The organism is Shewanella corallii (genome assembly GCF_023349125.1).
Taxonomy (GTDB): Bacteria; Pseudomonadota; Gammaproteobacteria; order Enterobacterales; family Shewanellaceae; genus Shewanella; species Shewanella corallii.
Genome location: NZ_JAKIKT010000003.1, coordinates 461,372 through 519,042 on the forward strand (window position 1 = coordinate 461,372; position 57,671 = coordinate 519,042).

Consider the following 57,671-nt stretch of genomic DNA (forward strand, 5'->3'; position numbering starts at 1 on the left):
AAGGCGCCGAATGCTGCCAGATTCAACCACACAATCATATCCGGCGGTTTCAGCGCCCACCAAGCAGCCAGTGCAGTTATCACCACCATGGCCCCACGGGTCAACAGCAGCTGGCGCTCCGCGGATAAAGTCTTGGCTCCGGATTGTTCACGCTCTCTCACCAGGGCATCACGTATCATGGTTACCGCAGATTGCAGCAGCATGGAGTCCACCGAGGACATAACCGCGGCAATGGGCGCCGCCAGCAGGATACCTGCCACCCAGGGGGAAAACAGATTACTTATAAGGGTCGGCATTATAGTGTCAGGTACCTGGAGCTCAGGATATAACGCCCTGCCAAAGAAGCCGCACAGATGAGGTACAAGGGTCATAAAGACGCTGATTAACGTCCCCCATAAAATCCCTCTCCCCAGCGCACTCTTGTCTTTCACCGCCAGCAGACGAACCAGAGTGTGAGGCAGGCCCATTGTGCCGAAGCAGATAAGCACCCAGAACGAGAGCATCATGGGCCATCCCAATTGCTGTTCTCCTCCCATGGGAGAAAACAACGCAGGTTTTTCTGTGGCCAGCAGGGTCAACTTGTCGCCAAAACCAGGTGCTGACACAGTAGCGAATAACAAAAGCAACACACCGGCCAGCATGACAACGCCCTGCACTGCATCCGTTGTCGCTACAGCCCGAAAACCACCTGTCAGCGTGTAGGCCAGTACTGTCAGTACAAAAATCGCCAACCCAATTTCATAGCTGATGCCACTGACACCGGCAAACAGCCGGGCCCCGCCAATAAACTGAACTGTGATCATGGCAATAAAACCCAGTACCAGTGACCCTATGGCAAGCCGGCTCAACCAGGGGTGATTAAATCTGGCATCCAGCCATTCCAGCAAAGTACTGTGCTGGCTTTTCATCGCCACAAATTTAGGCCCGAGCACACCCATGGTGAGCATGGCAACCGGCACCTGGATCAGGGCCAGCCAAACCCAGCCCAGACCTATGTTGTAAGCGGCACCCGGACCACCGATAAAAGAGCTGGCGCTGGTATAGGTGGCGACCAGAGTCAGCGCCAACATAGGCCCATTCAGAAAACGCCCGCCAATAAAAAACTGTTTGGCTTTGTCCTGGTGTAACCCTGCTGAAAAGCGGCGACTGAGTCCCCTGCTGATAAGCAAACTGAGCACCAAATAAAGCAAAATAGGGATAAGTGTGGTCATAGCTTGTTGCCCGCTCTCAAGCCAATCAATGCCAACAGCAGGATTGCTGGCGCCATCAAACAGGAAAACCAGAACCAGACAGGCAAGCCATGCCAAAGAGGAAGGTCGCTGAGCAGCAAAGGCCCGGCACACCAAAGCAGAAAGTAGCCCAGGGTCAGAAAAAGAGTAAGTCTGGGAAGCGAAAACATAGTATCCCCGAATATTCATCCTGCATTGCATCGGAAACTGACGCAAAGTTCAGACAATGACCTCTGATACAGCAGGATTTCCTTAAAGGACGCGGATTCTAGATCACATCCGGGTTGTGAGCAACGTCATCACGTCCCGTGAAAACGACAAACGCTCCCATGGGAGCGTTTGTGACTCAGCGTACGGCTTATCAGGCTTGTTCCTGATACTCCTCAGCACGGTTTTCCAGCAGGACTGGAATGCCATCTTCAATTGGATAGGCCAGCTTATCCGCTTTGCAGATCAGCTTCTGATCTTCTTTTTGGTACTCCAGTTTGCCCTTGCACACAGGGCAAGCCACGATTTCCAGTAGTTTTTTATCGAACGCCATGGGTGGTTCCTTGTTTTCCCGCTTTTGCTGCCGCGACTTTTTGCAGCAGCTGTGTATCAAATTCTGGCGCTAGCTTGGCATCAACAGCCAGATACCACCAGTTTTGTTTTGCAAAACCGCGACACTTGATCGCATCTTTTTCTGTCATCAGTATCGGCAGGTCCTGTGACAGGGTATCAATATCCCCGGCAGTGAACGCCTGATGGTCGTTAAATGCTCTGGTCTTTACCAGCTCAAATCCCTGTTGCCTCAACGTGGTAAAGAAGCGTTCCGGATTGCCTATCCCCGCCATGGCGGCAACTTTATCGCCGGCGACAGGGGCATGGGAATTGTCACCCGCGGTCAACTCAACCAAGCCTGAGGGTTCCAAGGTCATAGCAAACTCACCAGCTTGCGCAGTGCCGCCATTACACAGGCGAAAATCCACACTGTCCAGACGCCATGGCCCTTCACGCAGCGGACCTGCCGGGATCAGCATACCGTTGCCAAATCGTCTTTCACCATCGATAAGGGTGATTTCGATATCCCGTCCCAGAGCATAGTGCTGCAGACCATCATCGCAGATCACCAAGTCCACATCGCCCTGCTTCAGCAAGGTTTCCAGGGCGGCAACCCGATTAGGTCCCACGACCATAGGCACCTGGGTACGAGCAAAGATCATCGCTGGTTCATCACCGACATCTTTACTTGAGTGTTCAGGTGTGACGCGCAAAGGGGATTTAATCTCAGCGCCATAGCCCCGGCTGATCACCCCGGGCTTATATCCGGAGCGACGCAGAAGCTCAATCAGGTACAGGACTGTCGGCGTTTTACCGCTGCCACCAGCAGTAATATTGCCCACCACAATCACGGGAACCGGGCTGCGGTAGACGGGCTTAATGCCAAGGCGAAACAGGCTGCGGCGAACCGAAGAGATCAGGGCAAACAGCCAGGACAAAGGCCAGAAAACCCATTTCAGCCAATGTCCTTGGTACCAGATTTTATGAACGAATCGCTGCATTTAGCTTCCAAATTGCATCTGATACAGCTTGGCGTACATACCACCGTGTTCCAGCAGGGATGCATGGTTACCGGCTTCAACTATCTTGCCCTGCTCCACCACCAGAATCTTGTCGGCGCTTTCAATAGTCGACAGTCTGTGCGCAATAACCACAGAGGTACGGTTATGACGCAGATTATCCAGCCCCTGTTGAATTGCCTTTTCAGACTCAGTATCCAGAGCAGAGGTTGCCTCATCGAGGATCAGTACAGGTGCATCTCGCAATATCGCACGTGCGATAGCGATACGCTGACGCTGCCCGCCGGACAGCAGTACACCGTTCTCACCCACCATGGTGTCCAGCCCTTCCGGCAACTGCTCAATAAACTCCATGGCGTGAGCAAGTTTGGCGGCATTAACTATCTGCTCACGGGTTACATCGCCTGGATAGGCATAGGCGATATTGTTAGCAATGGTATCGTTAAACAGGGTCACCTGCTGAGACACCAGCGCCACCTGCGAACGCAGATTCTTAAGGTCGTAATCGTAGATGCTTGCGCCATCCAGTTTGATACTGCCCTGTTCCAAACCTATATAGAAACGGGTGATCAGACTGGCAATGGTTGACTTTCCTGAGCCGGAACGTCCCACCAGCGCCAGGGTTTCACCGGGCTTAACCTCGAAATCTATATGTTCGAGGGCAAGCCTGTCCTGCTCTGGGTAGCGGAAGGAGACATCCTGGAACTGCAACAGGCCTTTGACACGGTCAGCCTTATGGGTACCAAAATCTGGCTCAGGCTCAGTATCCAGCAGCTCAAAAACTGCGGTACAGGCAGCAATACCACGCTGGAACTCGGCATTGACCCGGGTCAGGTTTTTGATGGGTTGCAACATGGCCAGCATGGCACCCAGGATGGTAGCGAAAGTACCGGCAGTCAGCTCAGTTTTCATGCTGTCCAGGCTGGCAGCATAAAGCACAAAGGCCAGCGCGAAGGAACCGATAATCATAATGGTTGGCTGGCTTATTGCCTGAGCCACAGCCAGCTTCATATTCTGCTGGCGGTTACGATTATTGATCTGGGCAAAGCGGTTAGATTCAGTTTCCTGGCCACCAAAGGCCAGCACGTTTTTGTGTCCTTTCACCATCTGCTCTGTGGTGGCGGTTACCCCGCCCATGGCAGACTGAATTTCCCGGGAAACCTTGCGGAAGCGGCGGCTCACCACAGTCATCACCAGCCCCATCATAGGACCGATCACCAGAATACAAAGGGACAGTTTCCAGGAATACCAGAACATCAGAGCCAACATGCCGATTACGGTAACACTGTCGCGCACAATAGAGATCAAGGCACTGCCCGATGCACGGGCGATTTGTTCGGTATCAAAGGTCACGCGGGAGATCAGGTTACCCGAGTTTTCACGGTCGATATAGCTGACCGGTAAGCTCAGGTAATGCTCAAACACCTGCTGACGCATCTTCATGATCAGCTGAGCACTCATATAAGAGATGCTGTAGGTCGAGACAAAGTTGGCCAGTCCACGAAGAGTGAACAGACCTATCACAACGAAAGGAGCCAGAGTCAACACATCACTACTGGCCTGGAAACCACCGTTTGAGACCACATCCATGGCACCGCCCATACCGGGCATACTGGATGCAGAGCTTGCCTGACCGGCAAAACCTTCATCGATAAATGGTTTGATAAAGGCAATAAAGGTCGCGTCGACAAGGCCATAGGTGATAAGTCCGGCAACCGCCATGGCAAACATGCCTTTCATCGGAGTGATGTACCCCATCAGGCGTTTAAATACGGTCCAGACTTCATTTTTCTCAGCAGTGCTCATGAGGAAATCATACTGTTGACAACAAAAGCGCCATTCTACCCCCCTTTTTTTGCCACTCCAAACTCAAACCGTCTATTGTACCAAAAAGGCGCCATATCTGCTCGATAACTGAACACCCGCCAGTTTTTTTCAGCCGGCTCAATCACAAAGCTGATTTGCCCGAGCTCACCGGAAGTCAGCGTTCGCACACCCGCCTGCTGGTACCGGGCGACAACATCCGGCTTGGGAAACCCATACTGATTGCGATAACCCGCGGCGAACAATGCAATATCCGGACTGACGGACTCAATAAACTCCCGGGATGAAGAGGTTCTGCTGCCATGGTGAGGCGCGACCAAAATACTGCTGCTTAACGCGACGCCAGAGCCCAACAAACTGGCCTCAGCTTTAGCCTCAATATCTCCGGGCAGTAATACACTGAATTGGTCATCACTGATTCTGAGTACGCAGGAGCCATCATTATCATCTGAAGGTGCAGATGGCCCCAGAATCTCAATTTCCAGATACTGCCAACTCAGCTGTTGAGGACGGCAATTAATGACAGCATTGGGCCAGCTGTCGCTGATAACGTTGGCATCAGGAAATCTCTGCAATATCCTGTCTGCACCACCTGCGTGGTCGTTATCACCATGACTCACTACCAGATAATCAAGATGGTTCAATCCGCGGTCGTCGATAAAGGGCAATATGGTGCGGGCCGCATACGTAAAGTCACCATAGGCAGCCCCGGTGTCGTATAAGATGAATCTGTCATTTCGGGATACCAGCACAGACAAGCCCTGCCCCACATCAAGCAGGTGTACCTGCCAGCTCGAGCTTGATTGCATCTGTGGAGTCAGTTGGATGAGCAGCCATTGGGCAGCTGCTACAACCACCGGCAGTGCAGGGATAAATGCCAACATTCGCCACCCGGGCGCCCGCCACCATATGACAGCAGCGCATACTATGACGGATAATGCCCACTGCCATTGTCCCGGGACATTCAGCAGCACAGCAGGCCAGCTATTACTTTGCTCCAGTAGCCAGGTAAAAGGGGTAAGTCCCCACTGCGCGGGAAACAGTGGCCAAACCGCATCAACACCAATTAACGCCAGCAGATAGGCCACAATCCCCCCGAGCAAAGCAGCTGGAATTACCAGCAAACTAAACCAGGGCACCATCAGCAGATTGACCACCATACTGTAAGGACTGAGAGAGCCAAAAATCAGTGCCTGTACGATACCAAGCCCCAACGAAAGCAGCAGTTGCAACCTGATAACCCCCAGTACCAGCTGTTTTATCCCGGACTTCCTCTCCAGAGGCGATTCGCCTTTCGCTCCGAGAGCTAACAAAATGATAGCCAGCGCACTGAAGGATAACCAAAACCCTGCCCCCAATGGCGACACAGGGTCGACCAACAACACCAGAGCCATAGCATAGAGCAACCTTTCCCAGGCCGAAGCGTAGCGGGTACTCACCATCAACAGCAGCACCATTAGTAGCATCACCAGCGCCCGGGTTGTGGGCAAAGCAAAACCGGCAAGCCCGGCATATACGCCAGCGCCACAGGCCGCCAAAGAGATGGCAACGACTTGGTTTCGCCGGGACTCTGAGGGCAGCAAACGGTTTAACGTCAAGCTGGCCAACAGATAAATCCAGCCGCTGACCACACTCAGATGCAAACCGGAAATCGCAATCAGGTGACTTGTGCCCGTCTGCCTTAACTCTTGCCATCTCTCATCTGATACCAGGCTTCTGTCCCCCAGAAGCAGGGCCAGCAAAATATCCCCCGATGCCATGGACGAGATATCGGACTTGAGATGCACCAACACAGACTCAGGGGCATCACTTATCAGAGTGGCTTCAGTAACCCGACCTTTAGCTATAATGTGGCGGCTGATAAAGTATTTCTGTTGATTGAACCCTCCCTGATTCATCACAGAGGTAATCGCCTTGGGTTTGACCTCCAGCAGCCATACCTGACCGGGTTTCACGTTTGGAGGTTTGGGCCAGCTCAGGCGCATTCCAGGTCGTAATGGCCAATAGCTTTCAGGTCCAATCAGGCGGATATTCGCCCCTATCCAGTCGCCCTCACCCGATACAAGTGATATGATCTCGCCCCGCACCTGCACCCGGCCTGACTGCTGATATTGATATTGGTCAGCCAGTGTCTGTATTGGCAGGTCAAACAGCAAAGTGATATACCCGCTAAAATAGATGACAGCGAAGAGCGAACCTGAAATCAGGGGCTGTCGTTTACATGTCAACAAAGCAAGGCAGAATAGTCCGGGCAACCAGACAAGCCCGGGGAGATCAGGCCACAGGACAGTGGAAATCAGGGTGAGACAAAACCCGAACAGGAAATAGTTCATACGAGATACAGTAAAGACAGTAAATTCAGCCTATGCCAAAAAAACTGCTCGAACGATTTATCCCCAAACCGGAAACACTGAAGCAACACAAGCATTTAAAAATGTTTGGTAGCCTTCTGCACAACACTAATCTCTGGGTGCTCAACCGCAAGTCTGTACCGGGTGCGTTTGCAATTGGTCTGTTCAGTGCCTGGATGCCCATTCCGTTTCAAATGGTGCTGGCTGCGGCGCTGGCGATTTTCTTCAGGGTTAATGTCCCTGTCTCTGTGGCACTGGTATGGATTACCAACCCTATCACCATGCCAGTAATGTTCTATCTGGCTTATCTTGTTGGCGCCAGTCTCCTGGGGATAGACGCCAGCACTTTTCACTTTGAAGCCTCATGGGCCTGGCTTAAAGCCTCTTTGACCACTATTGGCCCAAGCTTCTTGCTGGGATGCGCTGTCATGGCTATTACCTGGGCTGCTGTCGGTTATTTTATCCTGCGCAGCCTGTGGAAATACGCCACCATGCTCAAATGGCAGAACAGGCGTAACAAGGCAGCCGCAAACAAATAATGACCATCAAAAAGCCGGGATTAACCCGGCTTTTTTCTGTTTGAATTCTTACCGACCGGACAAGGCCCTTGCCGGCATAATCTTACTGGCTTTAAACGCAGGATAAAGTGTTGCAATCAGGCTCATCAACAATGCCATTCCCAACACCAGCACCACATCTGAAAGCTCAAGCTGTGATGGCAGGAAATCAATAAAATAGATGTCTCCCGCCAGCAACTGCACAGAAAACAGGGATTCAATCCCCTTGGCAATGCTGCTCAGGTTGATGGCGACCAAAGTACCTATTGTCCCACCCAGCAGGCACCCCAGAATTCCGTTAAGCGCCCCCTGAACCACAAAAATAGTCATCACGGCGCCCCGGCGCACACCCATTGTCATCAGGATGGCAATTTCTGACGCCTTGTCTCTGACAGCCATCACCAGAGTAGACACGATATTGAAACAGGCGACCGCAATGACCAGAGCCAGCACCAGATACATCACCACGCGCACCAACTGAATATCCTGATACAGGTGCCCCTGCGTCCGGGTCCAGTCATTCATATACAGGTATTGATCCTGCTTAAAGCCCAGCTCGCGGATCAGCGATGGGGCCATAAACACATCGTCGACCTTAATGCGCAACCCGGTCACCGAATCTCCCATATTCAGCAGACCTGCAGCATACGCCATGGGGATATAAGCATTGGCAAGTTCGAGTTCACCACCAAGCTTAAAGGTCCCTGTGATCACAAATCTGTGGCTTTTAGCGCCCCCCAGCCGGGTACTTTGACCATTGCTGACACTGGGCACATAAAGGGACAACTTGTCGCCTATCTTTAACCCCAGCTTACGCATCAGCCCTTCACCAAGCACAATATGATTCTTATCACTCTCCAGTGATTGCCAGGCTTGGGGAGACATATAATCGCGGATTACCGACACTTCAGGCTCAAATCTGGTATCAATGCCGGTCACCGCCAATCCCTGAAAACCACCAGGCTTCTGCACCAAGCCTTCGATTCGGATAAATGGGGCAGCGCCAGAGACCCCCGGAATCACCAGCGCAGACTGCAGCATGCCAGGCCAGTTATGAACAGGTTCAGCCGCGCCAATCAATTCACCATGGGGAACCACGCCGAGAAAGCGATTTTGCAACTCACGCTCAAAACCGTTCATGGCGGAAAGTACGATAATCAGAACCGCTACGCCCAGAGAAATACCCGCCGTAGAGGCAAAAGAGATAAAACTGATAAAACCGTTGGCCTGCCGGGCACGGTAAAAACGCCAACCAATCCAAAAGCCCATCAAGGATTTCATGCACTCGCCTCATCAGGCACGATCAGGCCGTCATGCATTCGAACCCGGCGGTCCATTCTGGCAGCCAGTTGGTTATCATGGGTCACCACCACAAAGGCGATCCCCAGTTGTGATGCCAGATCCCGAATGAGCTGATAAACCGCTTCACCACTGACGGCGTCCAGGTTACCGGTTGGCTCATCGGCCAGCACCACCCGGGGTTGATTGATCAAGGCCCTGGCAATGGCAACACGCTGACGTTCACCACCTGAAAGTTCAGATGGCGCATGTTTACCCCTGTGTCCAAGCCCGACTTTCTCAAGCAACTCCTGAGCCTTTTCCATCGCCTGCTTGCGCCTGGTACCGGCTATCAGCGCTGGCATTGCCACATTCTCCAACGCGGAGAATTCAGGCAACAGATGATGAAACTGATAAATAAATCCAAGCTCAAGGTTACGTACCTGAGCCTGTCTTGCCGCATCCAGGCTGAACAGCTCCTCTTCACCCAGCCAAACCTCACCACCACAGGGGGTATCCAGGGTACCGAGAATATGCAGCAGGGTACTTTTGCCTGAACCTGAACTGCCGACAATGGCCAGCTGTTCCCCCTGGCGCACCTCAAGGGTGACACCTTTAAGCACGGGAGTTTCTGCCGCACCATCACGATAGGTTTTGGTTATATTGCTGCAGCGCAGCACAACTTCCTGCATTTTCTCTTCTCTATTCATACCTCAGGGCTCCGGCCGGCTGTACTCTGGCGGCTCGTAATGCCGGATAAAGTGTCGCCAGCAGGCTGACTACCAGGGTGCCCACGGCAATCCAAACCAATTGGGGAACACTCAACTGAGCGGGCAACATGGTACCGGCCCCAAGAATCGCTATCCCCAGGGAGCTGAGCACAGTATTGATATTCAGGGTCACCAGTACCCCGGCCCCAAGACCCAGTATCAGGCCAATCAGGGCGTTCAGGCTCCCCTGAAACATAAAGATCGCCATCACCTGGCCATGGGTCATGCCCTGGGTCTTCAGTACAGCGACATCAGAGGTCTTGTCCACCACCATCATCACCAGTGCGGAAACGATATTAAAGGCGGCCACGGCAATGATCAGACTCAGCATCAGGGACATCATGTTCTTTTCCATCTTCACCGCACTGAACAGATGACCATAGTCCTGTCGCCAGTCACTGACCTGCACTTTAATGCCCAACTTGTCCGCTACCGCCCTGACTTCAGCTGCCAGCGCGGGCGCATTGAAAGGATCGACCAGGTACAGCCTTAACTTATCGACACCATCCGCAGACTTGCGCATGAGTCGTCGCGCATCCTGATATTGAACATAAGCCACGGAAGCATCCACCTGAGAGCCCATCTCAAACAGGCCACTGACGGTGAATTTTCTTTGACTGGGCACCGGCCCCAACGGCGAATAAACCACGCCCTCGCCACTGAGAATGCGCACCTTATCCCCCGGGACCACTCCCAGAGTTTGAGCCAGTTGGCTGCCGAGGATGACGTGATACTCCCCCGCCTCAAGGCTGGAGAATGAACCTGCATAGGTATGACGGGCAACATCTGAGACAGTGCGTATCTGTTCCGGATAGACGCCATACAGTTGCACGGCCGCGATATTGGATGGTGACTGCAACATGGCCTGGGTTGATGCGCTGTCAACCACAGCCTTGACGCCCTGTATCTCTGACAAGGCTTTGCGCAATGATTCCGGCTGGGTGAAACCTTCAGCAGCAGAGACAGTCAACTGAGGCACAGCCCCAAGGATCCGTTGCTTCAGCTGTCCCTCCAGACCGTTCATGACACTGGATACAATAATCAGGGCAGCTACACCCAGAAAGATGCCACTGACGGCAAAAAAGGTAATAAAAGAGGCAAAGGCATTGGCCTTGCGGGCGCGCCAGTAGCGATAACCGATAAAAAATGGTGTGGAGAAGTTCATTGGCCCCTGGCGGCTAAACTTGCTAAATCAAAGGAATGGGCACGATAATAGGTGGAATACCGGCATAAATAAAGAGGCAAGCCTTGATATCCTCAGACAATTCATACTTTAACGTGCCTCACGAATTCACGGCCTACCTGGAACCCTGGCAGCAGGAGTCGCTGCCGGACGAAACCGCTCTGAAAGAGATGCAGTCAGTGGGTTTGAAACTGATCACTGAAGTTAAAGAGTTGGAAAACGCCTGCCTGCTGCAATTGCGGAATCTGGATAATGAAGCCAAAGCTGTCGTGGATTTTCTTAAACTACAGTCCCGTAAAGTGGATCTGGTTCTGCAATACGTACTGGAAAAAGAGACTCAGCATGGACAAAAGCACCCGGGGCTGAGCTTCGGTGGCAGCGGGTTTACCATCTCATCGGCAACACCTTTGACTGTCGGCCAGCAGTTTAAAACCACACTCTATATCCGCGAAGAGCTAATCAACATCCTGTGTATCGCGACAGTCATAGCAACCAGCAGCGAAGATGGCGTTCACCGAGGCCAGCTTGAATACAGTGCCATTCTGGAGTCAGATATCGAGCAATTGGTACAGGCGAGCCTGAGAGTCCAGCAGAAACAACTCAGAGCCAGAAAACAGGCTCAGGCGGGCAGCTAGACTGATGAGCTGCGCCACTCTCCGGCCAGCAAACCATAAACGGCATGGTCCACCACCCTGCCGTTAATATTTTCAGCCCTGCGGATAACCCCCTCCAGAGTAAAACCCAATCTCTGTGCCACCTTCCGGCTGGCAAGATTCTCCACTGCGGCAGCAATTTCCACCTTTTCTAACTTGAGCTCGTCAAAGGCAATATGCAACAACTCAGATACGGCGCGGGTGACCAGACCCTGGCCCTGGCATTGCGCGCTAAGCCAATAACCTATATCCGTTTTGCTCAACTGTCTGTCAATTTTGTTTAAACTGACATTCCCCACTAACTCCCCCTGGTACAAAATGCCGCAGGTCAGTGACTGGCCAGCTGAATACCCCTGCAGCGCATTGGTAATAAAGCTCATAAAGAACTCACGGTTATGAGCGTTATGGGGCCATGCCAGCCAGCGTCCCAGGTATTCTCTTTCAGCGTCCACTATTTCCAGATAGCGAGCAGCAAACCCCGGCTCTACCAGCGCCAGCATCAAAGACTCGTCCACTTCTCTTACGAACATAATTTTCCCTTCTCATCCCTAACAACCCAATAAACGGCGGGCAATCTCTGCCCGAAGGCCCCTAAAAACTGGCACAGGTCACGCCAAAACTCTACAATGTCGGCAACTTGCCGCGATAACAACAGTAAAGCATTTCAATGACTGAGTTTTCCGTCCTTACGCCACCCGGCCAACTTAAAAACGCAAGAATTCAAGCTCTAAGCGCCCCTACCAGTGTGGCCAAAGCCATGACGCTGGCCAGTATCGGCCGTCAACACCCGGGCACTACCCTGATTGTCACCCACGATACTCCAAGTGCGCTGGCGCTGGAGGCAGAGCTCAGTTATCTGCTTCAAGGAGCTGAGCTGCCGGTAAGACTGTTTCCGGACAGAGAAACCCTGCCCTACGACAATTTTTCCCCGCATCAGGACCTGATCTCCGCCAGACTGGAAACCCTGTCCAGGTTAGGGGGTGAAAGCCACTCTGTGCTAATCGTGCCAATTTCAACCCTGATGGTTCGTCTGCCCCCCCAGTCTTTTATGGCTGGCAATGTGCTGGTACTGAAAAAAGGTGATAAGTACGACCTGCAAACCATGCGGCAAACCCTGACGGATACAGGTTACCACCTGGTTGACCAGGTCTACGAGCACGGTGAATTTGCGATTCGCGGCTCGATTCTGGATATCTTCCCCAGTGGCAGCAACAAACCTGTTCGAATTGAGTTATTCGATGACGAAATTGAGTCATTGCGTTTCTTTGACCCTGAGACCCAGCGCTCCAGCATTGAGATGCCACAACTGAGGATGCTGCCTGCAAGGGAGTTCCCGACCGATAATCAGGCTATTGAGGGCTTCCGTCAGCGTTATCGCCGCCGCTTTGAAACCATCTCCAAAGAACCGGAATCCATCTACCAGCAGGTCAGCCGTAAGTTGATGCCTGCAGGCATAGAAAATTATCTGCCACTGTTTTTCGACACCACTGCCACCCTGTTCGATTACTTGCCGCCGGATACTCAAATTGTCACCTGTGGCGATATTGAAGCGGCCGCCAGAAACCATCTGACAGAAGTGGAACAAAGATACGAAGACAGACGTATCGACCCTTTGCGCCCATTACTTGAGCCTAAAGAGCTTTACCTGCTGACTGAGCAACTGTTTGGCGCATTCAAACCTTTGCCCCGGTTTGTGGTCACCCGTGATGCCAGTGATGAAAAGTATAAGTACAAGTTTGCCAAGGCAACAGCCCTGCCGGATATCACGGCCAACCATAAGCTAAGACAACCGTTAATCTCGCTCGCTCAGTACCATACAGACCACCCCAAAGTTCGCCTGCTCTTTTGTGCGGAATCTGAGGGGCGTCGTGAAGCACTGCTTGAACTGCTGGCCAAGATTGATATTCGCCCCAGGGTGCTCGACCACCTCAACGACTTTATCGACAGTGATGACCCCCTTGGTCTGATAGTCTCTCCCTTGTCTCAGGGGTGCCTGCTGTCCGACAGCAAAGTTGCCATTATTTGTGAGACTGAACTCTTTGGTCAGCGCATTGCTCAGCAACGCCGCCGGGACAAAGAACGTCAGATCAGCAGCGACCTGTTGATTAAGAATCTGGCAGAGCTGAAAGTGGGTCAGCCCATTGTCCATCTGGAACATGGTGTGGCCCTGTATCAGGGGCTGGAAACTCTGGATACCGGAGGCCTGGTAGCTGAGTACCTCAAGCTGGAATATGCCGGCGGAGACAAACTCTATGTGCCTGTCTCCTCTTTGCATCTGATCAGCCGCTACAGCGCAGGGACAGAGGAGTCTTTGCACCTCAATAAACTGGGTAACGAAACCTGGGCCAAAGCCAAGCGTAAAGCCATTGAGAAGATCCGTGACGTTGCCGCTGAGTTGCTGGATGTCTATGCCCGTCGGCAGGCCCGCCCCGGTGATGCCTGTCAATTGGATGAAGAGGAGTATGCACTCTTCTCCCAGGGCTTCCCATTTGAAGAAACCGTGGACCAGGAAACCGCCATTCACGCCGTACTGGCAGATATGCGCTCCCCTATCGCCATGGATCGTTTAGTGTGTGGTGATGTGGGCTTTGGTAAGACAGAAGTCGCTATGCGTGCCGCTTTCGTTGCGGTCAACGATGGCAAACAAGTTGTGGTATTAGTTCCCACCACACTGTTGGCCCAGCAGCATTATGAAAACTTCAAGGACAGATTCGCCGATTGGCCGGTGAGCATTGAAGTCATGAGCCGATTCCGCACCACCAAAGAGCAAAACCAGGTGCTGGACAATCTGGCTGCAGGCAAAGTGGATATTGTGATCGGGACTCACAAATTACTGCAGTCCGGCGCTCAGTTTGAAAACCTTGGATTACTTGTGATCGATGAGGAGCACAGATTCGGCGTTCGTCAGAAAGAGAAAATCAAAGCGCTCAGAGCCAACGTAGATATCCTGACGCTGACCGCAACTCCTATCCCGCGGACACTGAATATGGCGATGTCAGGTATGCGGGATCTGTCCATTATCGCCACACCTCCAGCCAAGCGACTGGCAGTGAAAACCTTTGTGCGCGAGTATGACAAAGCCACTGTTCGCGAAGCCATCATGCGTGAAATCCTTCGTGGTGGTCAGGTCTATTTCCTCCATAATGCGTTAGAAACCATAGAGAAGTGTGCGGCAGATATTCGCGAACTGGTTCCGGAAGCCCGTGTCGTTACCGCCCATGGTCAAATGCGTGAGCGGGAACTGGAACAGGTCATGTCGGACTTTTATCACCAGAGGTTCAATGTGCTGGTTTGCACCACCATTATTGAAACCGGTATCGATGTTCCCAGCGCCAACACCATAATTATCGACAGAGCCGATCACTTTGGACTGGCTCAACTGCACCAGTTACGTGGTCGGGTTGGGCGCTCGCATCACCAGGCCTATGCTTATCTTATGACGCCTCATCCCAAGCGCATGACCAGTGACGCCCGCAAACGTCTTGAGGCTCTGGAAGCACTGGAAGACCTTGGTGCAGGGTTCATGCTGGCCACTCAGGATTTGGAGATCCGGGGAGCCGGCGAACTGCTGGGGGATGAGCAAAGTGGTCATATCTCAAAAATCGGCTTCAGCCTGTATATGGAGATGCTGGAAGGAGCGGTTAAAGCTCTGAAAGAAGGTAAAGAGCCATCACTGCAGCAGATGTTGAAACAACAGTGTGAAATCGACCTTCGAATCCCAGCCCTGCTGCCGGAAGACTATGTGGGCGACGTAAATATGCGTCTGTCGCTGTATAAGCGCATCGCCAGCTGCGAGACAGATTCAGCCCTGGATGAACTCAGGGTCGAGCTTATTGACCGTTTCGGTATGCTGCCCGATGCCGCCAAAAACCTGCTGACGCTGACTTTGTTCAAGCACAAAGCCACTGAGCTGGGTATCAGCAAAATTGAGATGCATGCCAAAGGCGGCAGCATGGAATTCGCTGACAATCACTGCATAGATCCGGGATTTATCATTGGTTTATTGCAAAGTCAGCCACAAATCTATCGTATGGATGGGCCTAATAAGTTAAAGTTCCTAATCTCGGCTGAAACGCCGAAAGACAGGCTGGAATTGGTCAAGACCATACTGGACCAGCTGTCACAAAATCGTCTTGGAGAGTAAACGTGTTTCGTTTAATTGGGGTTTCCCTGCTGCTTGCCACTCTGGGTTTAAGCCAGAATGTCTCAGCCAGTGAAGAGAACTGGTTTGAAGTTGAAGTCTATGTGTTCAGTCGCCAGGCTGCGGACAGTGAACAATGGCCGGAACAGGCTGTGCCCGCTGACACCCGCAAAGCGATAGACCTGATAACTCCTGTGGTATCTACCGATGTGTCAGGGTTGAATTCAGCGCTGAACGGCTGTACGGCCGCCGACTGGGCCACCAGGCCTGATTGGTGTAATCAGCAGATGTTGCAAACCAGCCGAACCCACCCGGAACAAGTTCCTGTGACCATAGGGGCGGCACAAGAGACCTATGCCAGCGCAGATGAAGCAGCAGTGCTGTTGGCAGACAGTCAAAGCCAGTTTCAGGAGCTGATCAGCAAATTATCCCGGGAGCCTGGCGTGACGGGTCTGTTGCATATGACCTGGCAGGAAAATATGAAACCCCGCCGCCAGGCCAAGCCTATCCGTCTATATGCAGGCAAAGATTTTGGCAAAAATTATCGCGCCGACGGGTCTGTCATTGAAGCTGATAATGATCTGGTACAACACTTCACCTATCTTAACGACTTTCTCACCCAGGATAGTGAAGACCCTGTTTGGCAATTGGATGGCACTCTCAACATCTATCTGAATCACTGGCTCTACATTGAAACCGATTTGGTACTGCGTGAAGAGGGAGACAAAACCCTGGCGACACCAGAGCCGGAACTGACAGAGCAAAGCGTCGTTGCTGATGACACGGCTGAAGAAGCCAAACAGGTTCCCTATCTTTACGCGATTCACATGAAGCAGAATCGACGGGTAAGAAGCAATGAAATGCACTATTTTGATCACCCGAAACTGGGGCTGCTGATTCAGATCCGTAAAATGGAACAGCCATCGGAGAGGGAAGTTGATCAGGAAAGTGAAGCCAGGGACGTTGGGCAGTAATCCATCACCATTCAGGGCGGTCGTGACCGCCCTTTTTTACGCCTGTTTACCAGCCAAAAGAGAGGAACCTAAAGTGCAATGATTGAAAAATCCAGATAGATATCATTGTCCTGATCTTCATCAACCAGAACCTGCTCGACTTCTGCTGCCGGTGCTCCATGATGGCACCAATCAATCAGCTGGGCCACCGCACCATCGCCTCCCTGCACCAGAATCTCGACGCTGCCATCATCCCGGTTACCCACATACCCAGTCAATCTCAGCTCGTTGGCTTTTTCCAGGGTATAGCGGCGAAAACACACGCCCTGCACCTTGCCGATAACCTTTATCCGAACCCTTTTCATTGCAGGCTCCTGCAACACAGTGTTAACGGAAACATATACCAAGGTTGGGAAACAGGCAAAAAAAACAGCTAGCGAAACTGCTGCTAGCTGTTATCGGGCGACATACGCAAACTACATCAAAACCGGCAACATCCGCATCAGGATGTAACACGGCTCTGACGGTCGTCACTCTACAGAGATTATAAAAATCCGCAACCATTTTTTAGTGTATTTACACGTTTTATTAACCCTTTATCAGCACAATATTCCACACAAAGATCTTGCAGCAGTAAGTTGAAATACATAAGGCTTTGATAATTTGAGGAAGTGTTGTCGCCTGCAGCAAACAATCCGGCTATTTAACGAACAGAGAAATTTAAAATTAATATCATGACTGGTTCTGCCGACATGCCCTCTCCCCGGCTCAAGCGACGATTTTTTAAGCAGTTAATGTGGTTTATGGAATGGCTTTAAAATGGCTGAAAATAATGGGTGGGGCTGTCTCACAATATAAACAATCATCCTGTCAGATTGTTTATTGACCATATCGTGGTCAGGGCAAAAGGAACCGTTTCCCTCGCCATCAACAGGTTTTATCCGGTTAATAAAATGTAAAAATGCCACTGGCAATAAGCGAGTGGCATTGTCTGTTTCTTCGGGCCGTTTTCGGTCAGTATCAGGTCAAATCCCGGAAGGCTTTTATCGCCATAAGATGGGGACCCAAAGAGGGAAACTTATGCAGCTGCTCCTCATCCCAGATAACCTCGTAAAACTCCCCAAGAGCATCAGAGATCGGTTTTTGATCGAAGACTTCATCCTGGCGTGACAGTATCACCAGACTTTTGCCACGGTTTTTATCTCTGAACTGACTGACACATTTACTGGCAATATCTGCGTACTCTTCAGGCCTGTCTATCTTGCCCAGCATATTTTGCTCAGGCCAGAGATTAGGGTTAATCAATACGCTGCGAAGTCCTGACAAAAAACCGATACGCTCACACCAATAGGCTCCTAAACCAACCCCGATCAGAATGGGATTTGGATCGTCACTCAGCTTAAGTTGCTTGTCCACCTCATTAAGCAGATGCTGCATATCATGTCTTGGGTGCTGAGTACTGTAACTGACCAGCCTGACGTCATCGTCAATAAAGGTAAGCTGGCGAATTTTGTCATGATTCCCGGGACTGGTAGCATCATATCCATGCAGATAAAGGATCATTCTTCCTCCTGTTACTGACGAGAAAAATCATTAATCAATTTGGTAAGCTCCCTTCCCCGCTGCCAGCGGGCTTCATTATCCAGAGCTTTGATTGCATCCATCGCATTGGCTTTCAAACGATTAGCAGGCCTTATTGAAGCCTGTTCAGGCCAGGGAAAATCCTCCAACACTTCGGATACGCCATCAGGGTTATTGCAAAGCAGGATCATGTCACAACCAGCATCCAGTGCCGCTTTTGCTCGCTGGCGGAATCCTCCGGCAAATGAAGCCCCATGCATACCCAAATCATCGGAGAAGATCACCCCATCAAAGTTAAGCTCTGCCCTCAGGATTTCCTGTAGCCAAAAACGGGAGAAACCGGCAGGGCTGGGATCGACCTTACTGTAGACCACGTGGGCGGGCATCATGCCATCCAGCATTTGCTCACCACACAGGGTCACGAATGGCGGCATATCTTTGGCTCGGATATCGGCAAGCGGTCTGTCATCAACCGACATGGCGACGTGGGAGTCAGCCTGTACACTGCCATGACCGGGGAAGTGTTTACCCACACTGGCCATACCCGCAGAGCGCATCCCTTTTATCCAGGCTCTGGCAAGCTGTGTAACTTCATCAGGCTTTGAGCTGAAACTGCGCTTACCTATCACTTCACTGATACCGTTGAGATCCAGCACGGGCGCGAAGCTCAAGTCGATATCACAGGCCAGCAATTCAACCGCCATCACGAATGCCAGGTCTCCGGCCCACTGACAGGCCAGTTCCATATCGCCACGGGCGGCGGCAAGAATATCGCCCATGGCAGGAATTTCAGTAAAACCCTCTCTGAAACGTTGAACCCGACCACCTTCATGATCCACAGCGATCAGTAACTCTTTGTTCGCCGCACGGATCTGCGCGACCAGTTCACACAACTGTTGCCGGCTTTCAAAATTGCGGCTGAAGAGTATCACGCCGCCAACCGCCTCATGCTGCAGTTGAGGCACTTCGGTTTCACCGACGCTCAGGCCGGCAACATCCATCATCAGGTAACTCATCCATTCCCCTGTTACAGGCCAATATCAACAAACCTTGGGATTAAAATAAGCGATAGTGAAAAAATGCTTTTCCCGGATAAGCTTATCTGACTTGGCTCATCAAAAAATCTAATGCTAAAAAACGGTAAAACTTGTGGGATACTGACAACTCACGGTTCACATTGAATAACACAATGCCTGTCCCACGGTGCATTTCAGCCCAAGAGTAACCCGAAGCGCCGGGCAGCGCGAGTGATACAGTTCAGTCAGGTCAGCTTTAGTCCAAACATTCATCTGACATACAGCGACCTTTCACCGAAGCAACAAAACAAGGCGAGTCTCATGATTAGTGTTTTTGATATGTTCAAGATCGGCATCGGCCCTTCCAGCTCCCACACCGTCGGCCCCATGAAAGCAGCCAAGGTCTTTGTCGATATTCTCCAGGAGAAAGGATTACTTGCCCAAACCGATGAGTTGCGTTCAGAACTCTTTGGCTCTCTGGGTCAAACAGGCAAAGGCCACGGCACAGGTAAAGCTGTGATCCTGGGCTTAATGGGTGAAGACCCAGAAACCGTTGATACAGATAATGTTGATGCCACATTGTTACGGGTCGAAAAAGAGCAGCAGATGGTAGTGACCGGTGGTCATATCGTTAAATTTACCCGGGAAAACGGCATTACCTATCACAGGCGCAAGTCTCTGCCCGCTCACGCCAATGCCATGACACTCTACGCCTACAAGGACGGCGAGTTATTATATGAGCGTACCTACTACTCAGTTGGCGGCGGTTTTGTGCTGGATGAAGATGAGATTCAGGCCAAAGATGCCTCTCCCGCTACTCCCATCACAGCCGCCCCCTATGATTTTGACTCCGCGGCGCAACTGCTCAATCTCTGCAATGAAAATGGCCTGAGCATTTCATCTTTGATGATGGCCAACGAGCGTGCAGTTGCCTCTAATGAGGAGATTAACGCCGGGCTTTGGCGTATTTGGGAAACCATGAAGTCCTGCATTGAGCGGGGTTACCTCAGAGAGGGATTGTTGCCTGGAGGCCTCAAACTCAGACGCCGCGCGCCCGGACTGTACCGCAGATTGAAGGCAGAAGGTAAAAATAACGTAGATCCACTCAATGCGATGGATTGGGTTGACCTGTTCGCCCTGTCAGTCAATGAACAGAACGCCGCCGGTGATCGGGTTGTTACTGCACCGACCAATGGTGCCGCCGGTATTATTCCTGCCGTACTTTGCTACTACCACACCTTTGTACAGCCAGTGGATGAAGATATCTGTGCACGATTTTTACTGACAGCGGCCGCTATCGGCATTCTGTACAAGAAAAACGCCTCAATTTCGGGTGCTGAAGTGGGCTGTCAAGGTGAAGTCGGTGTGGCCTGCTCTATGGCTGCAGCCGGTCTCACTGAGATTATGGGTGGCACAGTTGTACAGGTGGAGAATGCGGCAGAGATAGGGATGGAGCACAACCTTGGGCTCACCTGTGATCCGGTTGGCGGCCTGGTGCAGGTCCCTTGTATCGAACGTAATGCCATGGGCGCAGTTAAAGCCATTAATGCTTCACGTATGGCCCTCAGAGGCGATGGTCACCACAAGGTATCACTCGACAAGGTGATCAAGACCATGATGGACACAGGCAAAGATATGCGATCCAAGTACAAAGAAACGGCGAAAGGCGGTCTGGCCGTAAATATCGTGGAATGCTGATTCCCCGTCAGACAGAAATAAAAAATCCCGCTCCGGCGGGATTTTTTTAACGAAGCGACGTCAACGAACCGGCAAATCAAAGTCTGCAAACAGTTTTTCAATCGCCTGGGGATCTCGCAACGCCACCGCTTTTTCAACCACATCACGGGTCAAATGCGGAGCAAAACGTTCCATAAAGTCATACATATAACTGCGCAGGAAACTGCCTTTGCGGAAACCGATTTTAGTGGTGCTGTAATTAAACAGGTGGCTGGCATCAATCACTTTCAGGTCACTGTCCAGCTGTTTATCAATAGCCATTGTGGCAATAACACCAACCCCAAGCCCCAAACGCACATAAGTTTTGAGTACTTCGGCACTGGTTGCACTGAACACCACTCTGGGCTCGAGTCCTGCCCGATTAAAGGCACGCTCAATCTCTGATGCTTTGTCGAAACCGAACACATAAGTCACCAGAGGAAAGCGAGCGAGATCCTCTATGGTTAAGTGACTGACATTCGCCAGCGGATGATCTTTAGGCACCACTATGCTGCGATTCCAGTGATAACAGGGCAACATAATCAGGTCGCTGTATAGGTGCATCGCCTCAGTCGCAATCGCAAAATCAGCATCACCGCGCGCCGCCAGCTCACTGATCTGGGATGGGGTTCCCTGATGCATGTGCAGATTGACCTTGGGGTAGCGCTCAATAAATTGGCGGATAATAGGTGGCAATGCGTATCTCGCCTGGGTATCTGTGGTCGCAATATTCAGCTCACCCTGATCCGGGCGGGTGTACTCTTCCGCCACGCGCTTGATGCTGTCTACCTTGCCAAGGATATCATTAGCGATGGCAATAACCTGCTCTCCTGCAGGAGTCACATGAGTTAAATGCTTACCACTGCGACCAAAAATCTGAATACCCAACTCATCTTCCAGCATGCGTACCTGTTTACTGATCCCCGGCTGTGAAGTGTAAAGGTTCTCCGCTGTAGCCGAGACATTGAGGTTGTGATTCACGACCTCAGCAATATACCTGAGTTGTTGCAGCTTCATAGTCTTTCCTTTGAGCTCCGGCCTGTATAAACATCCTGCCTTACAGGTGAAATTGGGATGGGTATCTATAATTACTGGTTATAGTACACGTGAAATATTAAATCAAACTGGAATAAAGAAACAAGAGCTGCATACAAATGGGACAAGTTGGCAGGCTTAGACTAAGATAACTATGCTAGATTATTGATTTATTGTAGCATTGGCACAATTACGCAAACTCTGGATAACCTATGATTTTTTACTTGGTTCTCGCACTCATAGGTGCGCTACTCCTGCTGGTCATTGGGATAAACATTATTCAGCAGCAAAAGGATCGCTTGGAGACAGATCGCCGTAACGAGTTGATCCGTCAAAGAGCTGTTCTCGAAGAGACAGAAACTATACTGTCCAACTCTGCTATGCTGCCATGCTCCAACCAGATAATTCTGGTGCTATACCGGCGTATGAATGATGCTCTTGTCGCCGCCGTGGCCAGTGCTAATGACAAGCAAAAAGGGGAGTATGAGCGCCGCCAAAAAGATCTGGCAGCTCAAATCGAAAACCTCGCCAAAAACGCTGCTGCGGCCCCACCGCTGGAAAACTTCCGTTTGCCGGACAATGACAAACAGATACTGCAGCTGGTCCAGTCGCTGAAGAAGTTGAAGGCAATATTACGGGCAGAAAACAATAAAGGCCGGGTTGACCCCAATGTGTTTTCTCAGGAAGAGAAGCGTATTGATAACCTGCAACTGCGAATTAATGTGGATTCCATGTTGAACCGTGCCCGCAGTGCCGTTGGTATTAAACAGTATGGTAGCGCCAAGCAGATGGTAACCAAGGCACTGACCACTCTCAATGCCCTGAAAGCCCAGTCTCCCAATGACCCATTTATCAGTAAGAAAGCCGACGAAGCCAAAATGCTGCTGGATGAAGTGATGGGCGCCCAAAAACGTGACGATCCGACGCCACAGGCCAAAGAGAAGTCAGAAGACGATCTCGACGTGCTGTTTCAGCAAAAAAAGAAGTGGTAACCAGCCACTTGAAGTCACAAGGGAGCCTCAGGGCTCCTTTTTTGTTTCACTATCATTGCCTTGGGAGAAATGCTTCTCCGCCCCACAACCGCCTATCACTGTTTTTATAACAAGCGTCGTGAATTCGCTTCAGGCCACAGCTCAACACCAGCCCTATATTGTGGTATCAACCAAAAGCAAAAAACAAAGAACCCGGCCTGAGCCGGGTTCTTTTAGCACTTTATGAAATCAGGCTTACTTGGCCTTGGCTTTCGCCTTGGCAGGCGCCTTTTTCTTGGCAGGGATCTCTTCAACCCACTTGCCATCGACGAATTTCGCCACCCAACCAGTTGCTTTGCCGTTAACCTCACTGGCCACATACTGCTCTTTGGTCTTGCGACTGAATTTCACTATCGTTGGGTTGCCCTCATGGTCTTTAACCGGAGCATCCGCCAGATACTGATATTTTGGCCACAACTGATCGCGGTAAGTCACCAGCTCTTCAATCAATGGTGCACGGGTCTCCCGTGATTTGGGGAAAGTGCTGGCCGCCAGGAAGATACCGGCTGCTCCATCTCTGAGCACAAAGTAAGCGTCTGACTTGCTGCACTTCAGCTCTGGCAGATGGATAGGATCCTCTTTCGGCGGTGCCACTTCACCATTTTTCAGCAGTTTACGGGTGTTCTTACATTCGCTGTTGGTACAGCCAAAGTACTTACCGAAGCGACCATTCTTAAGCTCCATATCTGAGCTACAGCGATCACACTCAATAACCGGCCCTTCATAGCCCTTGATCTTGAACTGACCCGATTCCACTTCATAGCCGGAACAACTTGGGTTGTTACCACAGACATGCAGCTTACGGGACTCGTCGATCAGATAAGAGTCCATGGCAGTACCACAAATACCACAACGATGTTTGGCACGCAGCGCTTCGGTTTCAGCATCTTCGCTGAGCTGACTCACAGCCTCTTCGCCAGGCGTCAGGTTCATTGTGGTCTTACAGCGCTCTTTTGGTGGCAGAGCATAGCCGCTACAACCCAGGAATACCCCTGTGGTACCGGTTCGAATACCCATTGGACGGCCACAGGTAGGACAGCTGATATCTGTCAGTACCATCTGGTTAGGCTTCATTCCGCCCTCTTCAGGCTCCTGCTCAGCCTTTTCCAACTGGCCGACGAAGTCCTGATAGAAACCATCAAGCACTTGCTTCCACTGTTTGCCGCCCTTGGCGACATCATCCAGTGTCTGCTCCATACCCGCGGTGAAATCGTAACTCATCAGCTCTTTGAAGGATTGCTCCAGACGCTCACTGACAATCTCACCCATCTTCTCGGCATAGAAGCGACGGTTCTCTACCTTGACGTAACCTCTGTCCTGAATGGTAGAGATGATGGTTGCATAGGTGGATGGACGACCAATACCACGTTTCTCCAGCTCTTTAACCAAAGAGGCTTCACTGAAACGCGCAGGCGGTTTGGTAAAGTGCTGCTTGGGATCCAGTCCCTGCAGAGACAAACCTTCGCCGACTTCAACCACCGGCAAGGTGTTGTCCTCTTCGTTTTTCTTTTTCAGTGCTGGCTGAACCCGGGTCCAACCGTCAAAACGCAGCGTACGACCGTTGGCACGCAAGGTGTAATCACCGGCAGCCACAGTCAGACGAGTCGCGTCATAACGGGCTGGCGTCATCTGACAGGCCACAAACTGACGCCAGATAAGCTCATACAGGCGCTGAGCGTCGCGCTCCATGTCGTTCATAAAGGCGGCTTCCAACTTCACATTGGAAGGACGAATCGCTTCGTGTGCCTCCTGAGCGCCCTCTTTGCTGCCATAACGAATTGGCGAATCAGGCAGATATGCGTCACCAAAATCTTTACCAATCAATTCACGAACGCTGTCGACAGCTTCTTTACTCAGATTGGTAGAGTCGGTACGCATATAAGTGATGTGACCGGCTTCGTAGAGACGCTGGGCCAACATCATGGTCTTCTTCACCCCAAAGCCCAAACGGGTACTGGCCGCCTGTTGCAGGGTTGACGTAATAAATGGTGCAGATGGCTTGCTGGAGGTCGCTTTGTCTTCACGCTCAACAATCTTGTATTGAGCGTTATTGAGCACAGCAACCGCGGATTCAGCTTCAGCCTTGTTCCTGGGCTCAAAGGCTTTGCCCAGATACTTGACCACTTCCATTCGCAGGTTAGCCTGGCCTTGGGTCAGCAAGTCGGCATGAACATCCCAGAACTCTTCTGGAACAAAAGCTTTAATTTCCCCTTCGCGCTCAACCACCAAACGCACAGCCACAGACTGAACGCGACCGGCAGACAAACCTCGGGCCACTTTCTTCCACAGCAGTGGTGACACCATAAAGCCAACAACCCGGTCTAGGAATCGACGGGCTTGCTGAGCGTTAACCATATTGGTGTTCAGCTCAGAAGGATGGCTGAACGCCTCTTGAATTGCTGTTTTGGTAATTTCGTTGAACACAACTCGCTTATACCGTGAAGGTTCGCCGCCGATCACCTCTTGCAGGTGCCAGGCAATAGCTTCCCCTTCACGGTCCAAATCCGTTGCCAGATAGATCTGGTCAGCGGAGTTAGCCAGAGTTTGCAGTTCTTTAACCACCTTTTCCTTGCCTGGCAGGACCTGATAGTTGGCTTGCCAGCCATGTTCCGGGTCGACCCCCATACGGGCCACCAGGGATTGTTTCTCTTTCTGTTTCTTGTAGATGGCCTTCTCTTCGGCAGACATCTTGCGAACTTCAGCTGGAGATTTGGACGCGGTCTTTCCTTCAGAGGAGGAAGAAGTTGGCAGGTCACGTATGTGGCCCACACTGGATTTAACAATGAAATCTTTACCAAGATACTTATTAATCGTCTTGGCTTTGGCCGGCGATTCGACGATAACTAGCGATTTACCCATAGTGTGATTTGCGCCAAAAAGTCTCAGGAAGGTGGAAAATGGCTCCATATATAGAGGGTTGTCAGACGAGTTTCAAGTCTGAGGCCTCTTTAAATGCGCCAGCGACTCACTTTTTAATCAAGCATGAAAAAAATGTAAAAAATAATATTGCGTAATTAAAAACTATTCTTTCATGTTTTACCACAGATACCCCCATACTTATGCAAATCACTGTGTAGATGCAAGTTCTCTGTCCATCCACTGACTTGTTAAGCCTATTGGCTCCAGTATACTGAGGCCAATATTTCGCCCCGTGAATAGCGTCATAACAGGAATTTTAGCGCTATTGCAGCCAGGGGCAGTCCCCTTAAAACAATAAAACTTAACCCTACAAGGAAAGACAATGAAGCAATTTGAAGCAAACTTCGACGGGCTTGTTGGACCTACCCACAATTATGCAGGACTGTCTTTCGGCAATGTCGCTTCTTTAAATAATGCGGCACAAAAATCAAACCCTAAAGCAGCCGCCAAACAAGGATTGAAAAAAGCCAAGGCTCTGGCTGATTTGGGTATGGTGCAGGGGATGTTGGCACCTCAAGAGCGCCCTGATATCTATACACTACGACGTATCGGATTCTGTGGCAGTGACGCGCAGGTGCTGGAACAGGCCTATAAGCAAGCTCCTGCCCTGCTCAATGCCTGTTGCAGTGCATCAAGCATGTGGACAGCCAACGCCGCCACAATCTCTCCCAGCGCAGACACAGCTGATGGCAAACTACACTTCACACCAGCTAATCTGGTGGACAAACTGCACCGCAGCATTGAGCCGGAAACCACCGGAAATATTCTTAAAGCGATATTTAACAATGAGCAGTACTTCAGTCATCACCAACATTTGCCAGAGCACGCCAGCTTTGGTGACGAAGGTGCAGCAAATCATACCCGCCTGTGCCAGGCCTATGGTGATAAAGGACTGGAACTGTTCGTTTACGGACAACATGCAACAAACCCGGATGCCATAAAACCAAAACGCTTCCCCGCCAGACAAACCCTGGAAGCCTCACAGGCAGTTGCCCGCCTGCATGGTCTGGATGAGAGCACCACAGTATTTATGCAACAAAACCCTGATGTCATTGATCAGGGTGTGTTCCATAACGATGTCATCTCAGTGGGTAACCAGAATGTGCTCTTTTATCATGAGCAGGCATTCCTCAATACAGAAAGCGCTTTCGATGAAATTCGCCGCAAACTGGATGGTGATATTCACTTCGTAAAAGTACCTACCGCCCAGGTCGGTATTCTGGACGCAGTGAAAAGCTACCTGTTCAATACTCAGATCATCACACTTCCCAGTGGAGAGATGGCCATTGTTGCGCCTACCGACTGTCAGGAGAATCCTGCGGTACATGCTTATCTACAGGAACTGGTGACACTGGGTACTCCGATTAAAGAAGTTAAGTACTTTGATGTGAAGCAGAGTATGCAAAATGGCGGAGGCCCTGCCTGTCTTCGCCTGCGGGTTGCGATGAATGAGCAGGAACTGGCCGCCGTTAATCAGGGAGCACTGCTCACAGACGAGCTGTTCACCTCTCTGAATGCCTGGGTCGAAAAACACTATCGTGACGAGCTATCCAACGCTGACCTTGCAGATCCTCAACTACTGATTGAATCCCGCACCGCGCTGGATGAGCTAACTCAGATTATGAAACTGGGCAGCGTGTATCGCTTCCAGAAATAAGCTCCATCAAATCTAAAAAAGGCGCCAAATGGCGCCTTTTTTATGACTCATGGTTAGATGATATTAATCGGAATAGTAGCAACCAGAGTCTTAAGGCCGCTTGGGGTTTCAACCTCAATAATTAATGACCCCGAGTTAGGTTGGTCTTCACCTTTAACAATTACCGAGAATGATCGGCCACCATTGGAGTTACTCGAAGGCCAATCAAATGTAGCCGAGCTCGCTACTGAGCCTGCAGTAGCAGTGAAAGTCACAGTACTGCCTGCTGGCATCTGCTGATTATGCAAATCAGAGATAATCAAAGAAGCGCGGCCAGTACTCTTACCAACAATGGTCATGGTGCCATCACCGTTGTCAGTGCCATCACTGTCAACCACTTCAGTAATGTTGCCATAAGCAGTACTACCCGACATCACAATTACCAGGCTACCTCGTACATAGAGTGATTTCTCTTCGTTGATGCCATCTGCACATCCGTCGTGGGCAGGCTCGCTGCACAGCACGCCGTTATATACGGTATCAGGGGTGTCAAATACACCATCGGAGTCAAAGTCGACCAGCTCTTCATTACTGCCGCCAGCTTCACCACCAGTTTGCTGAGGATTAAAAACACCATCTTCATTGTGATCTACATAGACATCAGCAAGATCGTAAGGGTTACCGCTCACATCAGTGCCATTAATGAACTGGTCATACTCCGCAGCATCAAACCTACCGTTACCATTGCTGTCAGGGAAAGATTCTTCACCGATAGCATAAGCAGTAATTGTCGCACGCCCACCATAAGACTGCCCCATAAATGGCGTCAACTGAGGAGCCAGAGGATTAGATGTATCATCGAACAAACCATTTCCTGCAGGTCGCGGTTGCTGACTCTCCCAGATAACGGTACATGCACCATCCTCTGTTGTGCATGAATCCTGAATATCACCACCTTCGGTAACAAAGTTCACCGCAGTCCCGTCACGAACCGGGTTATTGAATGCATCAGAAAGACGCGCGGTCACTTTCACCTGGGTGCCATCAATGTTCCAACCTTCGGCGTTAAATACCTCTGCAGACAAGGAGAAACTGTCCTGGTCAGGAATACCTGTTGACACCACAAGCTGGCTTGATTGACTGGAGATAACCGGATCACTGCCATTTACAATCGCGGTCACTCGAACCGAAGTTGAAACGGTACCGCTGTTAACCACAGTCTGAACAATACCCTGGTCATTGGTGGAAGCAGATACAGGATTCAGAGCAATGCCACCTACATCAGTATTCAGGCTGAAATCCACCAATTTATTACTAACTGGATTGCCATTAGTATCCAGCACTTTGAATTTCACAGTGGAAGACTCGTCCCCACCAGTGCCAAGAATGCCAATATTTTCAGGTTCGGCTGACTGGAACACAATGCTGCCAACGTCAGCAGAAAGCACTTTAATAGTACCAGTCGCCGACAAGTTTTGGCCGCCAGCATTGGCTGTTACATTAATAGGATCGTCACCCTCACAGCCCTTCGCTAAATAGGTACTCGTCGCAACACCATTAATCGCAACCACCGGAGAACTGATTTCAGCTTTTGGGGTGCTTGCGCTACTGCATGTAGAGGCAAAATTAACTTCAACAGGCTGATTAAAAGCATTACCTTCATCATCCTGAATCATCACTGTTACAGTTGCTGTGCCACCTGCAGACAGAGTTTCGATACTTACCTCTGCTTTACCTGACTCAAATGGCTCGCCACTACCCATGAGCACATTGGTAGCACCTATAACGACAATGGCTTCACCTTTCTCGCCGGAAGACAACTCTGCGGTGACGGTTCCTGCACCCAGGCTATTTCCTGCGTAAATATCGACTGTCGCTACGCCGTCACGGGTAACCGCAGTGTCAATTGGCAGTTCACCTTTAGTCGTGGAAAAGGTCACTATAACGGGTTTGCTGATACCGGTGACCTGTGCGGTCAGTTTTCCCGGTACAATTGAATTGATTGACTCGATTGAATTGCCGTTTGCATCGGTAAGGTTCAACACCACCTGAGCACCGCCAGTGGCATCACCTCCATCACCGGCCATATTAAAACCTATGGTGCCGCTCTCACCTGTACTGATAGAACCGCTGACAGAACCCGCACCTTCTACTGAAGCCGTTCTGAGAAGAATTGTGGCAACACCACTGCTGTCTGTAAGCGCAGTCCCCACGGCAGGGTCAAATGTCCCCATTTGGGCGTCATTCAGGTTGAAAGTCACCAGCTCGCCCGCTTTCACTGCCCCGGTGGAATCAGCAACAGTGGCTGTCAAGGTTGCCGGTGCAGCTGCTGTAATATCAGTGTTGGAAATTGCCAGTGAAACTTCAATTGTTGGATCAGGTGGCGTGGTGCCGCCTCCGCCACCATCCTCTGAAATACTTCCCCCGCCACTACATGCGACCAAAACCAGGCTGGCCAAACCAGCCAGAAAGACGTTAAACGCTGACTTCATGTCAGACTCCCTGTCGTTCAAAAATAATATCCAAGCCACAGCTTTTTACTTATAGGCTAACTCTACACAATTTTCACCCAACAGATCCATGTATATAACAACTTACGTTTCATTAATTCATGGGTTTTCACCACAAACAGACATTTCCTGTTGCGGCGTTTCCTGCTAGTCTCTATCCGCTTACATAAATATAAGAAACGCATAATAAATATACAGGAAGTGCTATGAGTGCGACTGAAAACAGCAAATTTGGATTAACCAGTAAGATATTAATCGGTATGGGTGCCGGTATTTTACTCGGCCTGATTTTGCGCAATCTTTTTCCTGGCAATGAATTTGTTCAGGACTATATTACCGAAGGCGTACTGCATATTGTTGGTACTATCTTTATTGCCAGTTTAAAAATGCTGGTCGTGCCTTTGGTGTTTGTTTCTCTGGTATGTGGAACCTGCTCACTGAGCGAACCATCAAAACTTGGACGCCTCGGTGGTAAAACATTAGCGTTCTACCTGTTCACTACAGCGATAGCGCTGACTGTTGCCATTCTTACTGCCGTCGCCATTCACCCCGGCAGTGCCTCGCTGGCTTCTCAGAGCATGGAGTATGTAGCCAAAGAAGCTCCAAGCCTGGCCAATGTGTTGATTAACATAGTGCCTTCCAACCCGGTCAAAGCCATGACTGAAGGTAACATGCTGCAGATCATCCTGTTTGCCGTGATTTTCGGCTTTGCCATTGCTCATATCGGCGAGCGAGGCAAGCGTGTGGCTGCGCTGTTTGAAGACCTGAATGAAGTGATTATGCGAGTGGTCACTCTGGTAATGCAGCTGGCTCCATACGGCGTATTTGCCCTCATGGGTAAACTGGCACTGTCTTTGGGTACTGAAACCTTCGGCAGTGTCGTTAAGTACTTCTTTGTGGTTCTGGGCGTATTGCTGCTGCATGGATTTGTTGTGTATCCAGTGCTGCTTAAACTATTCTCCGGCTTAAGCCCCTTTACCTTCATCCGCAAGATGCGCGATGTTCAACTGTTCGCCTTCTCCACTGCCAGCTCTAACGCCACCCTGCCTGTAACCATCGAAACAGCAGAACACAGATTGGGCGCAGACAATAAAGTCGCCTCTTTCACCCTGCCCCTTGGCGCCACCATCAATATGGATGGCACCGCGATTATGCAAGGCGTGGCAACCGTATTCATCGCTCAGGTATACGGCATTGGCCTGTCCATCACTGACTACGTGACTGTTGTCGTTACAGCAACTCTTGCATCCATAGGTACAGCAGGTGTGCCAGGTGTAGGTCTGATTATGCTGGCCATGGTATTGAATCAGGTCGGACTGCCGGTTGAAGGTATTGCACTTATCATAGGCGTCGACCGTTTGCTGGACATGGTTCGTACCGCAGTCAACGTCACCGGCGATACCGTGGCAACCCTGGTGATTGCCAAATCCGAAGGCGAGTTTGATGAGCAGGTATTCAACGACACACAAGCAGGTAAAACCTCTGGCAGTTTTGACAGAGAAGTACACAAAGCCGGTCGATAAAGACTAAGAATGTAAAAAGGCGCCGAATTGGCGCCTTTTTAATATCCTTCACCCGTCCAGAATACAAAGGCTGCAAAAGAGATCTATTACTGCAAACCCTGGTTTCAAGCTTCCATAAACTGGCATACCTAATGATTGATGCTTGTACCGGCTACCCAAATACACAGTCAGAATCAATCAGCAGGCCTTTAAACCAGAAATTATTAACGCAGATATCTAACGTAAAACAGCAGATAAATTGATAAAGCCAAGCATCAGATTACTGATTTATTGTGCTGAAATATAAAACGCCCGATGAAATCCATCGGGCGTTTCTGCCGAAAAGGCTCTACCTATTTTGGGGCAACCATACAACTTAGAGATACCGGCTGAACGACTCCCCGGACTTCAGCGGCTTATTGGGGGCGTTAACGGCTGGTGTACCCAGATACAGAAAGCCAACTATTTGATCTTGCTCTTGCAGGCCGAGCGCTGTGTGAACATGGCGGCAAAAAGCATAGTCGCCGCTGCGCCAAATCCCCCCAAGCCCCTGAGCAAACGCTGCCTGCTGCATCGCCATTAAGGCACAACCCGCCGCCAGTTGCTGCTCCAGTTCAGGCACTTTAGGGTGTGGCTGACACTTGGCCACAACAGTAATCACCATGGGGGCGCGAAACGGCAAGTTGGCTGCCTTCTCTATTTTTGCTTCATCGGCATGGGCAGCAACGGCAGACGCTTTAAAGATATCCGCAAGTTTTTGCAGTCCTTCTTCCTGAGCAATAATAAACTCCCAGGGCTGCAGCGCACCATGATCTGGCGCTCTGGCACCGGCATCCAGTATGGTTTGCAACTGCTCAGCATTTGGGCCCGGGGCCTGCAATCGTGGGCAGGATTGACGGGTAAGTAATAACTCCAGTGCTTGCACTAAAACTCTCCCTGTATGTTTTTATTTGCCAATACCTTACCACAGACCAAAACAAAAAAACCCACCAAAAAGGTTGGTTTTTAAACTGTCAGCTCATGAGTTTATTTGAGGTATTTACGGCTCAGGAAGTAGTCGATGCTGGTGTAACGACCACCACCGAACATAAACAGCACCAGCAACATCACAAAATAGGTGATGGCAAACTCGATACCATTGTTGAGCACCACAAAGTTACCCGAGCTGGTCAACCAATCGTAGTTGCCGTATTCACCCAGAATCTCTTTGGCACGACTGAGTTTATCGGCAGAAGCAATCACCTGCTCATTGGCCAGCCAGGAGGAGGGATCAGCAATTGCCAGCCAACCATTCTCCCAGTGCACAGCAAACGCGGCCACTAACATGGTTACCATCATGGGAATTGCCACCAGCCGGGTCGCCAATCCCACCAGCAGCAAAATGGCACCAAAGAATTCGGTACCGGCAGCCAGCGCTGTCATCACCTCAGGCATGGGTAAGCCAAGTCCCCAGTCGGGATTCCCAAACCAGGCCGCGGTATCTTCAAAGTTGGATAGCTTGTTATAACCCGCCTGCATCAATACAGGGGCAAGATAGATTCGAATGGCGAGAGGGGCAAGTCCATCAAATTTAGTCAGGCCGTCCAGCAGTTTTTGTACAAGTGCAATCATCAATGAGCCTCTTGGTGAATGATTATTTTTCTCTGTTCGATTTCTGGCTATACAGACCTGAAACCCTGAGAATTTATTTCAAACAATTCACTCCTGCCTCTCTCCAAAGTCATCATCAGGAGAAACAGCAGACAGGCATATTTGATAATGACACAGGAGGTGTCATTTGCAATCAGGCGGTTAGGGTCTGTTGACCTTTCGAAGATGGTTTTTGCAGCTCTTTGTCGTTGTTTTATACAAAGCAACGCGATTGTGGTGTAGTTGTTCTACATAAATGAGCGTTAATGCAGTAGAAAGCGACGACAAACGCTGCCCGAAGGGCTCGGCTATACGCACTTTACTCTTTGTTGCAAGGTATTTGCTTAGGTCCACTAGGCAGCACACCTTGCGTCGCGATTAAAGCGCGTCTATCTCGAGCAAAATTCAACCATGAAAGGTCAACAGACCCTGGGAAGTAATTGATAAAACTCCTCAAACCAAGGCAGAGTGCTGTCGCCCTTAGCTGCACTCTGAAGTAAAGCCCAACAACAGCTGAATACCCAATAGGTATTGACTGATGCCAGCACCTGCTGGGGTTTCCAGTCCACCAAGCCTATACCCGTCAGATAGTGATGACATAGCCAACACACTTCATCATGATTCAGCTTGTGAGTAGCGAGGACTGTTGCCAGTTCATTCAGTGGCCCAGACTGACAGGCATACTCAAAATCAATCGCCATGAGTCTGTCATCAGCCCTAAGCAGGTTTAATGGGTTCAGGTCCCGGTGACAGAATATCTCCAGTCCTTTCTGCGCCGACTCCATACTGGTAATCCAGTCAGAAACCTGGACCTGTCGGGCAAGCAATGTATCGATAGCCCTGCATAATGGTGCTGTCGCTGATGCCCTCACGCCCAGTAGAGCCTGCTGATAGGTTTGCCACTGTTTTGAGGCATCTATTCGATATTCAGGTAAAGGCAGACGTCCCAAACCCAACATAAGCTCCAGCAGGGCGTGCATATGGGAGGAAATGCTCTGTTCTTTAACCCTATCGCCGCAGGACTCAAGCAAGGCTCTGCTCAATTGCTCCGCACTTATCTGCTGCATCTCTTGCTTGTCGGGACATCCATCAGACAGATATTGGCTCAGGTAATACTCATAACCCTTGCTGACGTCATACAGCGCAGGAGCCAGCCCTTTCCCAGCGGCGGTTTCCCAGGCTTTTATCTCATTAACTCTGCCGCTGCCCAGGCTGTCCAGATTGCGGTTAACTCTCAGTACTCTCGTCTCACCCAGCAGATAATTATTGTTGGACAAGCCGCCACTGAGTTGGCTCACCCGGGTGTCAGAAAAAAAACCGGCACTGGCGCAAAACTCCGCTAGGCCGGTATGGGTTGGAAACAGTTCCGCCAGAGTCAAGAGGCCACCTGTGCGGTTTGCATACTGCGCCAGTCACGCCGCCACATAAAGTAGCCAGCTGTTGCCATTCCTACATAAAGCACAAACAGCATAGAGGTCAGCATCAACCCTTTGTGGAGATAGAGGTAGATTGACACCAGATCAATCACTACCCAGTAAAGCCAGTTTTCCACCACCTTGCGGGCAACCAAAAAGGTAGTCATTACAGCAAAACAGGTGGTGGCAGCGTCCAGATAGGCGAATGATGCATGGGTATAGTTGGCCATAAACCAACCGACAGCCAAAGACACCACAGAGGTGATGCCAATCAGTATCAGATGGCGCTGCCACGACCAGGAAACCAACTCTATGCCTTTATCTGCGCCCTTGGCACCACGGGTCCACATCCAGTATCCATATACCGCCATCGCCATATAATAGACATTCAGTACAGACTCCATCAGCAGGGAGACTTTCCAGAAAAGCACGGTATAAATCGCGGTACTGATGAAGGCCGCCGCCCAACACCAGATGTTCTCCTTCATCGCCAACAACAGATAAGCTACAGCCAGAAGGACTGCGACGCCCTCCCACGCAGTCATCGCCTGCATCTCTGTCATTGCCTGCATAAAAGACGCCGGCAGCGCTTGCCACTCCAGGGTCATAGCTTACTCACTGTGGCTCAGGTCGAGTTCACGACCGATAAACTTACACACAAATACAGCCTTGCCGAATTTCTCATGGGCAGCCTGCATCTCTGTCGCCAACATAGCCATCACATCGCCATAGTCACCCTGAACCTGAGTCGCCATGGCATTGGTCACTCGCTTAATATTGGGATAGGAGTCCAAGCGCTTGATAAACCACTGAATAGGCTCCAGATACTCATCTGCCAGTGGATACATGCTGATTTCAGCGGTTAATTTCATATTGACATCCTTACTGCTTAACAGGAGTGGGCGCAGGTAACACCCGCGCCCTGCTTTTACTTATCAAAAATAATCGTATCTGAAGGTAATCCCCAACTGACGCGGATCGCCATAGCGTACATACTGCTGATCTGCCCAATCCTTGTTTGGCTCATTGCCAAAGAAGAAGCCACGCACACCATACTCCTCATCGGTAAGGTTGCGTCCCCACAGATATACAGACCAGTTATCGGCTTCATACCCCAGACGCAGATTCAGCAGGTGATAATCATCGGACACGAAGTCATTACTGTCGGAATAGTAGAAGCTGTCCATACCGGACAGGTTCATATTGGCAAAGAAGCCGGTATCACCGCGCCAGGTGGCACCCAGCTGATAGTTGTAGCTTGGCGCATGGGCCAGCTCACGCCCGGACAGTTCGATTAAAGTTCCATATTTGTCTTTGTAGCTATATTCATCGTACTCGGCTTTGAGTAAGCCCAATGACGCGTACAACTCAAGATTATCTGTCGCGTAAAAGTTCATCTGAGCTTCAAGACCATAATTAGTGGAACTGGTAGCGTTAGCCGTATAAAGCACAAAGTTACCGGGCTTACCATCATCAATCACTTGAATAGACGCATCGACCTGCTGGTCTTGACGATCCATGTAAAACACCGACAGGCGGGTATTTAAATTACCGTCAAGCAAAGTGGCGCTATGACCAAGTTCATAGTTATATAAAGTCTCAGGGCTATAAGTGATGAAGTCTTGTAGCTCCGGATATTTCTCAGAGTCGATTCCTACATTGAATCCCCCCGCTTTGTACCCTCTTGAGACTTTAGCGTAAAGCAACTGGTCAGAAGTCAATTGGTAGCTAACCGACAGGTGCCCCCCCCACATAGTTTCTTCTGGAGTAAAGGCTTCACTATTAGTATCAGAATAGTCCGCTTCCCAACGTTCAACCCTTAAACCAGCAGAATAGTGAAAGCGATCTATATAGGTATCTAGCTGACCAAAAGCAGAGTACTTGGTAGCAACATAAGCACTATCCAACGAGCTCAAATATCTATTTTCTGCATCATATCGCTCATCAATTTCTAGATGATTATCTTCACTCAGGCGGTTGTAATACAGGCCCACCAGCCAGTCAGTGGTACCGTTGAACAGGCGGCCATCTTCGGTACTCAGCAAGCGTACATCCTGACTGAAGTTCTGACGCTCGGCGGTTTTGTCCCACCAGTAGTCATACACACAAGGGAAGACCGCAGTAATATTTCCGTCATCATCGTATTCGCGGCATTCTTGCCTTTCCCAGTATTCCGGATTGGACCAGTCGCCATCATAGGCATGGCGCTGCTCGGTATCAGCAAAGCTGGTGATAGTCTCTACATTAAAGGCTTTGTGGGCCTCCCAGCTCAGGCTTAATCCGGCACCATTGGTGGTTTGAGTATCTTTGCCGGGACGATCTGTGTAGGTATTCTCACCGTTACTGTCCAGCGACCAGGCGTCATAGCCATTGTCGAAGTCGCCGTGAATCAAGGTCAGATCGGCCAGTAACTTATCGGTGGCGTACCAACGCAGCTTGGCTTTGGCGGATACCTCATCTCTGGCATTGGTGTCGTCACGGCCCAGATATTGGTTATCCATAAAGCCATTCTGTTGATGGCTTTGCACCGAAATTCGGCCCAACAGAGTGTCGTCGGCATTCATGCTGCCACCGGCGTAAGCCCCTATGGTCAGCAGGTCATCAGTGCCGGCTGAGACTTCGACACCGGCCTCAGTGGCTGCAGTTGGCTCAGCACTTTTCAGGTAAATCGCACCAGCCAGGGCATTTCCGCCAAACAGTGTGCTCTGGGGCCCCCGCAGCACTTCTACCTGGTCGATGTCGAACAGGTTGGAGGCCATGCCAAGACCTGACAGGTCAATATCGTCAACAAAGAAGCCCACTGAGGAGTTAGGTGCACCTTCATACTCTTCCTGATCGCCGACACCACGAATTTGGAAATAGCGGGCGCGGGAACTGCCACCGGACCAGTTAATATTGGGAATAGCGTTGAGAATATCCTGAAAGTTTTCGCCGCCGTCATCTTCAAGCTGCTGCTTACCGATAACACTGATACTGGCAGGCACTTTATCGATTTCTGTAGCGCGGAAATCTGCGGTAACCACCAGGGTTTCCATTGGCTGGCGTTCTTCGGAGGAGTCAGCGGCAAAAGCCGGGAAAGAGAGTGCAGTCGCAATGGCCGCAGACAGCACAGAATACTTATTATTTTTCATAGGACCTCAATTCCAGTTTGAGATCCGGCATTGCAAAAAAGCGTGGTTAATGCACATTGTCAGCCCATTCCTACGCCGGTATAAGCCGGATCAGGTTCGAAGGGTTCGTCATTGACATCTCAGTCCAAAAATCAAAAAGTTTGATCCCGGACACCCCTTGGCGGCGCCAATTATACATGCAATTAACCTGATTACATCTGTTAATGAACAAATTTACAGGCAGTTGAAGAAAAGCCCCAACTGAAGTTGAGGCTTTTAGTAAGGCGTTAAATATGGATTACTCGGAGTACACGGGTCGAACAGTCAGGGCAAAACCTGTCACAGTCTCATTGGGGGCAACGCCCTGCACCTGCTGTCGGGCTTCTCCATAGAGCTGCAGTGGTACCCAGGCGCTGGCATCATCTTCCACCACAAAGCCTTCGGCATCGTACCAGGTAAACTTGTACTGAACATTCAGGTTACTGGTCTGATCATTGGTGATCAGTGCAGTGGCCCGCAAGAATCGCCCTATAACTTTCCCTCTGGCGTCAGACAGGGTCAGTTTATTCTCCAGCGCACTGCCATCCACTGTTACCTGCCCGCGGGAGTCTATGGTAACACCGGCAGTATTATGGGCGCAGCCACCCAGCAGCAAAACAACAAGTGACACAATCAGCAAACTGCGAGTCATAGCAAGATCTCCTTTCTGTCCAAGAATCCCCAGACTACCCCAGCAAGTCTCTATACACCAATATTCAACTTGCGCAGAGACTCTTTGGTCTCCTCAGCCAAATCATCCAGAGTCTTACCGTGGGGCTCTGGCAGACGGGTTTCAGGGTTCACTTTCACAAACACCATTTCATCCACAGAGCAGATAGTGTTGCCGGTAAACTTGTTGCGCAGCAAGCAGGATACGGTAATCGAGGTACGGCCAACCGCTTTGGTCGTCAGGCCAAATTCAACCACATCACCCTCTGTCGCCGCATTCTCGAAAGAGATCGCGCCGATATGCTTGGTGACTATGTACTTGGTGCCCAGCTGACAGATGACATAGATTGCCGCTTCTTCATCAATCCATTCGAGGGCACGTCCACCGAACAGGGTTTTCGCGTAGTTAAGGTCTTCCGGCATTACCAGCCGTCTGGAAAGGAACTTCATAAGCCTCCCGCTTTAATGTCCGCCAATAAAAAGGGGTAAGCTGACTTACCCCGATTGTCTCGATTATACACTCTTACTGAGCATAGGTCCCAGCGGCTGTCCGCCAACCAGGTGCATATGGATATGATATACCTCCTGACCACCATGTTTATTGCAGTTCATAATCAGGCGGTAACCATCTTCTGCAATACCAGCTTCTTCGGCCAGCTTGGCTGCTACAGTAAACAGGCGTCCCAGCGCTTTCTCATCGGAGGCTTTCACATCATTGACCGTTGGGATCAAATGATTGGGAATAATCAGAACATGAGTAGGTGCCTGGGGTGAGATATCACGAAAAGCCGTTACCAGGTCATCCTGGTAAAGAATGTCAGCGGGAATTTCCCGGCGAATGATCTTGCTGAAAATCGTCTCTTCGGCCATCAGTCATTGCTCCTGTATCTATATGTCATCTTTCTACTGGGACCATTAGCCCCAGTATCAGTAAATGGCGTCAGTATATCTGTAATTCAATACCTTGTATCCGGAATTCATTGCTCCCGCCATGCAAATTTGGCAGCATGAGCGACAGGTCAACCCAGATAAAATCATCCATGATCAGATACCAGATTACGCCATCCAATCCCCATGCTCACCTGTTTGATGTGGTGATGACTATTGAACAACCGGCACAAAGCCAGCAGGTCTGGTTACCCTCCTGGTTACCCGGCAGTTACATGGTACGGGATTTCGCCAAAAACATTATAGGATTGAAAGCCGTCGACGGGCATGGCAATCCGGTTGCTGTCACTCAGCTGGATAAGCAAACCTGGCAATTACTGACCGATGGTCAGACAGTTGAACTACATTACCAGGTCTATGCCTGGGACCTGTCGGTGCGCACTGCGTTTCTGGACAGTCGTCGCGGATTCTTTAATGGCTCCAGCGTATTTCTGGCCGCCCGCGGACAGGAAAACAGTGAGCACAGAGTTACCATCATACCTCCGGCGTCAGCAGCTCTGAGCGACTGGAAACTGGCCACTACCCTTAAGCGTGCCAGTGGCAATGACTGGGGATTCGGTGACTTTTACGCCGCCGACTATGATGAGCTTATCGATCATCCGGTGGAGATGGGATGTTTCACTCATACCAGCTTTGAGGCCTGCGGCGTACGACATGATATCGTGCTGGCAGGACGTCACCATACCTGCCTGCCCCGCCTGTGCCGGGATCTCAAGGCGATATGCGAGTATCAAATTAAGTTATTCGGTGAACCAGCTCCCTTTGACAGATACCTGTTTATGACGGCAGTGCTGGACGAGGGTTTTGGCGGCCTGGAGCACAGAGCGTCAACCGCGCTTATGTGTGGCCGCAATGATCTGCCAACATCTGAGCAGCAAGGTGTCGACAAAGGCTACCGGACTTATCTGTCGCTGTGCAGTCATGAGTATTTCCACAACTGGAACGTCAAACGTATCAAACCTGCTCGCTTTGTCCCTTACGAGTTGGAAGCTGAAAGCTATACCCGACAGCTTTGGGCGTATGAAGGCATTACCTCCTACTATGATGATCTGCTGACGCTCAAGTCAGGTCGTGTAGATACCCAAGCCTATCTGCAGATGTTGGCGGAGTTGATGACCCGGGTATACCGCGGCAGTGGCAGAACCAAACAGTCTCTGACTGATTCCAGTTTCAATGCCTGGACCAAGTTCTATAAACAGGATGAAAATGCCCAGAATGCCATTGTCTCCTACTACACCAAGGGAGCACTGTTCGCCCTGCTGTTGGATTTAACTTTGCGTCATGAAACTCTGGGTAAGCACTCCCTTGACGATCTGATGCGTCTGCTTTGGCAGGAACATGGTCAAACAGGTATAGGAACAGGCGATCTCAGCCACCAGCAATTGGTCGCAAGACTCCTTGGTCGTGAGTGTGATGACCTGTTTGCCTGGCTGGACTCTACCGATGACCTGCCCCTGCCTGAGATACTGGCAAAATTTGGAGTCAAAATGTCACTGCGCTCCAGCGCCGGCAATACAGATACCGGTGGCGAAGGCAAAGCTCTGAACATAGGCTTTGGTGCCAAATATAGAGCAGAAGCTGTGGGTGTGAAGGTAATTACAGTGGCGGAAGGTTCACCGGCTATGCGAGCTGGCCTGAGCGCCGGCGACCTGCTGATTGCCGCCGATGGCCTGAAAGCAACCGCCGCATTGGATAAATTCCTGCAGCAATATCAACCGGGACAACAAATCGAACTGGTGTGGCTGCGCCGCGACGAATTGATGCTGGGAATGCTCCCGATTGAAGAAGCCGTCGCAGATACCGTAGTGCTTGAACTTGAGGATGAGAGTAAGGCTAACGCCTGGCTGAAATAGCCACCACAAGACCATCAAAAAGGGCGCCGAAGCGCCCTTTTTACTTGTCATCGGTTCACAGAGTTACACCTGAACCTCATGAAGATGAGTTTGTGCCCAGGCTATCGCCTGACCACGGCTTGACACGCCAATCTTGCGGAACGCACGGTACAAATGAGTTTTAATGGTACTTTCGCTGACAAACAGTTGTCTGGCAATATCCTGATTGGTTGAACCTGACAAAAGTGCCTGAAGCACCTCACGCTCACGTATAGTCAGGTTATCCGCATCATCGCCACCCATCTCATCATCGCCGACTGTTTTCAGTAACTCACCGGGTATGTGATAACGGCCGTTCATTATGTCGCCTAATCCATGGCTGATAAATTCGAGGCTGTCATCGATGTAAAAAGCACCGGCTGTCACGCTGGGATTAATCAGGAATTTAGCATCCACCTTGCGGGGATACTGGACAAATACGGTACGGATGGAAGCTGGTAAGCGTTCGATTTGACGCTGCAGCTGATAGGCCTTTTGTAAATCCACCGTCGCCAGATCGATAACGACCAAAGTCTGTTCCATCAACAGGTGTTCAGACACCTTTTCCGGTTCAGTCAGTGTTAGCTTTACCAAAAACTCCTGGGGCCAACGGCTGTCCAGTAGTTCAGCCAGAAGTCTTGATCTGGATATCAACATCCAGCGGATAACTTTGAACATGATGTACTCTCCCTGTCACTATCAATCACCAAATCCAATTTGTTCAATACCGGTTTGGTTGCCATTGGGTGGGCAGCACCGGAATTTCATGTTAATAGAACAATAACGCCATTACAATATCATAACAATCTAATCATAAAGAATTAGGTGATAACGGCTAATAAGAACCCAGAAAAACCACCTAAAAACATACATTATCAACACATTAGGAAGATATAATTTTTTTACCCAGGGTTTCGACTAGTTATTTCGAGTAATGTCAGCGCCAACGGGCAATCGGAAGGCCCCAAATGAGGACTTACCCATGGCCACGCAAACCAGCCAAACAGCAAACATTCGTTACCTGAAAGCCTGGGATCTTCCTACCCGGCTATTCCATTGGATAAACCTGCTCACCATATTCATCCTCACTATATTGGGGCTGGTGATGCTCTATAAATCTGAACTGGGCATCTCCGGCCTGACAGCTAAAATTGGCCTGAAGGAGATTCATTCGGCGGCAGGTTACACCTTAGCCATTAATCTTACCTTAAGACTGATTTGGAGTTTTATCGATTTACCTTCCGCAAAATTAAAGCCACTTAACCCTCCGTAAATATCTAAACGCGATATAAAGCACTACCTAAAGAACAAAGATTCGCATCCTCAATACCTAGGCCATAACCCCTTGGGTAAGCCCATGGTTGCTGTAATCTTTATCCTCTTGATTGTGACGGCTGGTACAGGGCTATTTCGGGCAGGAACGGATATCTATTACCCACCTTTTGGCTCAACTATCCAGGGCTATCTGGCGATGCCAGACACCTTGCCAGATCAAATTGAGCCCTATCAGGATATAGGTGTTAATCCTGAGAAACAGGCGAGTCTGGCCCCTATAATACCAATCCGCATAGGAGTTTAGTCACTCAGCGAGAATTTAATGGTGTGAAGACAATCAGAGCAATTGAAGGTCTATCGGGATAAATCGAGAGTGCTCTGGGCAGTATGCGCGCCTTTAAAACTCGCCCTTCGGGAGCCTTTCAGCCACACGATTACTGCACAAAATTGTCTAGCCATAGAACCACTATGTCGTCACCAATTTCGCTTGTACTCGAATGGCTGACATGGCTCTGATGAGATCAACCTTCTATGCGGATTGGTATAAGAAGTGGACAGGAAGAATACACTTATGGAGTTTCTGGGTGTTAATGCTGCTTATGGTGCTGCATATCGCTGGCGCAATACACACTGAGTGTCGACATCAAAGAGGGGTAATATCCGCGATGTTTTCCGGATATAAACCAATCGAAGGGACAGCTGTCGATGAGGATAAGTAATCGATCATAAAAAAACGTCGGCATAAGCCGACGTTTCTGAAATTGGTTTATCAGCAATCAGAGCTGATTATTGACGGCCGTCATCGTGGCAAGCGTCACAGGTAGGCTTTTGGCCAACGTTCATTTCGTGAGTCACGTGGCAATCCTGACACATCATCATACCATCGTGAGCTTTGTGCTTATCGTCCATCTCAGCCAGAGAGCCGTGGCAAGACTGGCACTGCTCAAATTCAAAAGCACCATCAGCAGAAGCAGAAGCGCCGTCAGCGTGACAGCTTTCACAGCCACCCATGTCAGCATGGAATTCAGCCAGAGTCTGATCTGCAGCGAAAGCAGAAGAAGACAGGGCAACAGCAGCACCGAACAGTGCACTCAACAGGAATTTGCTCACTTTATATTCTCCAAGGCAACCTGACCGGTCGAAAGCTCTTATTGTTGGCGACTCTCTGTACCTGGCCGGATAATCACATTTCAGGTGATACCAAAGATCCACAGCGGATCTGTATCAAACATTCCAAACATCACGATTTTAACTTTTCGACATGCTGAAAAATGTGCGCCACCTCATACAAACAAGCACTTACATACAAGTTTCACATTGCAACAACAAAGGCAACGTCCGGCCGAACAAGTTACAAAATAAAGGGAAGCCTGAGCTTCCCTTTACGTTTATCACAACTTGTTTTAGTGATTGCGCAGCGATTCGATACGCTTCTCCAGCGGAGGATGGCTCATCAGCAGTTCAGCCATGGAGCGCTTGCCATTGATACCAAAAGCCGACATTGAAGCTGGCATTGCACCGGTTTCAGGGCCATAACGCAGACGTTCAAGTGCAGCAATCATCTTCTCTTTGCCGGCCAGACGTGCACCGCCTTCGTCAGCACGGTACTCACGGATGCGGGAGAAGTAAGCCACGATCATTGAAGCCAGAATACCGAACAGCATATCCAGTACGAATACCACCGCCATATAGGCAAACATGCCCAAACCTTCACCCTCTTCATCATTGCTGGATACAAAGGTGTCGATCGCCTGAGCAACGACACGGGCAGCAAAAATGACAAAGGTATTCACCACGCCCTGGATCAGCGTCAGGGTTACCATGTCACCATTGGCAACGTGGCTCACTTCGTGCGCCAGAACAGCTTCGACTTCATCCGGGCTCATGCCGTAAAGCAGTCCTGTGCTGACGGCGACCAGAGAGTTGTTTTTGCTTGGACCCGTGGCAAAAGCATTCATCTCCGGAGAGTCATAAATAGCCACTTCCGGCATAGCGATACCCGCCATCTGAGCCTGACGGGCAACAGTATCAACCAGCCAACGCTGCTGGCCATCCTGAGGATGCTCGATAACCATCAAGCCCATGGTCTTCTTGGCCATCCACTTGGACATCGCCAGAGAGATAAAGGACCCTGAAAAACCGAAAATCGCGGCGAACACCAACAGGCCGCCCATGGTTTTGGTATTAACACCCAACAGGGACATTACAATTGACGCCACCAGCAAAACTGCCAGGTTGGTGACAATCAATAGAAAAACACGTTTCATTACTGCTCCTAATATGACACTTGGTGCCGACTTCATCGAACCAGGAAATTGGGACTGTGGTTGCTTTTTTCAAGCACAGCCAAGGTGAAATTGTGACAATGCAGGCAGTCTAGGAAGAATTTATTAATCCAAACTTAAGGATCAGGGCTCAGGGGTAAGTAAGTGTTACAGCGGACCTGAGTTTGTTACCATACTCACAACCAAGCCCTTAAAACAAAAGATAATTACCATGACAATAAATGCTCTGATGCTGAGTGCATCCAAAGAAGGTGATACCCCTTACCTCGCTCACACCCTGCCCTTTATCCAGCCAATGACCAGGGATGCCCGTCACTGGGTTTTCATCCCTTATGCCGGCGTGACGGTCAGCTATGACGAGTATCTGCAAAAGGTTCAAACGGGTCTGGCCAGCCTTGATATTGAGATCCGGGGAATCCACGAGTTTGACGATCCTGTGGCAGCAATTAATCAGGCTGAGGGAGTCATGGTTGGCGGTGGCAACACCTTTCATCTGTTACATGAGCTGTATCGTCTGAACCTGATTGAAACCATCAAAACCAGAGTGCAACAGGGTATGGCCTACATTGGTTGGAGCGCGGGTTCAAACATCACCGGCCTGTCTATCCGAACCACCAATGATATGCCGATTATTGAACCGGCATCTTTCAATGCACTGGGGATTCTGCCATTTCAGTTGAACCCCCACTACACTAACTTTGTATTGCCAGGCCACAACGGCGAGACCCGGGCCCAGCGACTGAAAGAGTTCACCTGTGTTGACCCGCAGACACCCATCATCGGCATTCAGGAAGGCAGTGCCCTGTGGCGTCACGGCGACACTTTGAGTCTGGTCGGTGAAAAAGAAGCATTCCTGTTTAAAGGTGAGATTCAGGAGCAGGCAATCCCGGCGCACAGTGACCTTTCTCAATACCTGTAATGTGAAAATCCCGGAGTAGGCTCCGGGATTTTTTGACATCAATACACAACTGCTTTGCCTATTCCACTGCTTTACGGGGCTTTTTAGGCAGTGAGATGAAATTAGCCGCCAGCTGCGGAGACACCTCAGGCAGATAAGGAACTTCACCCAGCATAGGAGCTTCAATCAGAGCTTTGAGGGAATCCAGGTTCTCCTGATAGTTGGCCATATTCGGGTCAACCCGGTTGGCGACCCAACCCACCAGTTCCAAACCGTCAGCCTTGATCGCTTCCATGGTCAATACCGCATGGTTGAGACAACCTAACTTCATCCCCACCACCATAATCACAGGTACAGACAGATACTGCACCAGTTCAGACATGTACCTGCCCTGTCCCAGTGGCAATCGCCAACCACCGGCACCTTCTATCAGACAGAAATCAGCCCGGGACATCTGAGTTAAATCCATGGCAGACATCAGAGATTCAGGGCTGATATCCCCCCCCTGAGAGGCCGCTGCAATATGAGGGGCAATTGCCGGCTCAAACGCAAAGGGATTAATCATGCGGTAGGAAGGTTGCAACGTAGATGCCGACATCAACATCAGCGCATCCGAGTTACGCAGGCCCTCTTCAGTTACCTGGCATCCGGACGCCACGGGTTTCAGCCCCAGAGTTCTGGGCTGATGGCCATCGGCCTGAATTGCACCGGCTCTGTGCAACAGGGCGGAAGACACCAGTGTCTTGCCACAATCAGTATCTGTGCCGGTTACGAAATAGATCATCTGAGTTTCTCACTTGCGAGCGTGGATGAATAAGATCTGATAACTCAAGGGAATCCCCCCGGACTCACGCAGCGCTTCAGCAGCGTTGACCAAAGTCTGCCAGTAGGCTTTGCCCTTAAGACCTGCAGGCTTCAAATTATCGGCAACACTATGTGACTTTTCTCTATCCGTTTCAATTAATTCGTCTTTATTTGAGAACCTTGCACTGGCCCCTACCCCTTTTACCGACATCAGCAAAGGCTTCAAACTGTCAAAGTGGAAGTTATATTGGCTGGTTTCGACACTTAACTGCTGCCAGGGCAAGGCGCGCAAAACAGCCTGAACCTCTGCTGCAGAGGGAAATGCATTACATCTGAGCCCCAATTGGCTAAGCTGCGGCAAACTGCCATCGACTACCAGCGACACATGGCATTCAGCCCCGGGTTTCAACACACGGTGGATTTCAGCCAGTGCAGCACTTAAATCCGGGCACCACTGCAACGCCAGGTTGGAATAGACGCTGTCACAGCACTGTTCAGCCAGAGGCAGGTTTTGAGCATCTGCGCATAGGGTTTGGTAATTTGGATAGTGTTGCCTGAGTCGGCGCAGCATACCCGGCGCGATATCGACTGCCAGCACATTAGTGGCCAACGGTAAATCTGTTCCCGGCCCGGCTCCGATATCCAACAAAGTGTGACACTCAGACAGAGAGGTAAGAAGCCGCGATGCGGTTTCACGCTGCAGCAGATTGTGCCTGTCGTAGCTGTTGGCAGCCATGGAAAATCTATGGGCAACTTCCTGACTGTGGTTGCCCGACACTATTTGATTATCAGTCTGATTTACAACTCTCAAACAACACTCTCTCAGGCCCGGTTTAACGGGTTAATCAATCGACTCAGGGTCGCTGTCAGCGCCGAGATCTGCTCATCTGTATGCTGGGCACTCAGGGTAATACGAAGTCTGGCACTGCCCGCTGGTACAGTTGGTGGGCGAATCGCTCCAACCAGAAAGCCAGATTGTTTCAGCTGCTCTGCCAACTCCAGCACTCTGTGATTATCCCCCACCAGCAGTGGTTGAATGGGTGTTGAAGAGGCCATCAGTGGCAGCGACAACTCTGTGGCCAAACGGGTAAACAGAGCGATATTATCAGCCAGCTTGTTACCTAATTGAGGCTCATCTGTTTTTTGCAGCGCAGTCAGCGCGGTGACAGCCGCCTGTGGTGACAGTGCGGTTGAGTAGATATAGTGCCTGCAGGTAGCCACCATATAATCCACAAACAATTGGCTTCCCAGCAGCGCTGCTCCCTGACACCCAAGAGCTTTGCCAAAAGTGACCAATTGCACATCTGCCAGCTTACTGTCGCAGTCGGCTTGCGTCCCCTTGGGAACGCCGAAGCCATGGGCATCATCAACAATCAGCCAGGCGTTATGCTGCTCACACAGGGTTTTCAGTTCAGTCAGGGGCGCGCAGTCTCCATCCATGCTGAACACGCTTTCAGTAATCATCGCCAACGGCGATTGCTTGTCAGCCAGAGTTCGCGCACTGGCAAGATCATTGTGCCTGAAGCGTCGAAAATCCGAACCGGATTGACGCAGACCATCAATAATCGAGGCATGAACCAGCTTGTCCGCCAGCACCCTGTCCTGAGCATTAAACAGGCTGGTCATTAACGCCTGATTGGCACTGAAACCGGAACAGAAAAGCAACGCAGCCTCATGTCCGGTTCGTTGGCAAAGCGCTCTCTCAAGTTCTTGATGCTGTGTGCTGTAACCACTGACCAGCGGAGAAGCACCACTGCCAACAGGAGTTTTGTTGTCTGATTGGTCGCCAGCGTTGACGGCTGCCAGTCCAAGGTAATCATTCCCGGCGAAATCAATCAGCGTCTCACTGTGAATTCGACGCTGGCGTAACAGCCCACGGGGTTTGAGCGCCTCCAATTCGGCGCTCAGTTTGGATTCCAGTGGGTTCAATTACACCGCCGATGCATCATAAAACAGGCTCTCAGCCTTATCGCGGCGGGCAGCGGCTTGCTCCAGCATAGCTTCATCCTGAGTTGGGTCAGTGGCGACGCCTTGCTCAGGCTTCAGACCAAGACGGCCAAACAGCTGCATATCATCGTTTTCTTCAGGGTTTGGTGTAGTCAGCAGCTTGCAACCATAGAAGATGGAGTTGGCACCGGCGAAGAAACACATCGCCTGCATCTCATCTGCCATCTTTTCCCGGCCGGCAGACAGTCGCACCCGGGACAGTGGCATCATGATTCTGGCGACGGCGATAGTACGCACGAACTCCAATGGGTCCAGATCGTCCTGCTCAGCCAACGGCGTCCCGGCAACCTTCACCAGCATGTTGATAGGCACAGAGTCCGGATGTTTTTCCATATTGGCCAGTTGCTGCAGCAAGCCTGCACGATCAGTTTGGGTTTCTCCCATACCCACAATACCACCACTACAAACCTTCATTCCGGCAGCACGCACATTACTCAGCGTATCCAGACGATCCTGATAGGTTCGGGTGGTAATAATGTCACCATAAAACTCAGGCGAAGTGTCCAGGTTATGGTTGTAGTAATCCAATCCGGCATCAGCCAATCGGCTGGCCTGATCCGGCGACAGCATGCCCAGAGTCATGCAGGTTTCCATCCCCAGAGACTTTACCTCACGCACCATATTGGTCAGGTAAGGCATATCCTTCTCTTTGGGGTTACGCCAGGCAGCGCCCATACAGAAACGGCTGGCCCCCGCAGCTTTGGCACTGCGAGCCTCGTTGATCACCAGTTCCATCTCCATCAGACGTTCTTTTTCAAGACCCGTGTCATACCTTGCACTTTGTGGGCAATACTTACAGTCTTCCGGGCAGGCACCGGTTTTGATGGACAGCAGTCGACTAATCTGCACTTCGTTAGGGTCGAAATGTTCCCTGTGAATAGTGTGGGCCCTGAACAGAAGATCATTCATAGGCAAGGCAAACAGGGCCTCAATCTCTTCCCGACGCCAATCATGGCGCAGCTCACTCTGTGTCATCACTGCTAATCCCGCATTTCAATCAGTTAGTATCTTGGCTAGCATAGCTTTACCCCTTAAACTGTCAACTCAACTGCGCCAACAAAGTTGACTAACGGTGAAATAATGAACAACAAAACCAAGATCGATTACCAGTTTGACCAGCAACATATCTGGCACCCCTATACCTCTATGCTGCACTCTCTGCCAGTTTACGGCGTTGCTTCAGCTAAGGGATGTGAGCTGACGTTAGAGGATGGACGGGTATTGATCGATGGCACCAGCTCCTGGTGGTCCTGTGTTCATGGCTATGGGCACCCGGCCATACTTGATGCCATGCAGACACAGCTCAGTACTCTGAGCCATGTCATGTTTGGCGGCATTACCCATGCCCCTGCAGTGGAGCTGGCAAAGAAGCTGGTCAATATGACTCCCGCCAGACTCACCAAAGTCTTTTACGCCGATTCAGGTTCTGTTGCCGTTGAAGTAGCGATGAAAATGGCGCTGCAATACTGGCAGGGACGGGACAAGCCACAAAAGCAGCAGATACTGACAATCAAAAATGGCTATCACGGTGACACCTTTGCGGCCATGAGCGTATGCGACCCCGAAGGTGGAATGCATACCATGTTCGGCAACTCTGTCACCCCCAGATTATTTGCTGCCGCACCTCAGTATGGATTCGACACACCACTGTCTGATGCCGATAAACAGGCACTGCGTTCAGTATTTACGGAGAAACATCAGGAAATTGCCGCCCTGATCCTTGAGCCTGTGATGCAGGGCGCTGGGGCGATGAACTTCTACTCCCCAGAGTACCTGGCCTATGCCAGAGCCCTGTGCGATGAGTTTGACGTGCTCTTGATTGCCGACGAAATTGCCACTGGCTTCGGTCGTATAGGTAAACTTTTCGCCTGTGACCATGCTGGCATTGAACCGGATTTGATCTGCCTGGGTAAAGCCCTAACCGGTGGCTATATCAGCCTGGCGGTCACCATGTGCAGTGATGAAGTTGCCGAGGGTATAAGTCGTTCACCTGCAGGTGTGTTTATGCATGGTCCGACATTTATGGGCAACCCACTGGCCTGTGCGGCAGCTCATGCCAGTATGACCCTGATTGAAATGGGTCATTGGCAAAACCAGGTGGAATCCATTGAGGCTCAACTGAAACAGGAATTGGCTGCAGCCAAGGCATTCGATGCGGTCAAAGAGGTCAGAGTGCTGGGCGCGGTTGGGGTCATCGAACTTCACCAGGCGGTTAACACAGCGGTAATGCAGAAAGCCTTTGTAGATAAAGGCGTGTGGATAAGACCCTTTGGCAACTACATCTATATTATGCCGCCTTATACTATCAGCAGTGACCAACTCAGTCAGTTAACCAAGGCTATGCTGGAGGTCGCGGCATCAGACTTTGATAACCAAGGGGCTCCCTCTATCAGTCATGGTTAATTATCAAGCTAAATCATAATCTTAATCTTTATTCCAGCTTAATATAGTTTCACAAACTGTTATTGCGCCCCAGCTTGGTTATAGTAAGTGAATTAATCTCCGGTTCAGATTTTTGCTGAATATCTGAACCGGGTAATCACACCAGACCAGGGGATCCTTCTATGACGCAGCTTTCCACTCTGGCTCAGCCAGGCGTGCTCTCCAACCCAAGCTCCCATGTGGAGTATCTCACCTTCTGTCTGACCCCGGACTCATCAGGCGATGAACATATTGCAGATGCGCTGGGGGCATTGGGCGGCATAGAAAAGTCTATCAATCAGAAAGATCCCTCCGCAGGACTAGAGATCAGCATAGGTTTCTCATCATCGGCCTGGAAGCAACTGTTCCCTGACCAGACTGCACCGGCTCATCTGCATCCGTTTCCGGAAATGCGCAACGGCGAACGCCACTTCCCCTCTACACCGGGTGATATCTTTATCATGGTGAAGTCAGAGCGTATTGATCTCAATTTCCAGGCAGCTAAATATCTGCGTAAAGCGTTTAGCAATTTTGCCTTATTAACCGAAGATATTCAGGGCTATAAGTATCTGGACAATCGCGACATGATCGATTTTGTCGATGGCACTGAAAACCCTGTGGGTGATGAAAGAACAGAAGCTGTGCTGGTCGCTGATGACATAGATATCCATCAGGGCGGCAGCTATCTCCATGTTCAGCGTTATACCGACCGTCAGGAGTTGTGGGACAGGCAAACCACTGAATATCAAGAGCAAGTGGTGGGTCGTACCAAGATGGATAACGTTGAGCTGGATGATGATGCCAAACCCGCCTGGGCACACAATGCCAAAAGTAAGGTGGAGATTGACGGAGAGGAGATCAAAATGCTTCGTCAGAATCGCCCATACGGCAATGCGATGGAACACGGCACCATGTTTGTTGGTTTCGCGGCAGATCCCTCTATTATCGAAACCTCACTGAGACAGATGATCATCGCAGATGAAGATGGTCACTATGATCGATTGCTGGACTTTGTCGAAGCGAAGACTGGCGCTCTGTACTTTATGCCTTCTGCAGCATTTCTTGAACAGTTTGATGATGATTAAGCCATAAGATCAAATACAAAAAAGGGACCTTATGGTCCCTTTCGCGTTCACATACTTCCGAGTTTAGAACTTAACACCAAACTGGACGGCACCGCCAATTTCGTCATCCTGGCCAAACTCTCCGGCCAAATCTATGGTCACTGTATCCAGCGGAGAAATCCCCAGCCCCACAGTGAAAAAGTCATCATAGTTACCGCTCATATCATTACGGTATCCGGCACGCAGTTGAACCTGTTCAAAAATATCCAACTCTGCACCAACCCTGGCCCATTGACGTGGCTTGAGGAATGCCTCGTCTGCACCATCGATAACAAAGGACTTGTTTTCAATCAGATCCAGATCCAGCTCCAGAGAAACACCAGCCAGGTCTACCGCGGCTCCAGCTGTTATGGTGGGCTCCAGGGTCAGCTTTTCACCGGCGACGTTAACGATATCCTGAGAGATAAGGTTTCTGGCAACCAGACCAACAAAAGCAGGACCAACCTGAGCATGCAAGCCCACATCAAGGTTAAAGCCCGTGGTATCAGTCATGTATTGGTCTTCAAAATAGTCGTCGCTGTCGTAGTTACTGATATTGGCAACATACAGGTAGGAGTCCAGACGTTGCACTTTGGGAGTGACACCAACAGACAGACCACCAATAGCGGGCACTGAGAGCTTGGTCGCGAAGCTGACGGCAATCTCATTAACCGCCACAGCTCGGGCCAGACCCTCAGATGCAATATCATTCTGGTCAAATTCACCCGACTCCAATGCTGAGTCGATCAGATTCTCATCTGACTCGGCAAAACTAAAGTCACCCTTGGCCCATAGCTGCCCGCCCAGAGTGATACCAAAGGCGAGATCTTCAGAAGGACTGTAAAAAGCGAGTTCAGCATTCAGCTGACCATCAATGGTATCGTCGTCCAGCGCTTTAAGGCTGTTTATCAGGGACTGGGCGTCGGCCTCGGTTGGCGGGTTATTGGGGTCAGGGTTGTTAAACAGGGACTCGAACCTGTCCAACTGATCCTGAACATCATCCACACTATCTATAGTGTCATTGTAATCTTTCGCCTGGGCCCGAATGCCCAACTTCAAATAAAAGTCATCGTTATCATCAAAACGTGTCAACAAAGCGGGGTTAAGGTTGGCACGGGTAAAGTCACCACTGGCTATACCTGTGCCGGCAACGCCTGCACTGCGGGCATCAACAAAGGCATCGGCCATCACTGCTGGCGACATCATCAGGGCTATCCATCCTGCCAAAGCTTTTCGGTTCATCATTTACTCCATTAAATACCGGCTGCAGACGAACGCCGCTGCAGCACTCCATGTGGGTCGACCACACTGAAAATAGCTCAGAATTCACTGAATTGCCGTGCCATAGCGCGAATTTTCTCAATACCCACATTGTGTTTATTGCGCTGTGCACACAGCTTTTGATGTTCTGGGTTCTCAGGGTCGCCTATCAATACCAACCTGACTGTGTACCCCATAGCCTGAGCAGCTTTTTGGTAACAAAGGTACTCCCACTGTGCCAGGTTGGTGTTATCACAGATCACGACAGGTAACCCCATGGCCAACCCATCTATAAAGGCGGCCAAGTTGCGCTGATGATATTCACTCAGGCGTTGTTTGTTGAAAACATAATTATCGCCCTGATAAAAAAAGGAATCGGTTGAGCAGTATCCCTGGGTACGAACCCGCTGTGCGAGTTCTGGTTCCAGGCTTTCAAGATACTCATTGACCCAGTGAGACTTACCGCTGCCGGGCAGGCCGCGCATAATGATGGCGAGCTTAGACACTCATACTTCTCCGGAAATACGCTTTCCCTGTAAAATTTGTTCGACCAGTTGCGGCATAAGCTCACCCGCTTTCCCTGTAAGGTGTAACTGGAACTGGCTATCGCGTCCTGGCTGGGCAAGATTAACTTCAACCGTATGAGCGCCATGATGATTGGCAGTATCAACAAACCCGGCAGCAGGATAAACCGTACCCGACGTACCTATGGCAATAAACAGGTCGCACTCCTCCAGCGCAAATTGAATCCTGTCCAATCCAATCGGCATTTCGCCAAACCAAACCACATGCGGTCTCAGTCTGTTTCCGGGGATACAACAGGTACAAAGGTGATTCGGGCCAAATGGTTCGCTGAGCAGAAATGTCTGACCGGATTGTGGGCAACGTCCCTTCACCAGTTCGCCATGCATGTGCAGCAACTTGTGGGAACCGGCGGTCTCGTGCAGGTTATCAATGTTCTGAGTCACCAGCAGAAACTCACCTTCAAATTCGCGCTCAAGTTTGGTCAACGCGTCATGAGCAGGATTGGGTTGGACATTAGCCTGCATTAACTGCCGCCATCTTTCATTGTAAAACCCTTCCACCAGGGCTTTATCTTTGGCATACCCCTCGGGCGTGGCCACGTCTTCAATATGGTGGTTTTCCCACAGGCCATCCTGATCCCTGAATGTCTTAATCCCTGATTCAGCGGAGATCCCGGCTCCGGTTAACACCACAATACGTTGATACATGACAGTTCCTTTACCCTGTGCAGGTCTTTCCCTTTAGACTCGAAATTGAATGTCAAAGCGACTTAATACAGCATAACCTTACTAAATGTGTGCTTGATATTGCTATATTTTTCAGAAAATTCGAGCAATATGGCCAAATTAAGGACCGATTCAAACTCAAAGGTTTAAGTTTTAAAGTTGACCCCCTATAATGGCTGTCAGTACAAGAAAGGTGAACCCTTGGGTTCTGCAATCAAGAGACAAATAATGACAGATGGAAATCAAGCGCTGAAAAAAGCGGGACTGAAAATTACCTTGCCACGAGTCAAGATCCTGGAACTGATGCAAGAACCGGAAAACCAGCACATCAGTGCAGAAGATCTGTACAAGAAGTTGTTGGACATTGGGGAAGAGATTGGCCTTGCGACTGTATACCGTGTTCTCAACCAGTTTGACGACGCAGGTATTGTCTCACGTCACCATTTCGAGAGCGGCAAAGCAGTATTTGAGCTTTCTACCCAACACCATCATGACCACTTGGTTTGCCTGAGCTGCGGCAAAGTAATCGAGTTCAGTGATGAAGTAATCGAAAGCCGTCAGAAAGAGATTGCCAAAAAACATAACATCAAGCTGACCAACCATAGCCTCTACCTATATGGTGTATGTGTAAACGACAGCTGTGATCATGGCGATCAGTAGTCCAGCATAATGCTTCTTTAAAAGCCTCTGTTATCAGGGGCTTTTTTGTATCTGTTAAACACGAACCCCAACTATCCTCAAGCCTAAAACCTCCCCGGATTGCTGTTCTACTGTGGCCGCAGTAGCAGAGACTTATAACTATTTCAAGGTAGATGTTAAATTTCTAGATGTTTCTCGTCTTGTTGCATTCGCAACATTTAAGTAGTTTGAACCTGTAGACGTTTAGTAGGTTTAACTGCACAGAGGGGGATGTATGGCGGAATTGCCCGACTTCGACACCCTGAAGTGGCTGGCAGAGAATGACCCTGCCAAATTGGCCAAACTTCAGGAAACCCTCACGGAAGAGATAATTAACAGCTCACAAAATAACAGAGCTCAGCTAAGGAGCCTTCATCATCACTATAAAGAGCAGATGAAGCGATGCACTAACCCATATCACAGATGTGTCATGTCTATGGCACTGATGCGCGGCAAACTATTTACTATGGCAGCCGCTATCAACAGCCCGGAGGAGTTTCAAGCCCAAAAGGCATCAGTGACGCCTATTGACAGAAAGCTACAATAGCGTCAAAGCCAGCGCTTCATGCGGAAGAATAAATAGGTCCCTGCGGCGCTGGCTAACATCAATATCAAAGCCAACGGATAACCATACTGCCATTTCAATTCAGGCATATCACTGAAGTTCATCCCGTAACTGCTGGCAATCAATGTAGGTGGCAGGAACACCACAGCTGCAACCGAGAATATCTTAATAATCTTATTTTGCTGCAACCCACTGAAACCCATTGCCGCATCAAGCAGGAAGTTCAGCTTATCAAAAATAAACTGACTGTGTGGCATCAAAGACTCGATATCCGCCAACATCTCCCGCAGTTCCTTCATCTCGTCATCTGAAAGGTTACGACGGTAGTAACGCTGAATATATCTAAGCGACCTTTGAGTATCCAACAGACTCAATCGAATCTTACCGTTGGAGTCCTCCTGCAGAGTGATCATCTTGAACACATCATCCAACTCTTCATTGTCGAATACCTCGCGACCAACGTTATCCAGTACGGTATAAACGTCTTCAATCAAATCTGACAGGTAGTCGACCTTGAGGGTGAAAAGTTCGATAAACAGGTCCTTGGGGCTGTTGACATCAAGCCGTCCCAACCTGAGGTAGTTCCGCAACAAACGAATAAGACCTATGTCCTCTTCCCGCATGGTGATCAGCATATGCTCACGCAGGTTGAAGGATACGTTAACCGCGCGAACTTCCTGGCCTACACGTTGTGGGAAAAGGCTGTTGATATGCAGACCATCAGAGTTTTGATAAAAACGGGCTGACGCTTCAATCTCATTCATATCCTCTTCGTCCGGCAACTCCTCTTCAGAGAAGTTTGCCAGCCAGGCTCGCTCATCATCCTCCGGTCGATACAGATCCAGCCATATGGTCTCCGGCGGCAAGCAGTCATTCACACTCAGTTCGCGAATGGCCAACTTACGGTTTTCATAGACATATGCAGTGATCATAAAACCTCCGGAAGAGACTTGGGGTTCTACCCCTTCTGGCGGCACTTGCCGCAGACTTAACCGACAATTTTTGCGGTTCAATAAAGCGCGGGATACCTGGAGCTAGTTTGCTGAGACGGTAATGGTCTCCTGATCAGACACTCTGATCTGCAGTCCCTCTACTGTGGTCAGCAAGTTGCCATCTATATCCTTTTTGCGCACCTGGAAAGTATTGGATTGCCCGGTCGCCGGTGAGGAAACAGTAACATTTACAATTTGATAACCATCATACCAATGCCAGACGCTAACCCCTACCCCTAAAACCAGAATCGTGGCAAGAAAAGCGATAATCCCATAGCGTTTGAGCAGGGATTGACCCGTCACCATAGCCTGAGGCGCTTCTTTAACTGAGCGCTTACGGGTAAGAAAATGCCAGGCGATGATCAGCACCAAAGCGGTCAACAGGATCTTGGTCAACAAAAGGAAACTCCGGCAATACAGAAAAACGCCCTATTCTATCCCTTTGACCATAAAAAGCCGACCTCTCATTAAGGGGATTTTACCTTTAGTCACAAGGAGTTTGAGGCAAGCCCTGATTATCGGCAGTGATTGGAGATATCGGCCCGGCAAGTGCAGGGGGCCAGTACTGTACTCGAGTCCCAGGACGATGACAGCCTCCTCTACAGGCTTTGATAGGCTAGTCCGCAGAGTCAACAGTTGGAGTTTTCAGGCAGATAGCCAGCATCGATCAAATGCAATCCGGTATGCATTGGCAGAGCTACGACGAAGCCATACGGGCTCCAAATCGCAGGAAACAAAACGCAAAAAGCCCCATCCGAAGATGAGGCTTTTCACTTAATGTTGGCGGGCGAGTGTGGCGAAGCCACAAGCTTGTGAGCGCGAAGCTTTAGCGTAGCTGGGGCGGATTTATACCATTCCGCATTAAAGTTCAGTCACCTTCGCCCAGTCTCTGGTGCACATCTTTATCACTCGCTTTGTACTGCTGACGAAGTTGTTCCAAGCCTGACTGCAAGCATCTACTATGTCCTCATATCCTCTGAAACATCGATTAGCGAGATGATGTTGGCG

General features: G+C 50.3%; 53 protein-coding genes, 1 pseudogene and 1 riboswitch (2 of these 55 running past the window's edge). Of the genes and pseudogenes, 17 read left to right on the forward strand and 37 right to left on the reverse strand.

The window, feature by feature from the left end:
• The 5 genes from panF to L2725_RS11200 form a co-directional block, all read right to left on the reverse strand.
• On the reverse strand, positions 1-1,211 hold the 5' portion of the coding sequence (gene panF, locus L2725_RS11175) for a sodium/pantothenate symporter (RefSeq protein ID WP_249249031.1). It extends 235 nt beyond the left edge of the window; 1,211 of the gene's 1,446 nt are visible here — the first part of the coding sequence; it begins with the start codon at positions 1,209-1,211; its stop codon lies off the left edge, out of view.
• A gap of 379 nt (positions 1,212-1,590) precedes the next feature.
• The gene (locus L2725_RS11185; protein ID WP_249249032.1) at positions 1,591-1,770 is read right to left on the reverse strand and encodes a Trm112 family protein; all 180 of its coding nucleotides are present in this window, start codon (positions 1,768-1,770) and stop codon (positions 1,591-1,593) included.
• On the reverse strand, positions 1,757-2,770 hold the full coding sequence (lpxK, locus tag L2725_RS11190; protein ID WP_249249033.1) for a tetraacyldisaccharide 4'-kinase: 1,014 nt from the start codon (positions 2,768-2,770) through the stop codon (positions 1,757-1,759). The genes L2725_RS11185 and lpxK overlap by 14 nt, the downstream gene beginning before the upstream one ends.
• The gene (gene msbA / locus L2725_RS11195; RefSeq protein WP_248935765.1) at positions 2,771-4,594 is read right to left on the reverse strand and encodes a lipid A export permease/ATP-binding protein MsbA; all 1,824 of its coding nucleotides are present in this window, start codon (positions 4,592-4,594) and stop codon (positions 2,771-2,773) included.
• A gap of 35 nt (positions 4,595-4,629) precedes the next feature.
• On the reverse strand, positions 4,630-6,945 hold the full coding sequence (locus L2725_RS11200) for a DNA internalization-related competence protein ComEC/Rec2 (protein ID WP_249249034.1): 2,316 nt from the start codon (positions 6,943-6,945) through the stop codon (positions 4,630-4,632).
• 32 nt (positions 6,946-6,977) lie between these two features.
• Between L2725_RS11200 and L2725_RS11205 the strand changes: the two genes are divergently transcribed.
• Entirely contained in the window at positions 6,978-7,502 is a 525-nt protein-coding gene (locus L2725_RS11205; protein WP_249249035.1) for a DUF2062 domain-containing protein, read from the forward strand.
• Between the two features lie 48 nt (positions 7,503-7,550).
• Here L2725_RS11205 and lolE read toward each other — a convergent pair whose 3' ends face one another.
• The 3 genes from lolE to L2725_RS11220 are packed head-to-tail and all read right to left on the reverse strand — an operon-like array spanning position 7,551 to position 10,733.
• Positions 7,551-8,801, reverse strand: a complete 1,251-nt coding sequence (gene lolE, locus L2725_RS11210; RefSeq protein ID WP_249249036.1) for a lipoprotein-releasing ABC transporter permease subunit LolE — start codon at positions 8,799-8,801, stop codon at positions 7,551-7,553.
• On the reverse strand, positions 8,798-9,490 hold the full coding sequence (gene lolD, locus L2725_RS11215) for a lipoprotein-releasing ABC transporter ATP-binding protein LolD (protein WP_249249080.1): 693 nt from the start codon (positions 9,488-9,490) through the stop codon (positions 8,798-8,800). Before lolD ends, lolE begins: the two co-directional genes overlap by 4 nt.
• A 10-nt stretch (positions 9,491-9,500) precedes the next feature.
• Complete coding sequence (locus L2725_RS11220) at positions 9,501-10,733, reverse strand: lipoprotein-releasing ABC transporter permease subunit (RefSeq protein WP_249249037.1); 1,233 nt, start codon at positions 10,731-10,733, stop codon at positions 9,501-9,503.
• Positions 10,734-10,816: 83 nt separating this feature from the next.
• On the opposite strand from L2725_RS11220, the gene L2725_RS11225 reads away from it, so the two are divergent.
• Positions 10,817-11,386 (forward strand): hypothetical protein, encoded by a 570-nt coding sequence (locus L2725_RS11225; protein ID WP_249249038.1) that lies wholly within the window; start codon positions 10,817-10,819, stop codon positions 11,384-11,386.
• Here L2725_RS11225 and L2725_RS11230 read toward each other — a convergent pair.
• Positions 11,383-11,934, reverse strand: a complete 552-nt coding sequence (locus L2725_RS11230; RefSeq protein ID WP_249249039.1) for a GNAT family N-acetyltransferase — start codon at positions 11,932-11,934, stop codon at positions 11,383-11,385. The two genes, L2725_RS11225 and L2725_RS11230, sit on opposite strands and share 4 nt — an antisense overlap.
• Before the next feature lie 137 nt (positions 11,935-12,071).
• Here L2725_RS11230 and mfd point away from each other — a divergent pair, with 137 nt between their 5' ends.
• Together mfd and L2725_RS11240 are read left to right on the forward strand one after the other, a co-directional pair.
• Positions 12,072-15,548: a transcription-repair coupling factor gene (gene mfd / locus L2725_RS11235; protein ID WP_249249040.1), complete on the forward strand. Its 3,477-nt coding sequence runs from the start codon at positions 12,072-12,074 to the stop codon at positions 15,546-15,548.
• Between the two features lie 2 nt (positions 15,549-15,550).
• The gene (locus tag L2725_RS11240; protein WP_249249041.1) at positions 15,551-16,519 is read left to right on the forward strand and encodes a peptidoglycan binding protein CsiV; all 969 of its coding nucleotides are present in this window, start codon (positions 15,551-15,553) and stop codon (positions 16,517-16,519) included.
• Between the two features lie 68 nt (positions 16,520-16,587).
• Here the strand turns inward: L2725_RS11240 and L2725_RS11245 are convergent, their stop codons facing one another.
• The 3 genes from L2725_RS11245 to nagZ form a co-directional block, all read right to left on the reverse strand.
• Positions 16,588-16,863: an acylphosphatase gene (locus L2725_RS11245; RefSeq protein ID WP_249249042.1), complete on the reverse strand. Its 276-nt coding sequence runs from the start codon at positions 16,861-16,863 to the stop codon at positions 16,588-16,590.
• Positions 16,864-17,518: 655 nt separating this feature from the next.
• A complete protein-coding gene (gene ycfP / locus L2725_RS11250; protein WP_249249043.1) occupies positions 17,519-18,061 on the reverse strand; it encodes an alpha/beta hydrolase YcfP in 543 nt (180 codons plus the stop codon).
• 11 nt (positions 18,062-18,072) lie between these two features.
• Positions 18,073-19,095, reverse strand: a complete 1,023-nt coding sequence (gene nagZ / locus L2725_RS11255; RefSeq protein WP_249249044.1) for a beta-N-acetylhexosaminidase — start codon at positions 19,093-19,095, stop codon at positions 18,073-18,075.
• Between the two features lie 321 nt (positions 19,096-19,416).
• Here nagZ and L2725_RS11260 point away from each other — a divergent pair, with 321 nt between their 5' ends.
• Positions 19,417-20,793, forward strand: a complete 1,377-nt coding sequence (locus L2725_RS11260; protein WP_249249046.1) for an L-serine ammonia-lyase — start codon at positions 19,417-19,419, stop codon at positions 20,791-20,793.
• 60 nt (positions 20,794-20,853) lie between these two features.
• Here L2725_RS11260 and cysB read toward each other — a convergent pair whose 3' ends face one another.
• Complete coding sequence (cysB, locus tag L2725_RS11265) at positions 20,854-21,828, reverse strand: HTH-type transcriptional regulator CysB (protein WP_115138567.1); 975 nt, start codon at positions 21,826-21,828, stop codon at positions 20,854-20,856.
• Positions 21,829-22,058: 230 nt separating this feature from the next.
• Here cysB and L2725_RS11270 point away from each other — a divergent pair, with 230 nt between their 5' ends.
• The gene (locus L2725_RS11270; RefSeq protein ID WP_249249047.1) at positions 22,059-22,838 is read left to right on the forward strand and encodes a hypothetical protein; all 780 of its coding nucleotides are present in this window, start codon (positions 22,059-22,061) and stop codon (positions 22,836-22,838) included.
• Between the two features lie 234 nt (positions 22,839-23,072).
• Here the strand turns inward: L2725_RS11270 and topA are convergent, their stop codons facing one another.
• Positions 23,073-25,736: a type I DNA topoisomerase gene (topA, locus tag L2725_RS11275; protein WP_249249048.1), complete on the reverse strand. Its 2,664-nt coding sequence runs from the start codon at positions 25,734-25,736 to the stop codon at positions 23,073-23,075.
• 382 nt (positions 25,737-26,118) lie between these two features.
• Here topA and astB point away from each other — a divergent pair, with 382 nt between their 5' ends.
• On the forward strand, positions 26,119-27,453 hold the full coding sequence (gene astB, locus L2725_RS11280; RefSeq protein WP_249249049.1) for an N-succinylarginine dihydrolase: 1,335 nt from the start codon (positions 26,119-26,121) through the stop codon (positions 27,451-27,453).
• A 53-nt stretch (positions 27,454-27,506) separates the two neighbouring features.
• Here the strand turns inward: astB and L2725_RS11285 are convergent, their stop codons facing one another.
• Complete coding sequence (locus L2725_RS11285; RefSeq protein WP_249249050.1) at positions 27,507-29,924, reverse strand: Ig-like domain-containing protein; 2,418 nt, start codon at positions 29,922-29,924, stop codon at positions 27,507-27,509.
• Between the two features lie 224 nt (positions 29,925-30,148).
• On the opposite strand from L2725_RS11285, the gene L2725_RS11290 reads away from it, so the two are divergent.
• Positions 30,149-31,465 (forward strand): dicarboxylate/amino acid:cation symporter, encoded by a 1,317-nt coding sequence (locus L2725_RS11290; RefSeq protein WP_249249051.1) that lies wholly within the window; start codon positions 30,149-30,151, stop codon positions 31,463-31,465.
• 355 nt (positions 31,466-31,820) lie between these two features.
• Here L2725_RS11290 and L2725_RS11295 read toward each other — a convergent pair whose 3' ends face one another.
• The 9 genes from L2725_RS11295 to hinT form a co-directional block, all read right to left on the reverse strand.
• Positions 31,821-32,369, reverse strand: a complete 549-nt coding sequence (locus L2725_RS11295; RefSeq protein ID WP_249249052.1) for an NAD(P)H nitroreductase — start codon at positions 32,367-32,369, stop codon at positions 31,821-31,823.
• Between the two features lie 101 nt (positions 32,370-32,470).
• Entirely contained in the window at positions 32,471-33,055 is a 585-nt protein-coding gene (locus tag L2725_RS11300) for an HvfX family Cu-binding RiPP maturation protein (protein ID WP_249249053.1), read from the reverse strand.
• A gap of 437 nt (positions 33,056-33,492) precedes the next feature.
• A complete protein-coding gene (locus tag L2725_RS11305) occupies positions 33,493-34,452 on the reverse strand; it encodes a phosphotransferase (protein ID WP_249249054.1) in 960 nt (319 codons plus the stop codon).
• A complete protein-coding gene (pnuC, locus tag L2725_RS11310) occupies positions 34,449-35,096 on the reverse strand; it encodes a nicotinamide riboside transporter PnuC (protein WP_428985282.1) in 648 nt (215 codons plus the stop codon). Before pnuC ends, L2725_RS11305 begins: the two co-directional genes overlap by 4 nt.
• A 3-nt stretch (positions 35,097-35,099) precedes the next feature.
• Positions 35,100-35,360 (reverse strand): hypothetical protein, encoded by a 261-nt coding sequence (locus tag L2725_RS11315; protein WP_115138576.1) that lies wholly within the window; start codon positions 35,358-35,360, stop codon positions 35,100-35,102.
• A gap of 63 nt (positions 35,361-35,423) precedes the next feature.
• Positions 35,424-37,619: a TonB-dependent receptor gene (locus L2725_RS11320; RefSeq protein ID WP_249249055.1), complete on the reverse strand. Its 2,196-nt coding sequence runs from the start codon at positions 37,617-37,619 to the stop codon at positions 35,424-35,426.
• 50 nt (positions 37,620-37,669) lie between these two features.
• Positions 37,670-37,787, reverse strand: a riboswitch (TPP riboswitch).
• 109 nt (positions 37,788-37,896) lie between these two features.
• Positions 37,897-38,289: a YcfL family putative periplasmic lipoprotein gene (locus L2725_RS11325; protein ID WP_249249056.1), complete on the reverse strand. Its 393-nt coding sequence runs from the start codon at positions 38,287-38,289 to the stop codon at positions 37,897-37,899.
• 50 nt (positions 38,290-38,339) lie between these two features.
• The gene (locus tag L2725_RS11330) at positions 38,340-38,756 is read right to left on the reverse strand and encodes an acyl-CoA thioesterase (RefSeq protein ID WP_115138579.1); all 417 of its coding nucleotides are present in this window, start codon (positions 38,754-38,756) and stop codon (positions 38,340-38,342) included.
• A gap of 63 nt (positions 38,757-38,819) precedes the next feature.
• Positions 38,820-39,176: a purine nucleoside phosphoramidase gene (gene hinT / locus L2725_RS11335; RefSeq protein ID WP_249249057.1), complete on the reverse strand. Its 357-nt coding sequence runs from the start codon at positions 39,174-39,176 to the stop codon at positions 38,820-38,822.
• Between the two features lie 170 nt (positions 39,177-39,346).
• Between hinT and L2725_RS11340 the strand changes: the two genes are divergently transcribed.
• The gene (locus tag L2725_RS11340) at positions 39,347-41,107 is read left to right on the forward strand and encodes a M61 family metallopeptidase (protein WP_249249082.1); all 1,761 of its coding nucleotides are present in this window, start codon (positions 39,347-39,349) and stop codon (positions 41,105-41,107) included.
• 63 nt (positions 41,108-41,170) lie between these two features.
• Here L2725_RS11340 and L2725_RS11345 read toward each other — a convergent pair whose 3' ends face one another.
• On the reverse strand, positions 41,171-41,803 hold the full coding sequence (locus L2725_RS11345; RefSeq protein ID WP_115138582.1) for a LuxR C-terminal-related transcriptional regulator: 633 nt from the start codon (positions 41,801-41,803) through the stop codon (positions 41,171-41,173).
• Between the two features lie 304 nt (positions 41,804-42,107).
• Here L2725_RS11345 and L2725_RS11350 point away from each other — a divergent pair, with 304 nt between their 5' ends.
• From L2725_RS11350 to L2725_RS23230, 3 genes are all read left to right on the forward strand, one after another.
• Positions 42,108-42,398, forward strand: a complete 291-nt coding sequence (locus tag L2725_RS11350) for a cytochrome b/b6 domain-containing protein (RefSeq protein ID WP_249249058.1) — start codon at positions 42,108-42,110, stop codon at positions 42,396-42,398.
• Positions 42,399-42,482: 84 nt separating this feature from the next.
• Entirely contained in the window at positions 42,483-42,704 is a 222-nt protein-coding gene (locus tag L2725_RS11355) for a hypothetical protein (RefSeq protein ID WP_249249059.1), read from the forward strand.
• A gap of 211 nt (positions 42,705-42,915) precedes the next feature.
• Positions 42,916-43,119, forward strand: a complete 204-nt coding sequence (locus L2725_RS23230; protein WP_283164286.1) for a cytochrome b/b6 domain-containing protein — start codon at positions 42,916-42,918, stop codon at positions 43,117-43,119.
• Between the two features lie 67 nt (positions 43,120-43,186).
• Here the strand turns inward: L2725_RS23230 and L2725_RS11365 are convergent, their stop codons facing one another.
• Both L2725_RS11365 and htpX read right to left on the reverse strand, forming a co-directional pair.
• The gene (locus L2725_RS11365) at positions 43,187-43,510 is read right to left on the reverse strand and encodes a cytochrome c3 family protein (protein ID WP_248937650.1); all 324 of its coding nucleotides are present in this window, start codon (positions 43,508-43,510) and stop codon (positions 43,187-43,189) included.
• 293 nt (positions 43,511-43,803) lie between these two features.
• Positions 43,804-44,667, reverse strand: a complete 864-nt coding sequence (gene htpX, locus L2725_RS11370; RefSeq protein ID WP_115138585.1) for a protease HtpX — start codon at positions 44,665-44,667, stop codon at positions 43,804-43,806.
• Between the two features lie 229 nt (positions 44,668-44,896).
• Between htpX and pepE the strand changes: the two genes are divergently transcribed.
• Positions 44,897-45,604 carry a dipeptidase PepE gene (pepE, locus tag L2725_RS11375; RefSeq protein WP_249249060.1) on the forward strand — a complete coding sequence of 236 codons (708 nt, stop codon included), beginning with the start codon at positions 44,897-44,899 and terminating at the stop codon, positions 45,602-45,604.
• A 58-nt stretch (positions 45,605-45,662) separates the two neighbouring features.
• On the opposite strand, the gene bioD is transcribed toward pepE, so the two are convergent.
• Genes bioD through bioB form a run of 4 tightly spaced genes read right to left on the reverse strand, consistent with a single transcriptional unit; the run spans position 45,663 to position 49,369 of the window.
• The gene (gene bioD, locus L2725_RS11380) at positions 45,663-46,364 is read right to left on the reverse strand and encodes a dethiobiotin synthase (protein WP_249249084.1); all 702 of its coding nucleotides are present in this window, start codon (positions 46,362-46,364) and stop codon (positions 45,663-45,665) included.
• 12 nt (positions 46,365-46,376) lie between these two features.
• A complete protein-coding gene (locus L2725_RS11385; RefSeq protein WP_249249061.1) occupies positions 46,377-47,198 on the reverse strand; it encodes a methyltransferase domain-containing protein in 822 nt (273 codons plus the stop codon).
• Between the two features lie 11 nt (positions 47,199-47,209).
• Positions 47,210-48,316 (reverse strand): 8-amino-7-oxononanoate synthase, encoded by a 1,107-nt coding sequence (locus tag L2725_RS11390; protein ID WP_249249062.1) that lies wholly within the window; start codon positions 48,314-48,316, stop codon positions 47,210-47,212.
• On the reverse strand, positions 48,317-49,369 hold the full coding sequence (bioB, locus tag L2725_RS11395) for a biotin synthase BioB (protein WP_249249063.1): 1,053 nt from the start codon (positions 49,367-49,369) through the stop codon (positions 48,317-48,319).
• A gap of 105 nt (positions 49,370-49,474) precedes the next feature.
• Here bioB and bioA point away from each other — a divergent pair, with 105 nt between their 5' ends.
• Together bioA and L2725_RS11405 are read left to right on the forward strand one after the other, a co-directional pair.
• Positions 49,475-50,797 (forward strand): adenosylmethionine--8-amino-7-oxononanoate transaminase, encoded by a 1,323-nt coding sequence (bioA, locus tag L2725_RS11400; RefSeq protein ID WP_249249064.1) that lies wholly within the window; start codon positions 49,475-49,477, stop codon positions 50,795-50,797.
• Between the two features lie 161 nt (positions 50,798-50,958).
• Complete coding sequence (locus L2725_RS11405; protein ID WP_249249065.1) at positions 50,959-51,900, forward strand: Dyp-type peroxidase; 942 nt, start codon at positions 50,959-50,961, stop codon at positions 51,898-51,900.
• 63 nt (positions 51,901-51,963) lie between these two features.
• Here L2725_RS11405 and traF read toward each other — a convergent pair whose 3' ends face one another.
• The 3 genes from traF to cobB form a co-directional block, all read right to left on the reverse strand.
• On the reverse strand, positions 51,964-53,160 hold the full coding sequence (gene traF, locus L2725_RS11410) for a conjugal transfer protein TraF (RefSeq protein WP_249249066.1): 1,197 nt from the start codon (positions 53,158-53,160) through the stop codon (positions 51,964-51,966).
• A 77-nt stretch (positions 53,161-53,237) separates the two neighbouring features.
• Entirely contained in the window at positions 53,238-53,663 is a 426-nt protein-coding gene (locus tag L2725_RS11415) for an AAA family ATPase (protein ID WP_115138606.1), read from the reverse strand.
• 21 nt (positions 53,664-53,684) lie between these two features.
• A complete protein-coding gene (gene cobB, locus L2725_RS11420; protein ID WP_249249067.1) occupies positions 53,685-54,410 on the reverse strand; it encodes a Sir2 family NAD+-dependent deacetylase in 726 nt (241 codons plus the stop codon).
• Positions 54,411-54,656: 246 nt separating this feature from the next.
• Between cobB and fur the strand changes: the two genes are divergently transcribed.
• The gene (gene fur / locus L2725_RS11425; protein ID WP_115138594.1) at positions 54,657-55,088 is read left to right on the forward strand and encodes a ferric iron uptake transcriptional regulator; all 432 of its coding nucleotides are present in this window, start codon (positions 54,657-54,659) and stop codon (positions 55,086-55,088) included.
• Between the two features lie 253 nt (positions 55,089-55,341).
• A complete protein-coding gene (locus L2725_RS11430) occupies positions 55,342-55,653 on the forward strand; it encodes a DUF3135 domain-containing protein (RefSeq protein ID WP_248937640.1) in 312 nt (103 codons plus the stop codon).
• A 2-nt stretch (positions 55,654-55,655) separates the two neighbouring features.
• Here L2725_RS11430 and corA read toward each other — a convergent pair whose 3' ends face one another.
• From corA to L2725_RS11445, 3 genes and pseudogenes are all read right to left on the reverse strand, one after another.
• On the reverse strand, positions 55,656-56,603 hold the full coding sequence (gene corA / locus L2725_RS11435; protein ID WP_249249068.1) for a magnesium/cobalt transporter CorA: 948 nt from the start codon (positions 56,601-56,603) through the stop codon (positions 55,656-55,658).
• 102 nt (positions 56,604-56,705) lie between these two features.
• A complete protein-coding gene (locus L2725_RS11440) occupies positions 56,706-57,062 on the reverse strand; it encodes a hypothetical protein (protein WP_249249069.1) in 357 nt (118 codons plus the stop codon).
• 462 nt (positions 57,063-57,524) lie between these two features.
• A pseudogene (locus L2725_RS11445) lies at positions 57,525-57,671 on the reverse strand (IS630 family transposase) (it continues 892 nt past the right edge of the window).

Excerpts from the sequence above, each read along its gene's own strand:
- L2725_RS11185 (WP_249249032.1), bottom strand. The coding sequence starts at position 1,770 with ATGGCGTTCGATAAAAAACTACTGGAAATCGTGGCTTGCCCTGTGTGC.
- lpxK (WP_249249033.1), bottom strand. The coding sequence starts at position 2,770 with ATGCAGCGATTCGTTCATAAAATCTGGTACCAAGGACATTGGCTGAAA.
- msbA (WP_248935765.1), bottom strand. The coding sequence starts at position 4,594 with ATGAGCACTGCTGAGAAAAATGAAGTCTGGACCGTATTTAAACGCCTG.
- L2725_RS11200 (WP_249249034.1), bottom strand. The coding sequence starts at position 6,945 with ATGAACTATTTCCTGTTCGGGTTTTGTCTCACCCTGATTTCCACTGTC.
- L2725_RS11205 (WP_249249035.1), top strand. The coding sequence starts at position 6,978 with ATGCCAAAAAAACTGCTCGAACGATTTATCCCCAAACCGGAAACACTG.
- lolE (WP_249249036.1), bottom strand. The coding sequence starts at position 8,801 with ATGAAATCCTTGATGGGCTTTTGGATTGGTTGGCGTTTTTACCGTGCC.
- lolD (WP_249249080.1), bottom strand. The coding sequence starts at position 9,490 with ATGCAGGAAGTTGTGCTGCGCTGCAGCAATATAACCAAAACCTATCGT.
- L2725_RS11220 (WP_249249037.1), bottom strand. The coding sequence starts at position 10,733 with ATGAACTTCTCCACACCATTTTTTATCGGTTATCGCTACTGGCGCGCC.
- L2725_RS11230 (WP_249249039.1), bottom strand. The coding sequence starts at position 11,934 with ATGTTCGTAAGAGAAGTGGACGAGTCTTTGATGCTGGCGCTGGTAGAG.
- mfd (WP_249249040.1), top strand. The coding sequence starts at position 12,072 with ATGACTGAGTTTTCCGTCCTTACGCCACCCGGCCAACTTAAAAACGCA.
- L2725_RS11245 (WP_249249042.1), bottom strand. The coding sequence starts at position 16,863 with ATGAAAAGGGTTCGGATAAAGGTTATCGGCAAGGTGCAGGGCGTGTGT.
- ycfP (WP_249249043.1), bottom strand. The coding sequence starts at position 18,061 with ATGATCCTTTATCTGCATGGATATGATGCTACCAGTCCCGGGAATCAT.
- nagZ (WP_249249044.1), bottom strand. The coding sequence starts at position 19,095 with ATGAGTTACCTGATGATGGATGTTGCCGGCCTGAGCGTCGGTGAAACC.
- L2725_RS11260 (WP_249249046.1), top strand. The coding sequence starts at position 19,417 with ATGATTAGTGTTTTTGATATGTTCAAGATCGGCATCGGCCCTTCCAGC.
- cysB (WP_115138567.1), bottom strand. The coding sequence starts at position 21,828 with ATGAAGCTGCAACAACTCAGGTATATTGCTGAGGTCGTGAATCACAAC.
- L2725_RS11270 (WP_249249047.1), top strand. The coding sequence starts at position 22,059 with ATGATTTTTTACTTGGTTCTCGCACTCATAGGTGCGCTACTCCTGCTG.
- topA (WP_249249048.1), bottom strand. The coding sequence starts at position 25,736 with ATGGGTAAATCGCTAGTTATCGTCGAATCGCCGGCCAAAGCCAAGACG.
- astB (WP_249249049.1), top strand. The coding sequence starts at position 26,119 with ATGAAGCAATTTGAAGCAAACTTCGACGGGCTTGTTGGACCTACCCAC.
- L2725_RS11285 (WP_249249050.1), bottom strand. The coding sequence starts at position 29,924 with ATGAAGTCAGCGTTTAACGTCTTTCTGGCTGGTTTGGCCAGCCTGGTT.
- L2725_RS11290 (WP_249249051.1), top strand. The coding sequence starts at position 30,149 with ATGAGTGCGACTGAAAACAGCAAATTTGGATTAACCAGTAAGATATTA.
- L2725_RS11300 (WP_249249053.1), bottom strand. The coding sequence starts at position 33,055 with ATGATTGCACTTGTACAAAAACTGCTGGACGGCCTGACTAAATTTGAT.
- pnuC (WP_428985282.1), bottom strand. The coding sequence starts at position 35,096 with ATGACCCTGGAGTGGCAAGCGCTGCCGGCGTCTTTTATGCAGGCAATG.
- L2725_RS11315 (WP_115138576.1), bottom strand. The coding sequence starts at position 35,360 with ATGAAATTAACCGCTGAAATCAGCATGTATCCACTGGCAGATGAGTAT.
- L2725_RS11320 (WP_249249055.1), bottom strand. The coding sequence starts at position 37,619 with ATGAAAAATAATAAGTATTCTGTGCTGTCTGCGGCCATTGCGACTGCA.
- L2725_RS11325 (WP_249249056.1), bottom strand. The coding sequence starts at position 38,289 with ATGACTCGCAGTTTGCTGATTGTGTCACTTGTTGTTTTGCTGCTGGGT.
- L2725_RS11330 (WP_115138579.1), bottom strand. The coding sequence starts at position 38,756 with ATGAAGTTCCTTTCCAGACGGCTGGTAATGCCGGAAGACCTTAACTAC.
- hinT (WP_249249057.1), bottom strand. The coding sequence starts at position 39,176 with ATGGCCGAAGAGACGATTTTCAGCAAGATCATTCGCCGGGAAATTCCC.
- L2725_RS11340 (WP_249249082.1), top strand. The coding sequence starts at position 39,347 with ATGATCAGATACCAGATTACGCCATCCAATCCCCATGCTCACCTGTTT.
- L2725_RS11345 (WP_115138582.1), bottom strand. The coding sequence starts at position 41,803 with ATGTTCAAAGTTATCCGCTGGATGTTGATATCCAGATCAAGACTTCTG.
- L2725_RS11350 (WP_249249058.1), top strand. The coding sequence starts at position 42,108 with ATGGCCACGCAAACCAGCCAAACAGCAAACATTCGTTACCTGAAAGCC.
- L2725_RS11355 (WP_249249059.1), top strand. The coding sequence starts at position 42,483 with ATGGTTGCTGTAATCTTTATCCTCTTGATTGTGACGGCTGGTACAGGG.
- L2725_RS23230 (WP_283164286.1), top strand. The coding sequence starts at position 42,916 with ATGAGATCAACCTTCTATGCGGATTGGTATAAGAAGTGGACAGGAAGA.
- htpX (WP_115138585.1), bottom strand. The coding sequence starts at position 44,667 with ATGAAACGTGTTTTTCTATTGATTGTCACCAACCTGGCAGTTTTGCTG.
- pepE (WP_249249060.1), top strand. The coding sequence starts at position 44,897 with ATGACAATAAATGCTCTGATGCTGAGTGCATCCAAAGAAGGTGATACC.
- bioB (WP_249249063.1), bottom strand. The coding sequence starts at position 49,369 with ATGACACAGAGTGAGCTGCGCCATGATTGGCGTCGGGAAGAGATTGAG.
- bioA (WP_249249064.1), top strand. The coding sequence starts at position 49,475 with ATGAACAACAAAACCAAGATCGATTACCAGTTTGACCAGCAACATATC.
- L2725_RS11405 (WP_249249065.1), top strand. The coding sequence starts at position 50,959 with ATGACGCAGCTTTCCACTCTGGCTCAGCCAGGCGTGCTCTCCAACCCA.
- traF (WP_249249066.1), bottom strand. The coding sequence starts at position 53,160 with ATGAACCGAAAAGCTTTGGCAGGATGGATAGCCCTGATGATGTCGCCA.
- L2725_RS11415 (WP_115138606.1), bottom strand. The coding sequence starts at position 53,663 with ATGCGCGGCCTGCCCGGCAGCGGTAAGTCTCACTGGGTCAATGAGTAT.
- cobB (WP_249249067.1), bottom strand. The coding sequence starts at position 54,410 with ATGTATCAACGTATTGTGGTGTTAACCGGAGCCGGGATCTCCGCTGAA.
- fur (WP_115138594.1), top strand. The coding sequence starts at position 54,657 with ATGACAGATGGAAATCAAGCGCTGAAAAAAGCGGGACTGAAAATTACC.
- L2725_RS11430 (WP_248937640.1), top strand. The coding sequence starts at position 55,342 with ATGGCGGAATTGCCCGACTTCGACACCCTGAAGTGGCTGGCAGAGAAT.
- corA (WP_249249068.1), bottom strand. The coding sequence starts at position 56,603 with ATGATCACTGCATATGTCTATGAAAACCGTAAGTTGGCCATTCGCGAA.